This is a genomic window from Rhodococcus sp. IEGM 1307 (genome assembly GCF_030056915.1).
GTDB lineage: Bacteria > Actinomycetota > Actinomycetes > Mycobacteriales > Mycobacteriaceae > Rhodococcus_F > Rhodococcus_F opacus_D.
This window is the reverse complement of sequence record NZ_JASHKW010000009.1, coordinates 57,672-114,272: the sequence shown is the minus strand read 5'-3', so window position 1 is coordinate 114,272 and position 56,601 is coordinate 57,672. Positions and strand designations below refer to the sequence as shown.

General features: G+C 67.0%; 55 protein-coding genes and 2 pseudogenes (2 of these 57 running past the window's edge). 23 read left to right on the top strand and 34 right to left on the bottom strand.

The features are described from left to right. Nucleotides 1-906: the 3' portion of an NAD(P)/FAD-dependent oxidoreductase gene (locus QM841_RS19230; RefSeq protein ID WP_283333144.1), read on the top strand. 282 nt of this gene lie to the left of the window's left edge; the window shows 906 of its 1,188 coding nt (coding positions 283-1,188); its start codon lies beyond the left edge, outside the window; it ends in the stop codon at nt 904-906. 62 nt (nt 907-968) lie between these two features. Here QM841_RS19230 and solA read toward each other — a convergent pair whose 3' ends face one another. Continuing rightward, entirely contained in the window at nt 969-2,105 is a 1,137-nt protein-coding gene (solA, locus tag QM841_RS19225) for an N-methyl-L-tryptophan oxidase (protein WP_283333143.1), read from the bottom strand. A gap of 314 nt (nt 2,106-2,419) precedes the next feature. On the opposite strand from solA, the gene QM841_RS19220 reads away from it, so the two are divergent. The 4 genes from QM841_RS19220 to QM841_RS19205 all read left to right on the top strand — a co-directional run bounded on the left by QM841_RS19220 (nt 2,420) and on the right by QM841_RS19205 (nt 7,029). Then, nucleotides 2,420-4,642: a thiamine pyrophosphate-dependent enzyme gene (locus tag QM841_RS19220; protein WP_283333142.1), complete on the top strand. Its 2,223-nt coding sequence runs from the start codon at nt 2,420-2,422 to the stop codon at nt 4,640-4,642. 127 nt (nt 4,643-4,769) lie between these two features. Beyond that, entirely contained in the window at nt 4,770-5,303 is a 534-nt protein-coding gene (locus tag QM841_RS19215; protein ID WP_283333141.1) for a gluconokinase, read from the top strand. After that, nucleotides 5,300-6,073: an SDR family oxidoreductase gene (locus tag QM841_RS19210; RefSeq protein WP_283333140.1), complete on the top strand. Its 774-nt coding sequence runs from the start codon at nt 5,300-5,302 to the stop codon at nt 6,071-6,073. Before QM841_RS19215 ends, QM841_RS19210 begins: the two co-directional genes overlap by 4 nt. A gap of 29 nt (nt 6,074-6,102) precedes the next feature. Continuing rightward, the gene (locus tag QM841_RS19205; RefSeq protein WP_283333139.1) at nt 6,103-7,029 is read left to right on the top strand and encodes a D-isomer specific 2-hydroxyacid dehydrogenase family protein; all 927 of its coding nucleotides are present in this window, start codon (nt 6,103-6,105) and stop codon (nt 7,027-7,029) included. On the opposite strand, the gene nac is transcribed toward QM841_RS19205, so the two are convergent. After that, nucleotides 7,023-7,940: a nitrogen assimilation transcriptional regulator NAC gene (nac, locus tag QM841_RS19200; RefSeq protein ID WP_005254585.1), complete on the bottom strand. Its 918-nt coding sequence runs from the start codon at nt 7,938-7,940 to the stop codon at nt 7,023-7,025. The genes QM841_RS19205 and nac overlap by 7 nt on opposite strands. A 270-nt stretch (nt 7,941-8,210) precedes the next feature. On the opposite strand from nac, the gene QM841_RS19195 reads away from it, so the two are divergent. From QM841_RS19195 to QM841_RS19160, 8 genes are all read left to right on the top strand, one after another. Continuing rightward, complete coding sequence (locus tag QM841_RS19195; protein ID WP_283333138.1) at nt 8,211-9,041, top strand: LamB/YcsF family protein; 831 nt, start codon at nt 8,211-8,213, stop codon at nt 9,039-9,041. Next, nucleotides 9,029-9,751: a 5-oxoprolinase subunit B family protein gene (locus tag QM841_RS19190; RefSeq protein ID WP_283333137.1), complete on the top strand. Its 723-nt coding sequence runs from the start codon at nt 9,029-9,031 to the stop codon at nt 9,749-9,751. Before QM841_RS19195 ends, QM841_RS19190 begins: the two co-directional genes overlap by 13 nt. Then, complete coding sequence (locus tag QM841_RS19185) at nt 9,744-10,787, top strand: 5-oxoprolinase subunit C family protein (protein WP_283333136.1); 1,044 nt, start codon at nt 9,744-9,746, stop codon at nt 10,785-10,787. The genes QM841_RS19190 and QM841_RS19185 overlap by 8 nt, the downstream gene beginning before the upstream one ends. Next, entirely contained in the window at nt 10,784-12,133 is a 1,350-nt protein-coding gene (locus QM841_RS19180) for an MFS transporter (protein WP_005250039.1), read from the top strand. The genes QM841_RS19185 and QM841_RS19180 overlap by 4 nt, the downstream gene beginning before the upstream one ends. A gap of 89 nt (nt 12,134-12,222) precedes the next feature. Further along, a complete protein-coding gene (locus tag QM841_RS19175; protein WP_005567627.1) occupies nt 12,223-12,990 on the top strand; it encodes an SDR family oxidoreductase in 768 nt (255 codons plus the stop codon). Continuing rightward, the gene (locus QM841_RS19170) at nt 12,987-14,051 is read left to right on the top strand and encodes an L-idonate 5-dehydrogenase (protein WP_283333135.1); all 1,065 of its coding nucleotides are present in this window, start codon (nt 12,987-12,989) and stop codon (nt 14,049-14,051) included. Before QM841_RS19175 ends, QM841_RS19170 begins: the two co-directional genes overlap by 4 nt. A 139-nt stretch (nt 14,052-14,190) precedes the next feature. Further along, complete coding sequence (locus QM841_RS19165; RefSeq protein ID WP_283333134.1) at nt 14,191-15,399, top strand: aspartate transaminase; 1,209 nt, start codon at nt 14,191-14,193, stop codon at nt 15,397-15,399. Nucleotides 15,400-15,433: 34 nt separating this feature from the next. Further along, entirely contained in the window at nt 15,434-16,105 is a 672-nt protein-coding gene (locus tag QM841_RS19160) for a 4-carboxy-4-hydroxy-2-oxoadipate aldolase/oxaloacetate decarboxylase (protein WP_283333133.1), read from the top strand. 423 nt (nt 16,106-16,528) lie between these two features. Here the strand turns inward: QM841_RS19160 and QM841_RS19155 are convergent, their stop codons facing one another. From QM841_RS19155 to QM841_RS19130, 6 genes are all read right to left on the bottom strand, one after another. After that, nucleotides 16,529-16,855: a hypothetical protein gene (locus tag QM841_RS19155; protein ID WP_283333132.1), complete on the bottom strand. Its 327-nt coding sequence runs from the start codon at nt 16,853-16,855 to the stop codon at nt 16,529-16,531. A gap of 221 nt (nt 16,856-17,076) precedes the next feature. Beyond that, a complete protein-coding gene (locus QM841_RS19150) occupies nt 17,077-17,244 on the bottom strand; it encodes a hypothetical protein (RefSeq protein ID WP_283333131.1) in 168 nt (55 codons plus the stop codon). Next, nucleotides 17,241-18,449, bottom strand: coding sequence for an MBL fold metallo-hydrolase (locus QM841_RS19145; protein WP_283333130.1), 1,209 nt, complete (start codon nt 18,447-18,449; stop codon nt 17,241-17,243). The genes QM841_RS19150 and QM841_RS19145 overlap by 4 nt, the downstream gene beginning before the upstream one ends. Before the next feature lie 142 nt (nt 18,450-18,591). Continuing rightward, nucleotides 18,592-18,909, bottom strand: a complete 318-nt coding sequence (locus tag QM841_RS19140; protein ID WP_283333129.1) for a WhiB family transcriptional regulator — start codon at nt 18,907-18,909, stop codon at nt 18,592-18,594. Nucleotides 18,910-19,047: 138 nt separating this feature from the next. Next, a complete protein-coding gene (locus QM841_RS19135; protein ID WP_283333128.1) occupies nt 19,048-20,352 on the bottom strand; it encodes a metal-dependent hydrolase family protein in 1,305 nt (434 codons plus the stop codon). A gap of 27 nt (nt 20,353-20,379) precedes the next feature. Beyond that, nucleotides 20,380-22,041, bottom strand: a complete 1,662-nt coding sequence (locus tag QM841_RS19130) for a bifunctional fumarylacetoacetate hydrolase/alpha/beta hydrolase family protein (protein ID WP_283333127.1) — start codon at nt 22,039-22,041, stop codon at nt 20,380-20,382. A gap of 169 nt (nt 22,042-22,210) precedes the next feature. Here QM841_RS19130 and QM841_RS19125 point away from each other — a divergent pair, with 169 nt between their 5' ends. Then, on the top strand, nt 22,211-22,882 hold the full coding sequence (locus QM841_RS19125) for a FadR/GntR family transcriptional regulator (RefSeq protein ID WP_283333126.1): 672 nt from the start codon (nt 22,211-22,213) through the stop codon (nt 22,880-22,882). Between the two features lie 150 nt (nt 22,883-23,032). Here the strand turns inward: QM841_RS19125 and QM841_RS19120 are convergent, their stop codons facing one another. The 3 genes from QM841_RS19120 to QM841_RS19110 form a co-directional block, all read right to left on the bottom strand. Then, nucleotides 23,033-23,335, bottom strand: a complete 303-nt coding sequence (locus QM841_RS19120) for a nucleotidyl transferase AbiEii/AbiGii toxin family protein (protein ID WP_283333125.1) — start codon at nt 23,333-23,335, stop codon at nt 23,033-23,035. Nucleotides 23,336-23,395: 60 nt separating this feature from the next. Further along, nucleotides 23,396-23,611, bottom strand: coding sequence for a hypothetical protein (locus QM841_RS19115; RefSeq protein WP_283333124.1), 216 nt, complete (start codon nt 23,609-23,611; stop codon nt 23,396-23,398). Between the two features lie 81 nt (nt 23,612-23,692). Then, nucleotides 23,693-24,340 (bottom strand): type IV toxin-antitoxin system AbiEi family antitoxin domain-containing protein, encoded by a 648-nt coding sequence (locus tag QM841_RS19110; RefSeq protein WP_283333123.1) that lies wholly within the window; start codon nt 24,338-24,340, stop codon nt 23,693-23,695. Nucleotides 24,341-24,548: 208 nt separating this feature from the next. Between QM841_RS19110 and QM841_RS19105 the strand changes: the two genes are divergently transcribed. Both QM841_RS19105 and QM841_RS19100 read left to right on the top strand, forming a co-directional pair. Then, the gene (locus tag QM841_RS19105; RefSeq protein ID WP_283333122.1) at nt 24,549-24,758 is read left to right on the top strand and encodes a hypothetical protein; all 210 of its coding nucleotides are present in this window, start codon (nt 24,549-24,551) and stop codon (nt 24,756-24,758) included. Nucleotides 24,759-25,037: 279 nt separating this feature from the next. After that, nucleotides 25,038-25,478 carry a MerR family transcriptional regulator gene (locus QM841_RS19100; protein WP_348539592.1) on the top strand — a complete coding sequence of 147 codons (441 nt, stop codon included), beginning with the start codon at nt 25,038-25,040 and terminating at the stop codon, nt 25,476-25,478. Nucleotides 25,479-25,607: 129 nt separating this feature from the next. On the opposite strand, the pseudogene QM841_RS19095 reads toward QM841_RS19100, so the two are convergent. Beyond that, nucleotides 25,608-25,946 (bottom strand): annotated as a pseudogene (locus tag QM841_RS19095) (class I SAM-dependent methyltransferase); the annotation flags it as partial. Nucleotides 25,947-25,968: 22 nt separating this feature from the next. Here QM841_RS19095 and QM841_RS19090 point away from each other — a divergent pair. Then, nucleotides 25,969-26,220 carry a hypothetical protein gene (locus QM841_RS19090; RefSeq protein WP_280779536.1) on the top strand — a complete coding sequence of 84 codons (252 nt, stop codon included), beginning with the start codon at nt 25,969-25,971 and terminating at the stop codon, nt 26,218-26,220. 232 nt (nt 26,221-26,452) lie between these two features. Here the strand turns inward: QM841_RS19090 and QM841_RS19085 are convergent, their stop codons facing one another. Further along, a complete protein-coding gene (locus tag QM841_RS19085; protein WP_283333120.1) occupies nt 26,453-26,608 on the bottom strand; it encodes a hypothetical protein in 156 nt (51 codons plus the stop codon). A 162-nt stretch (nt 26,609-26,770) separates the two neighbouring features. On the opposite strand from QM841_RS19085, the gene QM841_RS19080 reads away from it, so the two are divergent. Then, on the top strand, nt 26,771-27,766 hold the full coding sequence (locus QM841_RS19080) for an AraC family transcriptional regulator (RefSeq protein WP_283333119.1): 996 nt from the start codon (nt 26,771-26,773) through the stop codon (nt 27,764-27,766). On the opposite strand, the gene QM841_RS19075 is transcribed toward QM841_RS19080, so the two are convergent. After that, nucleotides 27,767-28,870: an NAD(P)-dependent alcohol dehydrogenase gene (locus QM841_RS19075; RefSeq protein WP_283333118.1), complete on the bottom strand. Its 1,104-nt coding sequence runs from the start codon at nt 28,868-28,870 to the stop codon at nt 27,767-27,769. Nucleotides 28,871-28,896: 26 nt separating this feature from the next. Further along, complete coding sequence (locus QM841_RS19070) at nt 28,897-30,378, bottom strand: aldehyde dehydrogenase family protein (protein ID WP_283333117.1); 1,482 nt, start codon at nt 30,376-30,378, stop codon at nt 28,897-28,899. 158 nt (nt 30,379-30,536) lie between these two features. Here QM841_RS19070 and QM841_RS19065 point away from each other — a divergent pair, with 158 nt between their 5' ends. Beyond that, entirely contained in the window at nt 30,537-31,028 is a 492-nt protein-coding gene (locus QM841_RS19065; protein WP_283333116.1) for a MarR family winged helix-turn-helix transcriptional regulator, read from the top strand. 13 nt (nt 31,029-31,041) lie between these two features. On the opposite strand, the gene QM841_RS19060 is transcribed toward QM841_RS19065, so the two are convergent. The 4 genes from QM841_RS19060 to QM841_RS19045 form a co-directional block, all read right to left on the bottom strand. Next, complete coding sequence (locus QM841_RS19060; RefSeq protein WP_283333115.1) at nt 31,042-32,622, bottom strand: FAD-binding oxidoreductase; 1,581 nt, start codon at nt 32,620-32,622, stop codon at nt 31,042-31,044. Between the two features lie 283 nt (nt 32,623-32,905). After that, nucleotides 32,906-34,087: a zinc-dependent alcohol dehydrogenase gene (locus QM841_RS19055; RefSeq protein ID WP_283333114.1), complete on the bottom strand. Its 1,182-nt coding sequence runs from the start codon at nt 34,085-34,087 to the stop codon at nt 32,906-32,908. A gap of 84 nt (nt 34,088-34,171) precedes the next feature. Continuing rightward, nucleotides 34,172-34,309, bottom strand: a complete 138-nt coding sequence (locus QM841_RS19050) for a hypothetical protein (RefSeq protein WP_283333113.1) — start codon at nt 34,307-34,309, stop codon at nt 34,172-34,174. A 74-nt stretch (nt 34,310-34,383) separates the two neighbouring features. Then, nucleotides 34,384-35,100: a TetR/AcrR family transcriptional regulator gene (locus QM841_RS19045; RefSeq protein ID WP_283333112.1), complete on the bottom strand. Its 717-nt coding sequence runs from the start codon at nt 35,098-35,100 to the stop codon at nt 34,384-34,386. Nucleotides 35,101-35,191: 91 nt separating this feature from the next. Between QM841_RS19045 and QM841_RS19040 the strand changes: the two genes are divergently transcribed. Beyond that, nucleotides 35,192-36,403, top strand: a complete 1,212-nt coding sequence (locus QM841_RS19040; RefSeq protein ID WP_283333111.1) for an FAD-dependent monooxygenase — start codon at nt 35,192-35,194, stop codon at nt 36,401-36,403. On the opposite strand, the gene QM841_RS19035 is transcribed toward QM841_RS19040, so the two are convergent. The 7 genes from QM841_RS19035 to QM841_RS19005 all read right to left on the bottom strand — a co-directional run bounded on the left by QM841_RS19035 (nt 36,368) and on the right by QM841_RS19005 (nt 44,673). Next, nucleotides 36,368-36,781, bottom strand: a complete 414-nt coding sequence (locus tag QM841_RS19035; protein ID WP_073360863.1) for a VOC family protein — start codon at nt 36,779-36,781, stop codon at nt 36,368-36,370. The two genes, QM841_RS19040 and QM841_RS19035, sit on opposite strands and share 36 nt — an antisense overlap. A 90-nt stretch (nt 36,782-36,871) precedes the next feature. After that, entirely contained in the window at nt 36,872-38,146 is a 1,275-nt protein-coding gene (locus QM841_RS19030) for a CHAT domain-containing protein (RefSeq protein ID WP_283333110.1), read from the bottom strand. A 114-nt stretch (nt 38,147-38,260) separates the two neighbouring features. Then, the gene (ahpF, locus tag QM841_RS19025; RefSeq protein ID WP_283333109.1) at nt 38,261-39,853 is read right to left on the bottom strand and encodes an alkyl hydroperoxide reductase subunit F; all 1,593 of its coding nucleotides are present in this window, start codon (nt 39,851-39,853) and stop codon (nt 38,261-38,263) included. A 175-nt stretch (nt 39,854-40,028) separates the two neighbouring features. Next, a complete protein-coding gene (ahpC, locus tag QM841_RS19020; RefSeq protein ID WP_105420263.1) occupies nt 40,029-40,592 on the bottom strand; it encodes an alkyl hydroperoxide reductase subunit C in 564 nt (187 codons plus the stop codon). Nucleotides 40,593-40,806: 214 nt separating this feature from the next. Next, on the bottom strand, nt 40,807-42,306 hold the full coding sequence (locus QM841_RS19015) for a tetratricopeptide repeat protein (RefSeq protein WP_283333108.1): 1,500 nt from the start codon (nt 42,304-42,306) through the stop codon (nt 40,807-40,809). Nucleotides 42,307-42,319: 13 nt separating this feature from the next. Next, on the bottom strand, nt 42,320-43,351 hold the full coding sequence (locus QM841_RS19010; protein ID WP_283333107.1) for a hypothetical protein: 1,032 nt from the start codon (nt 43,349-43,351) through the stop codon (nt 42,320-42,322). After that, nucleotides 43,348-44,673, bottom strand: coding sequence for a hypothetical protein (locus tag QM841_RS19005; RefSeq protein WP_283333350.1), 1,326 nt, complete (start codon nt 44,671-44,673; stop codon nt 43,348-43,350). Before QM841_RS19005 ends, QM841_RS19010 begins: the two co-directional genes overlap by 4 nt. A gap of 208 nt (nt 44,674-44,881) precedes the next feature. On the opposite strand from QM841_RS19005, the gene QM841_RS19000 reads away from it, so the two are divergent. Together QM841_RS19000 and QM841_RS18995 are read left to right on the top strand one after the other, a co-directional pair. Then, complete coding sequence (locus QM841_RS19000; protein ID WP_283333106.1) at nt 44,882-45,424, top strand: lipoprotein LpqH; 543 nt, start codon at nt 44,882-44,884, stop codon at nt 45,422-45,424. 96 nt (nt 45,425-45,520) lie between these two features. Then, on the top strand, nt 45,521-46,324 hold the full coding sequence (locus QM841_RS18995; RefSeq protein WP_283333105.1) for a hypothetical protein: 804 nt from the start codon (nt 45,521-45,523) through the stop codon (nt 46,322-46,324). Nucleotides 46,325-46,333: 9 nt separating this feature from the next. Here the strand turns inward: QM841_RS18995 and QM841_RS18990 are convergent, their stop codons facing one another. Beyond that, on the bottom strand, nt 46,334-46,768 hold the full coding sequence (locus QM841_RS18990) for a MarR family winged helix-turn-helix transcriptional regulator (protein ID WP_283333104.1): 435 nt from the start codon (nt 46,766-46,768) through the stop codon (nt 46,334-46,336). Between the two features lie 99 nt (nt 46,769-46,867). Between QM841_RS18990 and QM841_RS18985 the strand changes: the two genes are divergently transcribed. Next, nucleotides 46,868-49,009, top strand: a complete 2,142-nt coding sequence (locus QM841_RS18985; protein WP_283333103.1) for an MMPL family transporter — start codon at nt 46,868-46,870, stop codon at nt 49,007-49,009. Nucleotides 49,010-49,481: 472 nt separating this feature from the next. Here the strand turns inward: QM841_RS18985 and QM841_RS18980 are convergent. The 7 genes and pseudogenes from QM841_RS18980 to QM841_RS18950 form a co-directional block, all read right to left on the bottom strand. Next, nucleotides 49,482-50,305 (bottom strand): annotated as a pseudogene (locus tag QM841_RS18980) (TspO-related membrane protein). A gap of 128 nt (nt 50,306-50,433) precedes the next feature. After that, nucleotides 50,434-50,772: a WhiB family transcriptional regulator gene (locus tag QM841_RS18975; protein ID WP_283333101.1), complete on the bottom strand. Its 339-nt coding sequence runs from the start codon at nt 50,770-50,772 to the stop codon at nt 50,434-50,436. 695 nt (nt 50,773-51,467) lie between these two features. Beyond that, nucleotides 51,468-52,334: an SMP-30/gluconolactonase/LRE family protein gene (locus tag QM841_RS18970; protein ID WP_283333100.1), complete on the bottom strand. Its 867-nt coding sequence runs from the start codon at nt 52,332-52,334 to the stop codon at nt 51,468-51,470. A 12-nt stretch (nt 52,335-52,346) separates the two neighbouring features. After that, nucleotides 52,347-52,517 (bottom strand): Dabb family protein, encoded by a 171-nt coding sequence (locus QM841_RS43420; protein WP_477951500.1) that lies wholly within the window; start codon nt 52,515-52,517, stop codon nt 52,347-52,349. 138 nt (nt 52,518-52,655) lie between these two features. Then, on the bottom strand, nt 52,656-54,287 hold the full coding sequence (locus QM841_RS18960) for a flavin-containing monooxygenase (protein WP_283333098.1): 1,632 nt from the start codon (nt 54,285-54,287) through the stop codon (nt 52,656-52,658). A gap of 45 nt (nt 54,288-54,332) precedes the next feature. Continuing rightward, nucleotides 54,333-55,949: an AMP-binding protein gene (locus tag QM841_RS18955; protein ID WP_283333097.1), complete on the bottom strand. Its 1,617-nt coding sequence runs from the start codon at nt 55,947-55,949 to the stop codon at nt 54,333-54,335. Beyond that, nucleotides 55,946-56,601: the 3' portion of an acyl-CoA dehydrogenase family protein gene (locus QM841_RS18950; protein ID WP_283333096.1), read on the bottom strand. The gene runs 418 nt beyond the window's last position; the window shows 656 of its 1,074 coding nt (coding positions 419-1,074); its start codon lies beyond the right edge, outside the window — the gene reads right to left on this strand; the stop codon is at nt 55,946-55,948. Before QM841_RS18950 ends, QM841_RS18955 begins: the two co-directional genes overlap by 4 nt.

Sequence of the window (56,601 nt, the reverse complement as noted above, 5' to 3'; positions counted from 1 at the left end):
ACGACCTGGGGGACGTCGTCGGTCGATCTCTATCGCGCAACCCTGCTCGAGTTGGACCGGCTTGCCGAGATGCTGGGTCCGGAGGTCATCGCACGGACGGGCTCCATTCGCCTCGCCGGATTGCCCGGCGAACCTGTCGACGACGCCGAGGCCGCCGACCGTGTGGTGGAACTCGCGGATTGCGCAGCACTGGCAGCGGTGTTGCGTGAGCACGACATCGCTGTCGAAGAATACGACGGCGAGCTCGGGCGCGGTCTGTTTCTGCCCGACGACGCGGCCATGAACCCCTCTCGTCGAGCTCTGGGGCTGGCGTCTCTCCTTCGGGGACGGGCCGGCCTGTACGAGCACTCGCCTGTCACCGCAGTGGAGAGTGGAAGGGTGACAACAGAACACGGTTCGGTCAGTGCGCCCGTCGTCATTGTCGCGGTGGACGGCAAACTCGAACAGGTCCTCCCGGATTTGCAGGGGCGGGTCCGGACGGCACGCCTGCAAATGCTCGGGACGGCGCCGGGGCTGCCCGAACGCCTGCCGTGCCCTGTGTACGGACGCTGGGGATACGACTACGCCCAGCAAGCGAAGGATGGGCGCCTGTTCGTCGGGGGCGGGCGAGACCGTTTCGTCGACACCGAGTGGACATTCGACACGTCACCCACTCCGGACGTCCAGGGCTACATCGAACGAGTAGCGGAACGTATGGCGGGCAAGCCCGTCGACGTCGTCCGGAGATGGGGTGCATCCGTCAGTTACACCACCGACGGCCGTCCCCTCTGCTCCGAGGTTCTTCCCGGCGTCATCGTCATCGGTGGGTACAACGGGACGGGAAACCTGGTGGGGCCCGTCGCTGCCCGTGCGGCTGTGGCACTGGCCCTGGACTCGACAGCACCACCGGTGTACTTCTCGACCTAGCCGGCGAGTCGAGGGACCACGGCCCTCGATCACGACGGCGCGGACGCCGGATCCCCGTTGTGTCAATCAGAGAATCGGTTGACGTCGAACAACTCCAAGGGGAATTCCGGGGTCGATCCGCAACTGAGATCGGCGGCGATCTCTCCGATCACCGGTGCAAATTTGAAACCGTGACCAGAGCACGCGGACACGACCGTCACGTTCCTGTAGGCGGGTGGATTTCCGATGATGAAGTGCCCGTCGGGTGTGTTCGTGTACATACACACCGCGGCCCGCACGGGGTGCGAACTCAATCCAGGCAGGTAATGACGAACGAGGTCCCGCAACGGGGCGGTGTCCTCGTCATGGACCACCCGATCCAGCTCGTCGGGGTCGGTCTCGCGCCCGCCGAGATGGAGCGCGATCTTGACCGTCTTGCCGTCCATGGTGGGGAAGCCGTACCACGTACCCTCCGGGCTGTCCCGCAGGAATACCGGGAACCGGTCGGGCCCGAACTGCGTGGGATCTTCGGCCGGGAACCATGCGAGGATCTTGCGCTCCACAGTCAAGGGGAGATGGGCGGCCGGGAGAAGGCCGGGAATCCAGGCGCCTGCCGCGACCACGACGTGGTCGGCTCGAATGACCTCGTGGTCGAGCCGCACGAGCACCGTGTTTCCGGGACCGTCCTCGATCCCCAGGACGCGGCTCTCGGGACGTACAGAGGCGCCCAGTTCGTTCGCACGGCGCGCTGCACCGGTGATCGCCAACTCCGGCCTGATCACGCCGGCATCCTTCTCCCAGATGGCCGTATCTCCCCCACGCAACCTCTGTGTAGGAAACCGGGTACCGAACTCGGCCGGGTCGAGAATCTCCTGGGTGAGGTCATGCACCCTGGCTGCTTCGAGGGAGCCACCCACAATCACGCCGCTCGAGGGGCCGATACTGAGGCCCCCGGTCATCGTCAAGACGGGTTCGCCGGTTTGCTCACCGAGTTCCCGCCATCCTCGGAGTGCGGCCCGGAGCATCGGGACATACGCGGGATCCTCATGGTATGCGGTTCTGAAGATGCGCGACTCGCCGTGCCCGGAGCCACGATCGTGCCCGGGAGTGAATTGCTCGAGACCGACTGCAGGAATACCTCGCTCCGACAGTCTCCACATGATTGCGGAGCCCATCGTGCCGGTACCTATCACGGCGACACCGGTCCTCGTCGTGGTCATCGACTGCGCACCAGCGTGTATTCACCAGCGGGGGAATTGTTCATGATCACAGCGGCCTCTCGAATGTGCAGTCGGTCTGCGGAGTCGGACCCAGACATGTTGCCATCCTGTCACTCCACACCGGTGTCGCCGAACGTCATGTGATCGAACACCGGAGCCGGAGGCGAAGCGCCCGCCGGGACAGATGTGACCCCAGTATTCGTCATGGTGACGGTCACGGCCCGGCGTGAGGAACAGTCGACCTTACGGTGAGGCATCGAGACTCTGATCCTGCGACTCTTGCCCGCTGGTCGGCGCCACAGGATGATCTAGGAATGGCCGAACAGATCGACGACTACTTCACCTCTGTCGTGTCGGGGCTGGTTCCCGGGGAGAGCCGCCCCGGCGTCGGTCCGGAGGATCCGGTCCAGCCGCCGTCCCCGTTGTCGGTGCAGGGCGCCCTGGACCTCTTCGACGCCCAGGTCGGCAGCAGGCATCTCGATCTGGCGGCCCGTTGGTTGCGGTCGCGGGGGAAGGGTTTCTACACGATCGGCTCGTCCGGGCACGAGGGCAACGCCGCAGTCGCGGCCGCGCTGCGACCTTCCGATCCCGCTCTGCTGCACTACCGTTCCGGTGGTTTCTTCCTGGCGCGGGCGCAGCAGGTGGACGGCAGTGATCCGCTGCGCGACGTCCTCCTCGGACTCGTGGCGGCGACGGAGGAGCCGATATCTGGCGGCAGGCACAAGGTGTTCGGCCGTCACGATCTCAACATCATTCCCCAAACCTCCACCATCGCTTCGCATCTCCCACGCGCTGTCGGTGTTGCCTTCTCCATCGCCCGGTCGGAGAAGTTGCATGTGTCGTCACCGTGGCCGGCCGACGCGGTCGCCGTCTGCAGCTTCGGGGATGCGTCCGCGAACCATTCCACCGCCGTCGGTGCCATCAATACCGCGGTGCACGCCGCCTACCAGGGGTTGCCGTTGCCGCTACTGCTGGTGTGCGAGGACAACGGCATCGGGATCAGCACCAAGACGCCGAAGGGGTGGATCGCCGCGAACTTCGGTGACCGGGCGGGCCTCGAGTACTTCGAGGCGGACGGCTCCGACCTACCGGCGGCGTACGCAACGGCGAAAGATGCCGCCGACTGGGTTCGCAGACACGGGAAGCCCGCGTTCCTGCACCTGCGCACCGTCCGGTTGATGGGTCATGCCGGCTCCGATGTCGAGGCCGCGTACCGGACATCTGCGGAGATCACCGCAGACTTCGACCGGGATCCGGTGCTGTGCACCGCGAAACTGCTGACCGAACGCGGACACCTGAGCCCCACCGACATCCTCGACCGCTACGAGAACAAGCGCGCCGAGGTCCTCGAACTGGCCGAGCAGGTCGGCGAACTACCTCAACTGGACAGTCCCGCGGCGGTGATGAAGCCACTCACCGACAGTGCCGAGCAGGCCGCCGCGGCCGCGCCGGAACGCGTCGACCCGGACCGTCGCGCGCAGTTCGTCGGGTCCCCGCTTCCCGAGGAGGAAGGTCCGCTCACCGTCGCTCTCGCGATCAACCGTGCCCTGCTCGACGTGCTGGCCCGGTACCCCGAGGCGCTGGTGTTCGGTGAGGACGTCGCCCGCAAGGGCGGGGTGTACGGGGTGACCCGGGGTCTGATGAAGAAGGCGGGGTCGGCGCGGGTGTTCGACACGCTCCTCGACGAGCAGGCGATCCTGGGTCTCGCGCTGGGCGCGGGGGTGTCCGGGCTGCTGCCGATCCCGGAGATCCAGTACCTGGCGTATCTGCACAATGCCGCCGATCAGATCCGGGGGGAGGGCGCGACGTTGCAGTTCTTCTCCGACCGCCAATACCGCAACCCGATGGTGGTGCGGGTCGCCGGGTACGGGTATCAGAAGGGGTTCGGTGGGCATTTCCACAACGACAACGCCGTCGCCGCACTGCGTGACATCCCCGGAATCGTGGTGGCGTCGCCGGCGCGCCCCGACGACGCCGCGGCCATGATGCACACGTGCGCGGCGGCCGCGCGGACCGCGGGCGCTTTGTGTGTGTATCTGGAGCCGATTGCGCTGTACCACACCAGAGATTTGCACGAGGACGGTGACGAGCGGTGGCTGGCCGCGTATCCGGATCCGGCGAAGCGGACCGAGAACCATGTGCCGATCGGCTCGGCCCGCACGTACGGTGACGGCACGGACCTGACGATCGTCACGTTCGGCAACGGGGTGCACATGAGTCTGCGGGTCGCGCGCCGTCTCGAACGGGCGAACATCGCCGCGCGTGTGGTGGACATGCGGTGGCTCGCACCGCTGCCCGTGCACGACATCGTCCGGGAGGCGAACGCCGCCGGCCGGGTGCTGATCGTCGACGAGACCCGCAAGTCGGGGGGAGTGTCGGAAGGTGTGGTGACGGCGTTGATCGACGACGGCTTCACCGGGCCGCTCGCACGCGTCACGAGCGACGACAGTTTCATCCCCCTCGGTGACGCCGCCCTCGAGGTCCTGCTCTCCGAGGAGACCATCGAGGCCGCGGCAGTCAAACTCGTGAGCCGGTAACATCCGCATCCCTCGCGCTTCGCTATGACGGCAACGTCAACCGGTATCCCCTCCGCCATTGCCAAGCAGTTGTCCGGTCGGGCATGTTCGAACTGCATCTCTCCACACCGGCGGACAGGAACAATTCATGAGTGGCGATCAGCGACCCCACATCGTGGTGATGGGGGTGACCGGCTGCGGGAAGACAACAGTCGCGCAGCAACTTTCCGCACTGACCGGCCACCGGTTCCTCGACGCCGACGATCTGCATCCGCCGTCGAACGTCGAGAAGATGGCCGCCGGTATCCCGCTGACCGACGACGACAGGGCACCGTGGCTCGCAGTCGTCCGCGACCGCCTGCAGGAGCTGTCCGATCAGCAGCGCCGTGGCGTGGTGGCGTGCTCGGCGTTACGGCGGAGCTATCGCGACATCCTCCGCGACGTCTCCGACCCGGTGTTGTTCGTCCACCTCACGGGAGCGCGGGAGGTCATCCACGGCCGGATGCACGCGCGGAGCGGGCACTTCATGCCGCCTGCCCTGCTCGATTCCCAGTTCGCGCTCCTCGAGCCGCTCGACGCCGACGAGTTCGGCGTGGTCCTGGACGTCGATCCGGCGCCGGATGCGATCGCACGGGCCGCCGTCGAATACCTGCACGAAGAACGAAAGGTTGTCACACAGTGAGTTCGCACGGGAGTTTCGATGTGACGGGCAAGATCGCTCTCGTCACGGGATCGAGCCGGGGAATCGGCTTCGCACTCGCCAACGGACTCGCCGAGGCGGGCGCGGAGGTCGTGCTCAACGGCCGCGACGCCGACGCCCTCGCACGCAGCCGCGACGAGATCGTCCGCGCCACCGGTGCGACAGTCCACACCTGCGCGTTCGACGTCACCGCTCCCGAGGAGGTCACCGCCGCTGCGCAGCGGGTCGAGAACGAGATCGGTCCCGTCGAGATCGTCGTGAACAACACCGGCGTCCAGCACCGCAGCCCACTGCTCGAGTTCGGTGACGACGACTTCCGTCGCGTGCTCGACACCAACCTGAGCAGCGCGTTCTTCGTCGGCCGCGAGTTCGCGCGGGCGATGGTCCGTCGCGGGCACGGGAAGATCGTCAACATCTGTTCCGTCCAGAGTGAACTCGGCCGGGCGGGTATCGCCCCGTACGCCGCGAGCAAGGGCGGGCTGAAGATGCTCACACGCGGAATGTGCGCCGACTGGGCACCACTGGGACTGCAGGCCAACGCCATCGCACCCGGGTACTTCGACACCCAGCTCACCGAGGCGCTCGTGAACGATGCCGACTTCAGTGCGTGGCTGACCACACGCACGCCCGCCGGGCGGTGGGGCCGCCCCGAGGAACTCGTGGGCGCACTGCTCTTTCTCTCGTCGCCGGCGTCGGACTTCGTCAACGGCCAGATCCTGTACGTCGACGGCGGCCTCACCGCCGTAGTGTGATCCCCACCCGACCGACTCGAAAGACCACGATGCCGAACACCGCAACGCCTCGTATCCACCTCGGACCGCACCCGGACGCCGCCCTGATGCGCGGGATCGAGCGGGGCGGAGGCGTACTCGCCCCGCTCGACGACGCCGAAGCCGTGGTGTGGGCGCAGGGCCCCGACACGTTCCCGGCGCAGTTGCCGGACTCGGTGCGCTGGGTACAACTCCCCTCGGCGGGTGTGGAACCGTGGATCTCCGCGGGGATCGTCGACACCGAGCGGACCTGGACGTCCGCGGCCGGCGCCTACGCCGGCAACGTCGCGGAACACGGAGTTCTGCTGCTCCTGGCCGGTGTCCGTGCCCTCACCGAGCAGGTGCGCGCGACCTCCTGGCGCAAGGCCGAATTCGACCCGCAGGTGGGCACGCTGCGCGGGGCGACGGTCGCCATCGTCGGGTGCGGCGGCATCGGTCGCGCGATGATCCCGCTGCTCGACGCGTTCGGGGCGCGAGTGCTCGCCGTGACTCGTTCGGGAACCCCGGTCCCGGGTGCAGTCGAGACGCTGTCGTCCGATCGGACGCCGGAAATCTGGTCCAGAGCAGACCATTTCGTCATCGCCGCACCGGCGACGGCGGCGACCGCGCACATCGTCGACAAGGACGCACTCGCGCAGATGAAATCGACGGCGTGGATCGTCAACGTCGCACGCGGCTCCCTCATCGACACCGCGGGGCTCGTCGACGCGCTGAAATCCGGATCGATCGGCGGGGCCGCCCTCGACGTCACCGATCCCGAACCACTTCCCGACGGACATCCGCTCTGGACCCTGCCGAATGCCATCATCACGCCGCACGTCGCGAATCCGGCGACGGGGCTGACGCGGCTGCTTGCCGATCACGTCGCGTCCAACGTCGAACGGTATGCTGCCGGAGCGCCTTTGATGGCACCGATCGACGCGAGCCGGGGTTACTGAATGCCTCGGTCGGCTTCCGAACTGGTCCGGATGTAGTTGGCGACGACACTGCGCAACACCTCGCGCACGGCCTCGGCAGGTCCCGAGAGCGGCTGATTGGCGGGTGTTCCGAGGGAGACCTGGACTTCGATGGTCGGTTCGATGCGGCGGAGTTCCAGGTTCTCCACGTTCATGATGCGGCGGGCCACGGAGAACGGTAATACCGTGGCGCCCAAACCATTTCGTACCGCCTGCGCCATCAGGGTCACCGATTCCACCTCCCCGACCACCCGTGCGTGCTCGAAGGCGTGTTCGTAGGCCTGCTCCACCACCTTGCGGATGGTGTGCATCGGGCCCGGCAGCAGCAGCGGCAGGTCGACGAGATCCTTGATGGCGACGGCCGTCCCGGTGTCACCGGGCAGACCGGTGCCTGCCGGCGCGACGACCATCAGCTCCTCGGTGAGGAGACGCTCGAAGTTGACGCCCTTGATCGGCCCGGCGTCGTAGAGCAGCGCCATGTCCATGCGGCCGGTCATCATGGCCTCGCTCAGCACGCCGCCGAAGTTCTCGTTGATGTGCAGAAGGATGCTCGGGTACCGCGACCGCACCGCGGTGAGCAGCGGCAACGCGATGGAACTCACCGTGCTGTACGGCGCGAGCCCCACGGAGACGCCGCCCGCCAGTTCTCGACCGACGACGCTCACCTCGGCTTGAGCGCTCTCCACCTGCCGCAGGATCACCTGCGCGTGCCGGTACAGCGCGCGCCCCGCATCGGTGGGTTCCACGCCCTGCTTGCTGCGGATCAGCAGCTGCTGACCGAAGTGGGTCTCCAGCGCCGTCATCTGCTGGCTCAGTGCCGGCTGGGCGATGTGCAGAATGTCGGCCGCCCGCGTGATGCTTCCGGCGTCGACGATGCGGACGAATGAGAACAAGCGTCGGGTATCCACGAGCGATCTGCCTTTCTGACGATGCGGCGACGCAAGCACGCCGCGGTTTCGACAAGGTTGCCGGGCGGAAACACCGCCGTAGCCAAATGCGAGGCCCTGTTCTTCCGGTTTTGCATCGCCGCTGTTCAAACACCATAGACGTTCGTTATCGCCTCACGTAAAACAGGTATTAACCGCCCGAACCGGATCCTGCGTAGCGTCCGTTTACATCGAAAGTTCACAGGAACTGCACCAGCGGTTCCACTGCAGGTCCCCATGGGAGGCACCGTGACTGTCAAGATCGATCTCGTCGCCGACCTCGGCGAGAGCTTCGGCGCATGGACGATGGGCGACGACGACGCGCTGCTCGACGTGCTGACGTCCGCCAACGTCGCGTGCGGATTCCATGCCGGTGACCCCAGGACCATGGACGCCACGGTCCGAGGATGCGTCGCCCGCGGAATCGGCATCGGCGCGCACCCCAGCTTTCCCGACCTGGCAGGGTTCGGCCGGCGCGCGATGGACCTCACCGCAGACGAGGTCCGCACGGACGTTCTGTACCAACTCGGCGCGCTGCACGCCTTCGCGACCTCGCACGGCACGACGCTCTCGCACATCGCACCGCACGGTCGGTTGGGAAACCTCGTCGCCACGCGCGCGGACTACGCACGTGCCGTCGTCGACGCGGTGGAAGCGTTCGACCCGCGGCTGATCGTGCTCGCCCAGGACGGTGAACTCGCCGACCACGCCCGTGAGCGGGGGATTCGCGTCGCGATCGTCGCCATCGTCGACCGCGCGTACCGCTCGGACGGCACCCTGGTGCCGCGGTCCGAGCCCGGCGCCGTGATTCATGACCAGGACACTCTGGTGGCGCGCACGGTGCAGATGGTGACCGAGGGTGTCGTCGAGGCCGTCGACGGCACACGCGTCCCGATCGAGGCCGACACGGTGCTGCTGCACGGTGACGGCGCCGACGCCGTACGCAACGCGCGAGCGATCCGGGAGGCGCTCCTGAGGGCGGGCGTCGTCATCGCCCCGGTGACGGAGGTCCTCGCGGCCAAGGAAGCAGGCAAGGAAGAGAAGGAGTCCGCGTCGTGTCCGGCGTGACGTGCATCCGGCCGCACCGGGAGTTCGTCCTCTCGGATTGCGGAGACTCCGCGGTACGTCTGACGTCGCTGTCCGCGGATGCCGAGGAGCGCTGGCGGGTGGTCCACACGGTCGCCGCCGCGCTCGACGCACGCGGCGACGAGGTCGCGGTCACCGGCATCATTCCCACGTACGACGCATTGCTGGTCGAATTCGATTGTGGTGCAAACACCCACGACGCCATCCGTGCACACGTCGAACGGCTGATCGAGCTCCCCGCGGATGCCGCGGCGCGCGGCCCGCGGCAGTTCGAGATCCCCGTCGTCTACGGGGGAGAATTCGGCCCCGACCTCGACGGCGTGGCAGCACACCTCGAACTCTCACCGGCCGAGGTGATCCGACTGCACTGCGAAGGCCCACTGACCATGCGCTGCTTCGGTTCCCCGGGCGGCGCCCCGATGCTGGACGGTCCCGCGTTCCCGCGGCCCGTCCCACGCCGCACGATTCCGCGGCCACACGTACCGGCAGGCGCGGTCGCTGTCGCGGGCAGGCAGGCCGTCGTCTCCGCGCGTCCCGCGCCGGGAGGCTGGCCGGTGATCGGTCGAACCCCGCTGACCATCGTCGATCCGGCGACCGACCCACTGTCCGACTTCCGGCCCGGCGACACGTTCCTCTTCGTTCCGATCACCGCGGCCGAGTGGTCGATGTACGAGGGCGTCCGTCATGGCTGAATCGATCACCGTCACGACACCCGGGCTGACCTCGATCCAGGACCTCGGCCGGCTCCGAGCGTCGCGGTTCGGCCAGATGACCGGCGGAGCCTCGGACCAGTACAGCGCCGACGTGGCGAACGCACTGGTCGGGAGCCCGCGTACGGCACCCCTGCTCGAGATGGTCGCCATGGACTTCGGCGCCGTCGCGAGCATCGACCTGCTCGTCGCGGTGACCGGAGCGCCGGCGGAGGTGCAGGTCGGGGGTGTCGCCCGCCCACAGTGGGAGCCGTTCGTGTGGACCGCGGGCGAAGAACTCACCGTCCGCGGAATCCGCGACGGGCTCAGGGTCTACCTCGCCGTGCACGGAACGATCGACGCGCCCTACCTGCTCGGTAGTTGCGCCCCCGACTCGGTTCTCGGTTTCGGCCGGCAACTGACGGTCGGCGAGTCCGTCGCCATCGACGTCGACGGACCGCTGATCGACCACCCGCACTTCTTGATGCCGCTGTTCCGGCTCGGCGCCCGGCCCGCGGCCTTCGCCGGATGCTGGACCATCGACGTGACGGATGGTCCCGACGTCCACGAATTCGGCTCGACCTCCGCCCGATTGTTCGACACCCCCTTCGTCATCGGCGACAACTCGAACCACATAGGCCTCCGCCTCACGCCGACCGATCCGGGCAGCCCCGTTCCCCGGCGGGACCGGTCGACGGAGGTGCTCTCCCGTGGAGTGCCGATCGGTGCGGTCGAGGTTCCGGCCGGCGACGAGATCCTCGTTCTGCATCGTGGACGAGGGGTGACCGCCGGATACCCGGTGCTCGCGGTCGTGACCGCCACCGCTCTGTCCCAGCTCGGCCAGGCACGCCCCGGCCAGGAGGTCCGGTTCAGGAAGGTGACCGTCTCCGACGCCGTGGACGCGTACCGCACGCAACGACGCTCGATCGATCTCCTCCGCTCCCGCGTGGCCAACGCGTTCGCCAGTCTTCGGATCCCCCTTCACACAGAAACGACATCCGCCCAGCACAGCTCGGTACCCCAGATGGAGTCAGCATGACCAACGCGATCTCACCCGACACGGCCGGGCACACGTCCGAACACGAGGTGCAACCCCGCCAGCTCCGCAAAGTCGTTCTCGCAGGCTGCGTGGGCATCTTCGTCGAGCTCTACGACAACGGCATCTTCGCCTTCATGGCGACCGCCCTGGCCATCGTCTTCTTCGACGTCTCCAAGTCGAGTGACGCGCTGATGCTCGTCTTCGCCGGCTACGCGATCTCGTTCTTCGTCCGACCTCTCGGCGCGGTCGTCTGCGGCATCCTGGGCGACCGGATCGGCAGGCAGAAGATGCTCGTCTTCGTCATCATGCTGATCAGCGTCGCCACCGCTGGAATCGGCATTCTCCCGACCTACGCCGCGATCGGCGTCGCCGCACCCGCATTGTTGATCCTCCTGCGCATTCTGCAGGGCTTCTCCGTGGGCGGTGAGGCGGCGGGCGCCATGACGTTCCTCGCCGAGCACTCGCCGGAGGGCAAGCGCGGACTGATCACCAGCTACGCACAGATCGCGTCCTTCCTGGCCCTGCTCACGGGCACGCTCGTGGCGTTCGCGATGTCACCGTGGCTCAACGAGGCCGCCATCAACGGCGGCGGACCGGCCAGCTGGGCGTGGCGTGTGCCGTTCCTCGTCGCGATCCCGATGGGCATCATCGGCTGGTACATCCGCCGGGCCATCAGCGACACCCCGAACTTCGAGAAGCTCAAGGCGGAAGGCGGACTGTCCCGCAACCCACTGAAGGAAGCGTTCGCGACCCCCGAGCACCGCAAAGCGATGCTGCTCGCGCTGTTCATCCCGCTGATGAACGGCTCCGGCTACTACGTGCTCTTCTCCTACATGCCGACGTTCCTGAAGGGCGACAACATCGGCTTCTCGACCGGCACCGCCCTGCTCGTGACCGCGGCGAGTCTCGTGGCGATCTGCATCGCCATCCCGTTCATGGGTGCTCTCTCCGACCGTGTCGGCCGCAAGAAGGTCATCGCCGGCGCGGCGATCGCGATGGCCATCGGCGCCATCCCCTGTTACGCCCTGATCGCGACCGGCAACTTCGTGCTCGCAGTGGTGGGCGCATGCATCATGGCGGTGATCTTCGCCGGTCACACCGCCGTCATCCACATCCTCATCGTGGAGCTCTTCCCCACCCGGGTGCGGTACTCGGCGTACGGGCTGGGCTACAACATCTCCTCCGCGGTCTTCGGCGGCACGGCGCCCCTGCTCATGACCTGGCTGATTCCTCAGTTCGGAATCTACGTTCCCGCGGTCTATGCCGTCGTCACCGCGGTGGGCACCCTCATCGCTGTCAGCACCATCACCGACCGGGCGCACGTGCCACTCCGCGACACGCTCTGACGGATCCAGACTCGGCCCGGTGGTCTCCTGACCACTCGAAGACCACCGGGCTGTACCAACTTTCACCACCAGCAAGGCAAGGGAGCGTTATGCCATTCAACGACTACCGGACGGCACTGGTCACCGGTGCCAACACCGGAATGGGTGCCGCGGTCACCGAGATCCTGACCAAGCGCGGACTGACCGTCTACGGTGTGGCCCGCAACAAGGAACGGCTCGACGAGGTCGCGGACAAGACGGGAATGATCCCGCTCGCCGTCGACATCACGGACATCGACGCACTGAGCGCCGCCGTCGAGGGGCTCGAGATCGACGTGCTGATCAACAACGCGGGAGTGTCGGCCACCGGCAACATCCTGGACGCCTCCGCGGATTCGGTCGACGCCATGGTGGACGTCAATCTCCGTGCGGTGCTGCACCTGTGCCGGCTGCTGATGCCGGGAATGGTCGAGCGGGACCTCGGCCACATCGTCAACATCAGCTCCATCGCCGGCCTGTACAACTTCTACGGCCACACCGCCTACCACGCCACGAAGGCTGCGGTGCACCAGATCTCGCGACAGCTGCGCAACGACACCATCGGCAAGCGCATCCGCGTGACGGAGATCTGCCCGGGCAGAGTCGAAACCGAGATCTTCGGACGCAACCTGGGCGGGTCGCCGGAGGCGATGAAGGAGGCGTGGGAGACGTACTACGAAGGCTTCGAATCCATCACGACCAAGGACATCGCCGACACCATCGAGTTCGCGATCGACGCCCCGGGTCACGTCAATCTCGGCCTGATCGAAATCATGCCCACATTCCAGGTACCGGGTGGACTCGACTTCATCCGGCGCAACGATCGAGACCCGAGGTGAACACCGCACAGCGCGAGTCCGGCACCCCGCTCCCGGCCGAAACCCTCGGGGTGGTGGCGCACGCCGCGGGAGACCTGCGCATCGAATCGGTGCCGCTGCGCCGGCCCGAATCGTCCGAGACGGTCGTCGAAATCGCCTACGGCGGGATCTGCGGATCCGACCTGCACTACTGGACGCACGGGGCGGCGGGTGAGTCGATTCTGAAGGCACCGATGCTGCTGGGCCACGAAGTGGTGGGAACGGTGGTGCAGGTCGCGGCGGACGGCAGCGGCCCCGCAGCGGGTGAACGTGTCGCCGTGCATCCCGCCACCCCCGGCGGTCGCGGCGCCAGGTTCCCCGCGGACCGCCCGAACCTCTCGCCGGGATGCACGTACCTCGGCAGTGCGGCGCAATTCCCCCACACCGAAGGGGCATTCGCGAAGTACGCAGTTCTGCCCTCCCGCATGCTGCGGCCGCTGCCACCGGACCTTCCGCTGCGCACCGCTGCCGTTGCGGAACCCGCCGCCGTCGCGTGGCATGCCGTGGCCCGCGCCGGCGACGTGTCGGGGAAGAGCGCACTCGTCGTGGGATGCGGACCCATCGGCGCCCTCGTGGTGGCGGTCCTGCGCCGGGCCGGTGCGCGCGAGATCACCGCAGTCGACGTGCACGAGTATCCCCTCACTGTTGCACGGGCGCTCGGCGCCGACCGGACCCTCGACGCCACCGACTCCGAGAGCATCGCGGCCGTCGACGCCGATGTCGTCGTCGAATGCTCCGGTAACCGCTTCGGGCTCGAATCGGCCATTCGCGGCGCGACGCGCGGCGGCCGAGTCGTCATGCTCGGACTGCTCCCCACCGGTCTTCAGCCCGCGCCGCTCTCGCTCGTCATCACGCGGGAACTCGAACTCGTCGGATCCTTCCGATTCAACGACGAGATCGATTCGGTGCTCGCCGCTCTGGCGGACGGCAGCCTGAACGTCGAACCGGTGATCAGTCACGAGTTCGGCATCGAGGCCGGCCTCGAGGCGTTCGCCGTCGCGAAGGACGCGTCCGCCTCCGCGAAGGTGTTGCTGGCGTTCTGATTCCAGTCATTCCGAACGGCTATCGCCCGACAAGTAATCGGTCTTGTACAGCCGTGATGTGCCCCCGATAACCTGGGTGTGAAGGTACCGCCCGAGTTCCCGGCTTCTTTCGTTCCCACGCCCTCTACCAGGAGGAACAATGTCCACCTTCGTCCCTGCAGCGCGAGTCGACCAGATGCGTGAGTCACCGAGTGTGGCAGCTGCGCAACGGGTTCGCGAGCTCCGGGCGTCGGGGCGGGAGATCCTCGACCTGACGGTCGGAGAACCCGATTTCGACACACCGGACCACATCAAGGCGGCAGCCGTCGCGGCGATGAAATCCGGTCTCACCAAGTACACCCCCGTCAACGGTATCCCCGCACTGCGGGACGCGATCGCGAAGCGGATGCTCGCCCGGACCGGGGTCGAGTTCGCGGACAACGAGATCACCGTCGGCGGAGGTGCCAAGCAGGTCATCTTCCTGGCGCTGATGGCGACGGTGGAGGAGGGCACCGAGGTGATCGTGCCCGCGCCGTACTGGGTGTCGTACCCCGACATGGTGACCGTCCACGGCGGAACACCCGTCGTCGTCGACTGCCCGGAATCCGACCGGTTCCTGCTCACCGCGGAGAAGCTCGCCGCCGCCATCACTCCCGCGACGAAATGGGTGATCCTCAACGCACCGTCGAATCCGACCGGTGCGGTGTACAGCGAGCAGGAACTGGCGGAACTGGCAGCGGTACTCGACCGGAACCCGCACGTGAACGTCCTCTGTGACGAGATCTACGACGAGATCGTCTTCACCGACTCACCCGTTCCGAACCTGTTGTCGGCCGCGCCGCACCTCCGCGATCGGATCCTGGTGACCAACGGTGTGTCGAAGGCCTACGCGATGACCGGCTGGCGTCTGGGGTACGGCGTCGGGAACAAGGGCCTGATCGCAGCGATCAACAAGCTGCAGTCGCAGAGTTCCTCCTGCCCGTCGTCGATCAGTCAGGCCGCCGCGGCCGAGGCGCTCACCGGCGATCAGAGTTTCGTCACCACGTCCGTCGCGAGCTATCGCGCGCGGCGGGACGTCATCTTCGAATTGTTCTCCCGTATCGAGGGTTTGGAACCCGTTCTGCCGCAGGGCGCGTTCTATCTGTTCGTCGGATGCGCGGGCCTCGTGGGCAAGCGGACTCCCGACGGCACGCTGCTCGAGAACGATCAGGACGTGGTGCTCTTCCTCCTCGACCACGCGTCGGTGGCCACCATCCAGGGCACCGCGTACGGCGCCCAGTCGTATTTCCGCGTCTCGTTCGCCACGTCCGAGGACGTTCTGCGGAACGCGGCCGCCGCGGTCGAGAAGGCAGTCGCGTCGCTCAGCTGATCCCACCCGCTCTTACCCGACCAACGGAGACATCATGGTTCACGTCACTACCAAGATCGACCGCGCCGACAAGACCGCGATCGACCGACTGGGCGCCTTCTCTGCCGCCACCATCCACGAAGCCCAGGGCCGCAAGGGTGCACTGGATTCGGAGATCAAGCCCATCGACCGCGACATGTCGTTCTGCGGAACGGCGTTCACGGTCGTCTGCCATCCACGCGACAACATCATGCTCCAGGTCGCCATCAGCTACGCGCAACCCGGCGACGTGCTCATCGTGTCCTCCGGCGACCAGCCGGCAGGCCAGTTCGGCGACGTGCTGGCCAATGCGTGCGTGGCCCGGGGCATCAGCGCGCTGGTCACGGACGGCGGAGTGCGGGACAGCCGGGAGATCCGCGAACTCGGGTTCCCCGTCTTCTCCAAGCACGTGTGCATCGAGGGAACGGTGAAGGAATCGCTCGGTCCCGTCAACCAGCCGTTGGTGTTCGGCGGCCAGATCATCTATCCCGGCGACGTGGTCAAGGGTGACTGCGACGGAGTGGTCGTGGTCCGCCGCGACGAGGTCCAGTTCGCCATCGACGCCTCCCGTGACCGCGACGCCGCCGAAGCCGCCTACATCGAGCGCTACAAGAAGGGTGAAACCCCGATCCAGGTCAGCAATCTCGCCCAGGTGCTCGAGGCGAAGGGCCTCACCGTCGACCAGTGAGCCGGCCACTCCCTGCCGGAGATGTCCATCGGAGTTCTGAACGGGCGCGTCGGCGCCACCATCCGCGGGTCGTGCTCGTCGCACTCGATGCGATGCGATGCGGCACAGCCACGGAGGAGGGCTGCCGCGTGGTGGCGGCGTCCGACACCGGCGGAGGATGCAACCGGGCGGGCGGGCTCGACATTCCGAAACTCGAGGCGTGGGTCGCGGCGGGTGGAACCCTCCCGACATACTCGGCCGGGGCACGCGACGTGGATGCGTCAGGCGTTTACAGACGCGACGGTCGACGACAGCGGGCATGCGCGGTGGCTGCACTGGGACACGTCGCCCGGGTTACAGGTGCGATCGCGCATCCCTTCGATGAGGCGGGTGGTGCGGGTCAGTCCGGTTGGCGACCGGAAATGCAGCGGCCACGTCCGCGGTTCAAAGCTGGGCCAGCATGGGGAACAGGGCGATCGCGGAGACGGTGATCCCCGCGACGCCGGCAACGACGCCCAGTAGGGCACGCAAAGATGCCGCCTCGTCGTCCGCGACTGTGGACCGCGAAGTAGCGACGGCACCGCAGACCACCGCGCCCACTCCCAGAAGGAAGCCGAGTCCGACCACCCAGAACGACGCAACGGACAGCGCCGCCAGAGTGATCGACACGGCGGGTAACCGCGAACCACGCTGCTTACGCTTCTCGTTGCCGTCGACGGAGGAACACATGCGGTGGTCGGCAAGCGGCCTGCGGGGGATGGCGGCGGTCATGATCCTCCTTCTAACGATTGACGATTCGGGTCGCCGGACACATGTCGGCTGCACAGGGCTGGAAGCGTCTTCGGGACTGACTGTTCGGTCCGAGAACGTAGTCAGTGTTGTCGAGGCCGCTTCGGCGAGTCGATGGTCGCGACTCGGTCGAGGGTCTTCAGCTTGTGACGTAGACCCACTAAAATTTAGCACTCACGTCAGGTGAGTGCTAGTTCTTTTTGCTAAGCAATTTCGCCTCTCGCGCCCCTGATCGACCCGGCGAACCTGACCCCGACGACGAGGGCAAGCCACGACGCCGGGACCGCAGCGACCAGCACGGCGCCGGGTAGGACGCCGAGGATCGCCGCCGCGGCGACCGCCGCCCCGAGCAGGAGTGCGGTGTCGATCAACTGGTGCGTTCTCCGACGCCGATCTCCATCAGGTCTTCGCCGACGATCAGGTCGCCGGAGAAGCCGGCGGCCGCGGCCTGCCACCGTTCGGCCGGGTTGTTACCCGGCGCGAGATGCGAGAGGACCAGTGTTTTTACGCCGGCTTCCTCGGCGACCGGGCCGACCTGCTCGATGGTGGTGTGTGAGTGCAGGAGGTGTTCGATGAACCCTTCCTCTTCCGGGCTGTACGGCGGTTCGCCGTAGAGGGCTTTGACCCAGTCGGCGTCGATCACCTCGTGGACGAGGATGTCGGCACCGGTGGCCAGGGTGATCAGGTTGGGGGTGGGTGCGGTGTCGCCGGAGAAGACGATGGATCCGTCGGCGGTGTCGAAGCGGAACGCGAAGGCCGGGTAGACGGCGCCGTGATCGACCAGGGTTGCGGTCACCTTGACGCGGTCGTCCTCCATGACCAGGAACGGGTCCATGATCGGGAACTGGTTGTCGTTGGCCCGGGCGCCGATTTTGGAGGGGATCTGAATGTCGTGGGTGCGGATGAGCTTGTCGAGGCCGGGTTTACCGGAGTCGCGGAGCCGGTCGTTGATGTCGGTGGCGAATGCCTGGGTGAGGTAGTTGGTCATGTCCACCGTGCCCGGTGTCGGGTTCTCGGGGTTGACCACCGGGACGTCGGTGGTGCCGGAGATCGGGGGCAGCGCACCCCGGTCACCGGGTCCGTAGACCTCGACCGGCGCCGGACCGGGAAGTCCCTGGTACCAGCCGGAGAGCACGATGTTGAAGTAGTCCATGGTGTGGTCGGAGTGCAGGTGCGTGAGGAAGACGCTGCGCAGGCCTTCGTAGCCGTGGAAGTCGCCCTCCTTGCCGAGGTTGGCCCGCCGCAGTTGGTGTGCGACGCCCATTCCGCAGTCGACCAGGTAGATCGCGCCGTCCACGACGACGGCGGAGGCGATGCCGTGGCGGGTCTGATCGCCGCTGTTGTGGGGGGCGATCCAGGTCATCGGGCCACCGGCGGTGCCGAGCAGGGCCAGGCGGGTGCGGTGCGCGCGTGCGTTGTCGACATAAGCAAAGCTTCCGGTACTCGCCGCGGAGGTGGTGGTGTCGGCGGCGGAGCACCCGGCCAAGGCGGTCGCGGTCCCGAGTGCCATGACACCGGTGAGCAGTCCACGGCGGGAGAGCGAATGTTGGTGAGCCTCATGGATGAGGTTGCACATCGAAATAGTCCTTCGCTGAAATTCGGCACGGCAGGCATCGGCAGGATGTGCGTGAGGCAGCGTTGCCGGAGCGGTCCGTGGGCAGTGGGTGTCGACGCGGCGCGGTCGCTGGCGGCGCAGGTGCGCCGACCGCGTGGGTGATTCAGGAAGCGAGCGGTGTGGACCAGGCGGTGGTGGGGTTCTTCGTTCCGGCGCGTTCGCGTTCGGTCATTCCGCCCCATACCCCGTGCGGTTCGGGGGTGTTCAGGGCATGGGCGAGGCAGTGCGGCCGCACCGGGCAGTCGCCGCAGATCTTCTTGGCCGCGTTCTCTCGGCGGATCCGTGATCCGGCGGGTTCGTCGTCGGGGGCGAGGAAGGTGGCCGACCCGGTGGTGCGGCATCGGGCGTGGAGTTGCCAGTCCCAGAATTCGGTGACGGCGATGAGCTTGGCCTGCTGCCACGAGAGCAGAGTCGACGGCACGGTGATTCTCCTTGGGCCCCGGTGACGGTCCGCCACCGGGCAAAAGGGGGATCGGCGAACGTGGTTGTCGGTGGCCGGCCGGTGAGGGTGGGTGCGCCACACTCCCCACCCTCACCGGCCGGTGACGGTCAGCGATTCCTATGCGGGGATGGGGGTTCCGCGGTGGGTTTCGCTGAGCGTGGACGGGCGCGCGGACTGTCCGGAGCCCGGATCCTTGTGGAAGACACCGTTCTTCATGATGCCGATGATCTTGGACTGGTCCTGCAGGATGGTGATGTCCTCGAGCGGGTCACCGTCGATCAGGATCATGTCCGCGTAGAACCCGGCCTTGACCTGACCGAGGTCGTCAGCCATCCGCATGATCTGCCCGCCGAGGGCGGTGGCGGCGAGCAGGGTGTCCTTCGGGGAGAACTCGAGCAGTTCGACGAAGTGCTGCAGGTCGCGGGCGTAGGTGCCGTGCGGGGTCCACGCGAAGCCGTAGTCGCCGCCGGGCAGCACCCGGATGCCGCGTTCCTTCATCTTCTTCAGCGCCTCGATCGCGCAGTCGAGTTCGTGCTGGTATCCGGCAGCTTCGGCGGCTTCGGGGGGATACCCGAACGCTTCGGCGTCGTGCAGGGTGGCGACCAGCCAGTTCAGCCCGGGTGCGACGAAGATGCGGTCCTTCTGCTCTTCGAGCATGTCCAGACCTTCCTCGTCGGTGAAGGAGGCGTGGTAGATGATGTCGACGCCGTTGCGCAGCGACATCTTCACGCTCTCCCCGGACCTGGCGTGTGAGCACACCCGCAGTCCGCGACGGTGCGCCTCAGTGACCGCGGCGAGGGTTTCCTCGTCCGAGAAGTAGTTGTCCTCGGCGTGCTGGTTGCCGGTGATTTCCTCGCCGGACATGCTCAGCTTCACCAGGTCCGCACCCAGGTCGACGTTCCGCCGGACGGCCTTGCGCATCTCCTCGGGACCGTCGGCGAAGGCGGTGATGCCCTTGACCAGGGCGCCGCCGGTGACCGCGATTTCCTGACAGTTCGCCAGGTAGCGGGGGCCGGGGATCTGGCCGGCGTTGATGGCGTTGCGGATGACCACATCCAGTCGCGGCTTGGCGGCCGCGGCACCGACACACATGGTGTAGCCGGAGTCGATGTAGGTCTGCGCCGAGCGGGCACACAGCAGGGTGTGCTCTTCGACGCCCATCGTCCCGAGACCGGGCAGGTCGGCGGAGTTGACCCAGGAGAAGTGGGTGTGAGCATCACACAGACCCGACATCAGGAACTTGCCCTGGCCGTCGACGACCCTCGCGCCTTCGCGAGGCAGATCTCCGGTGCCCTTGCGGACCTCGGCAATGCGTTCGCCTTCGACCAGCACTTCACCCTCGTACGGGTCGGAACCGGTGGAGTCGAAGATCCGAACGTTGGTGAAGAGGATGGACTGATCGGGGGTGTTGGCTGACGTCATTGTCGCCACTCCTTTCGTGGGAGAAGCTCAGGGCTTGGTCAGGAATTCCTGGAGCCGGTTGGTGACAGCACTGGGATCTTCGAGGGAGTGCCAGTGGCCCACCCCGTCGAGCACGTGCTTCTGGGCGTTGGGGTAGATCGAGAGCAGTTCGTCGTTGACCGCGACCGGGCTGACCTTGTCCTCGTCGCCGGTGAGCAGCAGAATCGGGACGTCGATCGAGGAGAAGTCGGGTTCGACGGCGGCGGCGAGGGCCTCGCAGGCGCTTGCGTAGCCCTCGGGGTTCTGGCTGAGCAGCAGTTCGCGGACCAGGGCCACCGACGACGGGCGGGTGCTGTGCGTTTCCTGCGACAGCGCCGCTGCGACGATGGTGTCGGCGACGGCGGACATGCCGGCTTCGCGGACGGTGCGGGCGCGGGCGCGGGTGGCGGTCTTGGCTGCCTCCGGCTGCGCGCGGACCGCGCCGAGGAGCGCGACCTTGCTGACACGCTGCGGGTACTTGGCGGCGAACGTGTTCGCGACCAGGGTGCCCATCGAGTGCGCGACCAAAGCGGTCTGCTCGATCCCCTCCGCGTCGAGCAACTCGCGCAACTCCTCGACCCAGTTGTCGATGCTCGCGGGACCGGCGAACGGGGAGCGGCCGTGACCGGACAGGTCGTAGCGCAGCACGGTGTGGGTTTCGGCGAGCGTCGCGACCTGCGGCTCGTACACGGTGGTCGCACCGCCGAGGCCGTGGATCAGCACGACCGCGGGTCCGCTGCCGGTCTTCTCGACGAACAGCTCGCTGGTGCCGACCGGGGTGAGGTGGTCCACCGGGGCCGGAATGCCGATGCTGTTGCGCAGCTCGCCGAGGCCGGGTGCGGAGACGATCACCTCGTCGCCCTCGACCAGGTACTTCGGCGGGTCGAAGCCGATACCGACACCGACCGGGGTGCCGGTGGCGATCACGTCACCGGGTTCGAGGGTGATGCCGGCCGAGAGGGATTCGATGATGGTGGGCACGTCGAAGATGAGCTGGGCGGTGTTGGTGTCCTGCCGGAGCTCGCCGTTGACCCGGGTCTGCAGCTGCAGGTCGTTGATGTCGATCTCGTCCGCGGTGACGGCCCAGGGGCCGAGCGGGCAGAACGTGTCGAGGGACTTGCCGATGAACCACTGCTTGTGGTCGCGCTGCAGGTCGCGGGCGGTGACGTCGTTGATGAGGGTGTAGCCCCACACGTAGTCCATCGCGTCGTCGCGGCTGACCTTGGAGGCGCGCTTGCCGATGATGATGCCGATCTCGCCCTCGTAGTCCAGGGCCGAGGTGATGTCGGTGTGCGGGTCGACCGGGTCGCCGGAGGCGATGACCGTGGCGGCGGGCTTGGTGAAGACCACCGGGTACTGGGGCACGTGCTGGCCGTCCGCGGAGCCGGTCGCGTCGAACCCGCTCTTGGCGAACTCGGCGGCGTGCTCGGAGTAGTTCCGGCCGACGCAGAACACGTTGCGGTGCGGGGTGATGGGGGCGAGCAGCTTTCCGCCCTCGGCGGGGGTGCTGGTGCTCAGCCGGCCGAGTGCGGCCCGGCCGCCGGCGATGATCTCCTGCAGCTCGCGCACTGGGGCACCGGTGTCACCGAACTGCACGGGCAGTGCAGCTCCGTTCGCGTCCACAGCGCAGACGACCGCGCCGTTCTTACCTTGAATCCGCGCGAAGCGCATGAGACCTCCTGTAAAACCAATGTGAACCAAACCGGGTTGCGGTTCGTATTGGTTACGATAGGTAGAGAACGGTGTGATCGTCAACACTTGATTTTTCGCCGTGTTGGCGGAGAAGCTGTTGACCATGCCCCTATAATTGGTTCGAATTGGTTCGTCGAGAGGAGTTGTTGTGACCCTGGCTGTGGGACCTACAGCGGCTGCTCTGCGGCACATCGAAGCCGTCGTCGCCGAGCGGCAGTTGGGCCCGGGGGACAAGCTGCCGACCGAGCGGGAACTCGCCGCCGACGCCGGTGTCAGCCGTGCCGTGGTCCGGTCCGTCCTCGAGGACCTCGAACACCGGGGAACCGTGGTGCGTTACGTCGGCCGGGGCACGTTCCTCGCCCCGCGGGAATCCGTCGACCCGGAGACGGCGAACCATCCCAGCCCCAGCGAGATCATGAGCTCGCGGCTCATCCTCGAACCGGAACTGCTCCCACTCGCCGTGGCAGCAGCGACCCGTGACGACATCGAGGAAATGCGTCGCTGCCTGCGCGGCGGCGACGGCGCCCGATCCTCGGAAGAGTTCGAACGATGGGACACCGCGCTGCACCACAGCTTCGCGCTCGCCACCCACAACATCGTCCTGATCGGGGTCAGCCAGCTCCTCATCGACAGCCGTCAACAACCGATCTGGGGTGGGCTGAAGAAACGCACCTTCAACCCCGAACTGCATCGCGAATACTGCGGCGAGCACGAGGACATCGTCGACGCCATCGCCGACCGGGACCCGGACAGCGCCCGCACCGCGATGCGCGTGCATTTGCGGCACGTCCGCACGACCCTGCTGGGAGACAACGCCTAACCGCACCACACGGCGTCCAGGCAAGGTGTCATTTCTTGCCGTAGAGCGAAACCGTCGCATCCGAGAGTGTGGGGCCTATCCGAAATTCGGTGGATCTGATTCTGGTGCATCGGAGAGGCGTCGCCCGTGCGCGTGGGGTGGGGGATGTGGTCAGGGGTGGGGTGTGAGGTGGTTCCATGCGGTGCGGACGGTGTGGAGGGCGTCGGTGGCGGTGATGGTGAGTCGGGTTTGGCCGGCGAGTTGCGTGCGCCATTCGTTGTCGCTGGGCGGGCGGGTGAAGACGTAGGTGCCGGGGTTTTTCCCGGTCGGCCCGTGTTTGCGGAACAGTGCTGCGGTGTGGGGGTTGATGGCGCCGATGTTGGCCAGTGCCCACAGGTCCCAGAGGTCGCGGGCGGCGGCGCGGTCGCACCAGGTGGCGGTTTTGGAGGCGGCGAACGCGGGCAGGGTGGGCACGAGGAGCCGGGCGGGTGGGGCGTCGCTGTAGCGCTGGATGAGGGTGCGGGGTTCGGTGGGCTAGAGGGTGCGGTCGGTGGAGGCGAGGAGTTGGATTTCCACTGCGAGGCCACTGGTGGTGTGGAGGGTGGCGGCGTCCACGCTCGTGCCGGCGCTGAGCGGGGGCGCCCATTCGAGGCGACCGTAGGCGCGTTGCAATGCTCTCGGGAGCGCCGCGTCGAGGTCGGCGGCCAGGGAACTGCGCGGGGTCGAGGGCGATGAGGTCGATGTCCTCACTCAATCTTCCATTGGGGAGGTGTGTTCGGGCGAGGGCGGTGCCGCCGAACAGGTCGGTGACACGGTCGCGTTCGTCGAGGTTCACGAGGCTGCCTGCACCCAGGTTTCGGCGCGGGTGAGGGCTGCGGTCAGTCCCTGCTCGGCGGCGAGGGTGTTAAGGCGTTCGCGGTCGCTGCGCTGATAGAGCGAGGTGACGGCGGCGGGGATTTCGTTTTCGGCGTCGCCGAGGGCCGGCCAGCGTGCCAGGTCGAGGACGGTCTGTTCCGGGGTGGTCACCAGTGCCGGCCCGAGGGGGGTATTAAGGCGTTCGGCGTCGAGTTCGGGGGTGTCGCGGCGGAGGAACCGGATGGTGGCGGTCCTGTCGGTGAGGGTGATGGTCCGGTGCCGGCGGGGGACGGCGACGACCGCGGTGGCCAACGCACGAGGGATCGCGTGGTGGAGGCGGGCGGCGCTGATGCCCATCACGATCGCGTGATCGGGTCCGTAGATCGCGGCGGCGATTCCGGCGGCGGTGGCTTCGAGGTTCGGGATCCAGGGTCGCCCGGCCTGTTCCGGGGGGATCACGATGTAGTAGCCGGGGGCGGCGCGGTGCAGGACGCCGCGTGTGACCAGGCGGGCGAGTTCAGGGCGGGGGTGGGCGTAGACGTCGGTGGCGTCTTGGGGGCGGAAGGTGCGCAAGGGCCGGCGGGCCAAGGCGGCGGGTACGGCGGTGCTGTGCGCGGGTGCCACGACCCCACCTCCTCTGCGTGTGCGTTTCGTAGGGTTAAAGCCTACGAAACGTCCAGTACGAAAGCGAAGGGGAGGGCACTCAGTGGGCGGCGCGTGCTCGGAGATGCACCTCCCTTATCGCTGGCTCGTCGCGGCGATCATGTCGGTGATCTGCCCGCGCTGCTCGGCGGTCAGGTCGCGGACCCGGGCGTCGGCGGCGATGCCGGGCATGACCATGACTCCGGCCGGCCGGTCTGTTCGTTGGGTTCGGGTGTCGGCACTGGGGTTCCTCTCGGTCGGCCGGCGGCTTGCCGACCACGTCACCTACGACCACCACGCGGCCAAGGCGCCCGCACACGGTGTCACCCCGGTGGCAGTCGGGGAGTCGCCGTTGGTCGTGATCCGTGCGGACGTCGAAAGTGGTGCCCGTCGACGTTGACGGGCGGAACCAGCGTGCCTCCCGGAGCGTGTGAAATCCCTGGTCAACCAACTCCAGAATTTCTATAGTGGTGACTGTAGACATTGAGGGGACGCTGTTGTAGAGTTCCTCTCGTCGCAAGGAAAGAGTTCACGAGGTGCGGGAGAGAATGAACTGCCCGCAGAGAAGTACCGCAAGACCAGGATGTGCCGGGCAAGGGTTGATGTGAGTGTGTAAGGCCCCGGCACTTTCCGATCGGCGGCCGGGCAGCACTAAGGCCCGACAGCCGGAAGAAGTGCAGTGAATAAGGAAGTGAAACCCGCTCCGGCCCCCGGTGCCTCACGGCGCCGGGGGCCCTGTCCGTTGGAAAGGTGTCACCCCATTCCGGAAGATTCGCCCGACCGAAGCGCGGCCGGGAAGCTCGACGACGAGGACTACCCGGCCTACAGCATGGGTCACGCCGCCGAGATCCTCGGCGTGACACAGGCATTCCTGCGCAGCCTCGACGCCGCGAAGCTGCTCACCCCCGGACGATCAGACGGCGGCCACCGCCGCTACTCCCGTTACCAGCTGCGTCTCGCCGCCCGAGCCCGCGAACTGATCGACCAGGGCACCGCGCTCGATTCCGCGTGCCGCATCATCATCCTCGAAGACCAACTCGCCGAGGCCCGACGTATCAATGCTGAACTCCAGCACCCCCACCGCCCCAAGTCGGACGGGCCCGGCCCCGTAATCAGCTGAAACACCGTCTGATGAATCAGACAGATCGATAGACGATTCGTTGTCGCCGGTTGTCGATCCCTATCCAGAAATACCAAGTAGGTGGCGCAGGGGGCCTGGCAGGCCCATTGGTCGACCCTCGCGGCGAATTCATTGGGCGCGTAGCTTGATCGGCGCGGTGACGTCGCGGGGAGCATTGTCCGACTTGACGGCACGCGCAAACGTGAACTGGCCCTCGACCTGCACGCGATACAGGTCGAAGCCAAATCCGGACAGGACATCTCGGAGTCGCGCCTCATCCGAACCGATGCTGGAGGTCGGCTCACAGAGCCACAGATGCCCCTCGACCGGGAGAATCCGGTGCGTTTCGCGGACGTAGTCGGCGTGGTTCTTGCCCATCAGTGCCAACGACAGGATCGCGATGTCGGCGGATGCGTCGTCGAGCGGGACGGCAGCGATATCGCAGACAGTCACACGGTGGTCGAACGCGACATGGTCAAACCAGAATCGTGTGACCGCTGCTCACCCGGTCGGCGAGCAACATCTCACCGCACCCGAGGCTGCCCGAGCCGCGCATATGTGCGGTGAGCGCGTCCTCGACGAGAAGATCGCATGCTATGGGGTCACCGGGGCGGTCGAACAGCGCAGCGATCGGGAGGTCACCCGAGAGCAGATCATCGGTCCGCTTCCCGCGCATTGCATCCAAGCTGATGACCCGTGGGTCGGGGTCGGGGGATCGACATGGTTCTCCTGCCTGTCGTAGGTGACGGCGGTCTCTCGGTTGCGTTCTCCGGCGCTCGGACCGGCGGTGAGGTCATACCTAGTTCACCACGCAAGACGGGGCTGGCTGGCGTGGACCTGACCGGTGCTGCGGCGGGTCGTTGAGGTTGAACTTCGCCGGTGGGGCGCCACGAGGATGCGCGGCGAAGCCGGATACGGTCGGCAGTGGAGGCGCACGAGACGCGGGGACTGTTTCCCGCCGTCCCACGCAGCGGTTATGCCGTTGAGACCGGTTCGGAGAATTCTCGGCGGAGGTGATGGTCGTCCTCGCCGGGTGTGTCCGAGCTGCCGGTCAGCTCGTCGAGGAGGATGTATCCCCCGTAGCCGAGGCCGGCGACGGCCAGGATAGCGGCGTACAGCCGGTCGAGCATCAGTTTCTCCGTATCGTCTGCGGAAACCCCCGAGCCGGCCAAGTATGCCCCCGGACCCGCCGGTCCGGGTACTACCCAACCGGACGGTTCGAAGACTGTCCTTGACAGACCTCAAGCTAAGGAAACCTTGCAATTGGGGTGTGACTCTGGTCTCATTGTGGGATGTCCACCTCTGTCGGCGGCCCAGCGTCTGTCTCTCTCGTCAGCCGAGACGTCGAAGAGGCGCGTCACGTGGGTGGGCGACTGTTCTACCCGCACTCCGTGGAAGTTCTCGGTGATCAGCAGAGCTTCGGCATACACCTCGATGCCGCCGAGTTGGGCCCCGTCACGATGGGCTGGCTGTCTTACGACACCGAGGTCGAGATCGAAACCGGCAAACTCCAGGACTGGTACCAGGTCAATGTGCCGGTGAGCGGCCGGTTGAAGACGAGTTCGGGCGCCGACCGGATCATCGCGACCCCGTCGTGCGCCGCCGTGTACCGCGCGGACCGCGGATCGGTGCTCCAGGGCTGGGGACAGGAGACCCGGCGGATCCTGGGAATGAAGATCGAACGCCGCGCCGTCGAGGAGCAACTCGCGCTGCTCCTCGGACGCCCGATCCGCAATCCGATCGCCTTCGACCTCGCGTTGGACATCACCACCGGACACGGGCAGCAGTGGTGGTCCGTGATGCGGGCCCTGTCGGTGCAACTGCGTGACACCGACGCCCTCTTCCGCCACCCGCTACTGCTGGCGCCGCTGACGCAGAGCGTGATCGTGTCGCTGCTCCTGGCATCGCGGCACGACTACAGCGAGCAGTTGGCGGCAACCGTCGCCCCCGCCTGCCCGGCTGCCGTCGAGCACGCCAAGCAGTACATCGAGGCGCACGCGGACGAGCCGTTGACCGCCCTCGAGATCGCCGGCGCGGTCGGGGTGAGTCTGCGGGCGCTGCAGCACGGCTTCCAGACGTCGTTGCAGACCACCCCGATGCGCTATCTACGGGACCTCCGGCTGCGGAAGGTCCGTGGCGACCTGCTGACGGCCGATCCCGAGACGGCAGGCGTCGCCGAGATCGCGTACCGGTGGGGTTTCAACCACCTGGGTCGCTTCGCCGGGCAGTACCGCGAGATGTTCGGTGAAAGCCCCTCTGCGGCACTGCGTTCGACAACTTCTCGATGATCAGAACCGGAGAACCGGTTTGATCGAGGCACCGCTGGTCATGTCCGCGACGGCGGTGTTGATGTCGTCGAAACCGTAGTGGGTGATGAGGCGGTCGATCGGCAGCCGGCCCGACTTCACGAGGTCGACGAGAACGGGGATGAGCGTCTGGGTTTCGCTGTCGCCCAGCGTCAGACCCACGAGGGTGCGGCCCGGGATCATGGCGTTGACGTCGACCGGCACCTCGGTGCCGAATGCCGGTGCGCCGACGATGACGGCGGTGCCGCGAGGTGCGAGCGCGTCGATCGCGGTCCGCAGCACCCCGACGTTGCCGGTGGTCTCGACCGCGCCGTCGACGCCGCCGGGAACGATCTTCGCCAGTTCCTCGGCGGTGTCGACCTCGGCGGCGTTGATCACCTGGGTCGCGCCGAGTTCGCAGGCGAGATCGAGCCGCGCCGGAACCCGGTCGACGACGATCACCTTCGACGCCGGGGTCAGAGCCGCGGCCATCACCGCCGACAACCCGACGGCGCCCGCCCCCGTGACGAGCACGGTCTGCCCCGGGCGGGGCTTCAGCACGTTCCACACCGCCCCGACACCGGTCTGCACACCGCACCCCAGCGGCGCCAGTACGTCCAGTGGGGCGTCCGGGTCGACCTTGACCGCACTGCGCGCGTCGACGACGGCATGGTGCGCGAAGGAGGACTGCCCGAAGAAGTGCCCACCGATCGCCTCGCCGCCGCGACTGACGGGGCTGGTGCCGTCGGCGCGCCCGCCCCCGATCAGGTTGAGCGGCAACCACGTTGCGCAGTAGGCCGGATGCCCGTCGCGGCAGTTCCCGCACGAGCCGCACGAGCTGAACGACAGGAGGACGTGATCACCGACGTCGACCGTCGTCACGCCGGCGCCGACCTTCTCGACGATCCCGGCTCCCTCGTGCCCGAGCACGCCGGGCAGCGGGAACGGCAACGCGCCCGAGGCGACGCCGAGGTCGGTGTGGCACAGGCCCGCGGCGACGAGACGAACGAGGATCTCGTCGGGGCGTGGCTCGTCGAGGTCGACGGTGGACACGGTGAACTTCGCTCCGCCGGTTTCGACGACGGCGGCAGTGGTGCTGGTGGTCATGGATGCTCCTGAAAGGTGGGTGCGCTCTAGGCGAGGGAGATGACGACGGACTTGACCTTGGAATACGACTCGAGGGCCTCCGGGCCGTATTCGCGGCCGAATCCGGAGTTCTTCACGCCGCCGAACGGGACCGCCGGGTCGAGCATCGCCCAGTCGTTGACCCACACGATGCCGGCCTGCAACCGGGCTGCGACCCGATGGGCCCGTGCGACGTTCGACGTCTGCAGCCCCGAGGCGAGTCCGTATTCGGTGCTGTTGGCCAGCGCGATCGCCTCGTCCTCGGTGTCGAACGGTTGCACGGTGAGCACCGGCCCGAAGATTTCCTCCTGCACGACGCGGGAGGTGTTGGGCAGGTCGGCGATCACGGTCGGCTTGTAGTAGTAGCCGCCGCCCAGGTCGAGTCGTTCGCCGCCGGCGACGATGCGGCCACCGTCGGCGCGGGCGATCTGCACGTACTCTTCGACCTTCCGCACGTGCTTGTCCCCGGCCATCGGTCCGACGACGGTGGCCGGGTCGAACGGGTCACCAACCGGCACACCGGGAACGGCCTGACCGAGGATCCCGAGCACCGTCTCGTAGAGCGGGCGGGCGACCAGCAGTCGCGGCCCGCCCATGCAGAACTGTCCGGTGTTGAACACGAAGCCCTTGATGATCGCGCCGATCGCCTTGTCCACGTCGGCGTCCTCGAAGACGATGTGCGCGGCGTTGCCGCCGAGTTCCATGGTGACGGGTGTGAGGTTCTCTCCGGCGACGCTCGCGGCGTGCCGGCCGACCGCCGTCGATCCGGTGAACGCGATCTTGTCGATCCCCCTGTGCTGCAACAGGGCCTCGCCCACGGTCGATCCCTTCCCTGTGACGACGTTGACCACACCCGCGGGAACCCCTGCCTCGGTGAGGATCTCCGCCATCAGCAGGGCGCTCAGCGGAGTGTCCTCGGCTGGCTTGTGGACCACGGTGTTCCCGGCCGCCAGGGCGGGTGCGATCTTCGACGTACTGAGGATCAGCGGGAAGTTGAACGGGGTGATGGCGCCGACGACCCCGAGCGGTTCGCGGCGAGTGTAGGCGTGGGCGTCGAGTGGAGTCTCCCGGTTCGAGCCGCCCGCGGTCTGCGCGAGCGCGGCGCAGTACTCGTACTGCTCGGCGGTGGTCACCACGTCGACCGGTCGGCACAGGGAGACGGGTTTGCCGACGTCGACGCTCTCGACGGCGACGATCTCGTCGGCCCGTTCGCGGACGAGCGCAGCGACGCGGAGCAGGATCCGGGCCCGTTCGCGGCCCGGCAATCCCGACCAGCGGCCGTCGTCGAACGCGGCACGTGCGGCGCGTACGGCGGAGTCGAGATCGTCCGCGTCCGCCTCGGCGACGGTGGTGACGGGCTTCCCGGTGGAGGGGTCGACGATCTCGAATCGTTCCCCGGCACCGGCCTCGCGCCACTGCCCGTCGATGAACAGCTGGCGTGGCCCGATCTGCGGGCGGGTGATGACGGCGGTGTCGTCGGTGACTGTCATGTCGCTGCCTTCGCTTCGTGTGAGCTGCCGACCGTATTCGGCAGGGTTCCTTGTGTTCGTTGTTGCGGTCGAACCCGGCTCGGGCGACCTAAGATGGTCAGGAAACCTGAGGTCCGAGTTCGCGGGCCTCGAGCTCGAGGCGCGGGGAGAAGTGGGCGATGACGGCGGATCTTCCGGACGAGATCGATGAGACACCGCTCGACGGGGAGTACGCGCACGACTCCTCGCCGACCCTGCTGTACGCGATCAAGCAGGTCGAACTGGCGATCCGATCCCACATGGATGCCCTGCTGCGGCCGATGGGTATCACCGCGCTGCAGTACACGGCGCTGACCGTCCTGCGCCGGCGCGACGGGTTGTCGTCCGCCGAACTGGCACGAAACTCCTTCGTCACCGCGCAGACGATGGGCGAGATGCTCTCCGCGCTGGAGCGCCGCGGACTGGTGACCAGGCGCGTCGACCCCGCCAATCGTCGCCGCATGCTCACCAGCCTCACCCCGGAGGCCCTGGATCTTCTCGCCGAGTACGACACGAGCATCTGCGGGTTGGAGGAACAGATGCTCGCCGACATGAGTGTTCGTCAGCGCGAGGCGTTCCGCGGATACCTCGGCCGCTGCCGGACCGCCCTGGCCGAGACGCCCGCGCACTGAGGCGCGTGGCGTGTCAGAGGTTCTGGCCACGGAACCGCTGCGGCCACACACCGGACTTGCCGGGCGCGATGATGCCGTTGGGGTCGAGGGCGTCCTTGATCTTCTCGTGGAACTTCAGCAGCGCACCGTCGCCCCAGTCGAACGTCGCCATCACGTCGTCCATCAGGGCGTTGTGGGTGCGGTATTCGCCGTAACCGGCTTCGGCGGCCTCGCGGACGAGGACCTTCGTCATCTGCAGGATTTCCTCACGAGCATCGGGGATCGCCGTGTCGTAGATGAACAGGCACACGTGGTGCATCTCGCGGAGCCCGATGATGAATTGCGCCGCGTAGTCCTTGGCGTATTCGTCGGCGCGAGCGCGCACCATCTCGAACTGCTTCATCGCCTCGCGCCCGTCCGGCGCCGACACCGGGGAGAATCCGATGTGCCCGCCGTTGGGTACCCAGTCCAGGAGCTGCAGTTCGTCCAGGCTGGGGATGCCGTTGTTGATCTTGTGCCTGTCCTGCAACACGTGTCCACCGCGGTCGTCGCGTTCCTCGTGTGTGAAGAAGCGGGCGCCGGGAATCTTCCCGAACGCCTCCTTGATCATCCCGTAGTACATCTCGATCAGCGGCGGAGGTCCGTACAGGGTGCCGTAGAAGTTCCAAAAGCCGAGATCGAGATCCTTCTTCATCCTCTCGATCGCCTCGGCCGGCATCGGCCCGTCCCCGTCGAACCACTCGGTGCGCTTCGACACCGCCGCCGCGTCCATGAAGATATTGCGTAGCACCGGAACATTCTGCAGCGGAGCCATATTGATGCGCAGCGGCAGCATGATGTCGACGATCTGCTCCAGATCCTCCTCCTTGTCGAAGGTGATCAGGAACGACTGCGACGCGGGCGGCCGCTGCATCAGGGCGATCCCCATCTTGGTGACGATCCCGAGATTCGACTGGGTGAACATGCCGTCCGGGAAGGGGCCGAACCCGTAGGGGAACAACTGCCACGCGTCGCTGCCGGGCAGTGCGCCCATGCCGGTGCGCATCACATCGCCCTGCGGCAGAACCACTTCCAGTCCCGTCTGCCACATGAAGTGATCGCCGTACGGGGTGTACCCGACGCCGCGGTCCAAGGTGTTTCCCACCACGCTGCCCCATCCCAGGTCGGGGCAGTCGAGCATCAGTCCGGAATCATGGCTCTGGAGGTATTCGTACAGGTCGAAGTAGGTGACCCCGGGTTCGAGCAGTGCGTAACCGTACTTCTCGTTGACCTCGAGGATTCGGTTCATCCGCTCGCCGGTCTTGACGATCACCGAACCCGACAGCCTCGGGGCGGCGCCGCCGTAACCGTTGTTCTTCCCGGTCGAGACCGGGGAGAGGGGGATGCCGTACTCGTTGGCGATCCGGACGATGTCCTGGACCTGCTCGGTCGACTCCGGTGAGACGACGGCCGACGGCATGTTGGCCTCGGCGGCGCCGACCGGGTACGGGTCGCGGAACGCTTCGAGTTCGTCTGCGGTCGACAGGACCCACTTGTCACCCACGACGTCGCGGAAGCGCTGGAGCGCCGCGCCGAATCGCTCGTCGGAAACGCCAGGGGGAAGGGTTCGCGTCATTCTTGACTGCTCCTCGTTCGGCGGCCGCCTCGATGCGGCCGGGTCGTACGCAAGACCTGCGACAGCTGTTCGCTGAATATCAGGTTTCCTTGCTTACAAGTGTGAGGGGCGTCACTGCGCTGGGCAATCCGCTACACGCCGAGAGGTGGGACGCGGACTTCGCCGTATCCGTGCTGGTCAGGGGGATGCTCGGGCGACGGCCTATCCGGTTTGCGCAAAACGGCGGCGGTGACCGGGCCACCCGTCACGGGATCCCGGCCACCGCCGCTTGCGTCTGCGTCGTTCAGGGTTTGAGCTGGATCTTCACCGCACCGTCCTGCTTCTTCTGGAAGATCTCGTAGGCGTGGGGTGCCTGTTCGAGGGGGAGTTCGTGGGTGGCGAAGGTGTCGACGCCGAGTGGGTCGTCGTCGCCGAGGAGCGGCATGATGTCGTCCACCCACTTCTTGATGTTGGCCTGGCCCATGCGCAGCTGAATCTGCTTGTCGAACAACGTGAGCATGGGAATCGGGTCGGCCATGCCGCCGTAGACGCCGATGATGGAAATGGTTCCCCCGCGGCGGACGATGTCGATCGCCGAATACAGCGCGCCGAGTCGGTCGACACCGGCCTTCTGCATGAGCGGCGCCGCCACCGCATCGGGCAGGTACCCGACGATCTGCTGGGCGAGCTTGCCGATCGGTGAACCGTGCGCCTCCATGCCGACCGCGTCGATCACCGAGTCGGTGCCGCGACCGTCGGTCGCGTCGCGGATGACGTCGGCGAGATCGCCGCCGTGCTCGTCCAGGTCCAGGGTTTCGATGCCCCGGGCCTTGGCGCGAGCAAGGCGTTCGGGGACGTTGTCGACCGCGATGACCCGTGCACCCTTGTGGTGGGCGATGCGCGCCGCCATGTCTCCGATCGGTCCGAGGCCGAGCACGGTGACCGACCCGCCCTCGGGGATCGCGGCGTACTCGACCGACTGCCACGCCGTCGGCAGCACATCGGACAGGTAGACGAATCGGGAATCCGGTGGGCCCTCGGGGACTTTCACGTGGGTGAACTGGGCTTGGGGGACGCGCAGGTACTCGGCTTGTCCTCCCGGCACCTCGCCGTAGAGCTTGGAGAAACCGAACAACGCCGCTCCCATGCCCTGCTCGCGGACCTGCGTCGTCTCGCACTGGGTGTACAGCTGCAAGTTGCACATGAAGCAGTCGCCGCACGAGATCTGGAACGGGATCACGACGCGGTCGCCGACCTTCAGGTCGCCCGCCGCCGAGCCGACCTCCTCGACGATCCCCATCGGTTCGTGGCCGAGGATGTCCCCTTCTCCCATGAACGGGCCGAGAGTTTCGTACAGGTGCAGATCGGAACCGCAGATGTTCGTTGTCGTGACCTTGATGATGGCGTCGGTCGGGTGTTCGATCTTCGGATCGGCGACGGTGTCGACGCTGACCTTTCGTTTGCCTTGCCACGTGACTGCTCGCACTGGGAACCACACCTCTCGTCGGTCGATGTCCGTAGTCGGGTGCCCGACGGGAGATGGAGGTAAACCGTGCTCGAGGGGGTGTGCCTACTTGACGGCGATGACGTCGACGGGACCAATATCGGGGTCGGTGGCGAGCAGTTCGGGGCCGACCTCGCCCAGTGCCTGGGGGATGGCTCCGGTCAGGTGCGCCTGCCGGCCCAGTAGTCCTCGGTCGATCGTCATGATGTCTCCTCGATAGGGTTCCGACGTGGTCTACCCATGACGTTAGGAGTGCCGAGCCGCAAGCGGAATGGGTGTCATCCGGCGCGGGCCGCGACGAGGGCGGCGAGCCCGTCGAAGATGCGGGCCAGGCCGAATTCCAGCGCGTCGTCCTGCCCGGAGGTGGCACTGGCCGACGTGAACGCGGCCGTCACCTGGGGGTAGCGGTCGGCGTGGTCGGCGACGATTCCCGTCATGATCGCGTTCAGGGACTTCTCGGGTGTGTCGGTTTCGGCGCCGGGTGCCGTCGTCTGCTGAGCGAGGCTGCGCACGTGACCGGTGATCAGGGCCACCGCGTCCAGGCGTTCCCCGCCGGTGAGTCCCGTGTCGCGCAGGGCGTCGAGGCCGGATTCGAGCCAGTCCAGTTCGTTCGGGCCCATCACTCGCGGACCGACCGCGACGTCCACCACCCACGGATGCCGCCGCAGGCCCGCCCACATCCGGAGAGCCCACTCGTGGAGCACAGCGCGCCAGCCGCCGTCGATCTCGGACAGGTCGGGCGCGGGTCCGAGAGCGGCATCGAGCATGAGGGCGGTCAACTCTGCCTTGCCGGGGGTATAGCGGTAGAGGGACATTTTGGTGAACCCGAGGTCCTCCGCGAGGCGTTGCATCGACAGTGTGGCGAGGCCCTCGGCATCCGCCATCGAGATCGCGGTGGCGACGATCTGCTCGAGGCTCAGCGCAGGTTTCGGTCCCCGCTTCGGTCTCTCCGGCGATCCCCACAGCAGCTCGGCGGTACGGGGCTGGGTGACCATCTGCGCTCCTCCGGACGACTCTTGATCCGGAATAGTGTCTACCATACACTGATTTGTGTCCGTCAGACACAATTACTCCGCGGAGGCTCCCATGCCGAACAGAACCGTCCTGATCTCGGGTGCAAGCATCGCCGGTCCGGCACTGGCGTTCTGGCTCAGCCGCTGCGGATACACCGTCACCATCGTCGAGCGGGCACCCGACCTTCGGCTCGGCGGCCAGGCCGTCGACTTCAAGGGGGAGGTTCACCGAAAAGTGTTGGAGAGGATGGGAATCCTCGACGACGTGCGCCGCAGGCAGACCGGGAAAACCGACCTCCTGATCGTCGACGAACGCGACAGGCACCTGGCGACCATCCCCGGGGAATTCGTCGGCGGCGACATCGAGATCGCGCGGGGCGACCTCACCGAGATCCTCTACCGGCGCACCGCGGATTCGTGCGAGTACCTCTTCGGCGATTCCGTCACCGCACTGGTCGACACGGACTCGGGTGTCGAGGTCACGTTCGAGAAGTCGGACGCACGCCGGTTCGACCTGGTGTTCGGCGCCGACGGCATCCACTCGGCCGTCCGCCGCCACCGGTTCGGGCCGGAGGACGAGTTCGTCCGATACCTCGGCTACTACTACGCCGTCGTCGGGACCACCGGCTCGGCGAGTGACGCCTCGCCGGACCGGGAACGCGGGACGGGACTGATGTACAACGAGCCGGGACGGATGGCCGTCGTCGGCGGACCGAAGGCTCCGGAATTGTTCGTCTTCGCCTCCGATCGGATCGAGTACGACCGCGCCGACGTCGCCCAGCAGAAACGAATGCTGACCGCCGCGTATGCCGATGCGGGGTGGCGCGTGCCCCGGCTACTCGCGCACCTGGACGACGCGCCCGACTTCTACCTCGACTCGATCGCGAGGGTCGAGGCCGATACCTACACCGCCGGCCGCGTGGCCCTGGTCGGTGATGCCGCGTACGGAAATGCGCTGGGCGGCTTCGGGACCGGCCTCGCCCTCGTGGGTGCGTACGTCCTGGCGGGTGAGCTCGCCGCCGCCGACGGCGACCACCGCGTGGGGTTCGGACGCTACAACGAAAAGATGCTCGGGTACGCGAAGATCGCCCGCAAGGGAAGTGCCGGGCCGTTTCTCGCGCCGAAATCGGCTACTCGAATCAGGCTGCGCAACTGGACGTTCAAGTCCACGTTCCTGTTCGGCCTGATGATGAAGCTGACCGACTCCTTCGCTACCGACATCGATCTGCAGGACTACCCGGCGCTGCGATCAGCCCGGTGTGCCGGCGATGTTGACCATCCATGAAATGCCGAACTTGTCGGTACAGGCGCCGAATTCGTCTCCCCACATCTGCTTCTCCAGGGGCACGGACACAGATCCGCCGTCGGCGAGTTTGGCCCAGTAGCCGCGGAGTTCGTCGCCGTCGTCTCCGCTCAGGCTCACCGCGATGTTGGTTCCCGGGTTGTGCTCCATACCGGGCGGGGTGTCTGCACCCATGAGCGTGTAGCCGGTGTCCGACTCGAGCATGGCGTGCATGATCTTGTCGGCGCCTTCGCCTTCCGGCGCACCGTATTCACCGAACGTGTTCAACGCAAGGGTGCCTCCGAAGACGTCCTTGTAGAACTCCATTGCCTGCCGCGCGTTGCCGTCGAAGCTGATGTAGGGGTTGAGCCGAGAGGTCATGGGACATGCTCCTTCTTCGTGCCGGAACCGACAGCAACGACGGTACAACGACCGGCCGACACGATGTGGGGAACGGACGGCCGAGGCGGATCAGTGGGTGGAGACCGTCGCGAACGCCGCCCACAGCACTGGTGAGTGCTCGATCGTCCGCTCGTCCCGCCAGGCGGCCACCCGCTCGCGTTGCCAGTCGCAGAGCGCGCCGACCGCGTCGGGCAGTTCGTGCGCGGCGTCGATCGAGCAGATGGCGTCCTGCAGCGGACGCGCGTGTGCTGCGGTGCCGGCGATGCGCTGGAACGCGAGGTCCGTGGGCAGGGCCCAGCGGCTGGCCGTGACGAGTTCCGCCCCGCCGGCGATCATCGCGGAGACCAGCCCGAGCGCCTCGCTGAACCGCAGGTCACCACCGCTCTCGCAGGCGATCAGCGCCACCCTGCTCGGGATCGGCCACAACTCCGCGCCGCGGATCGGCTCGGCCGTGAGCGTGTGCGTGCCCAGCAGGAGGTCCTTCGCGGACAACGGCCGGTGAGCACGGGTCGGCTCCGCGAACCCGACGGAGTCCGCGGCGCAGGCGAGGTGTAGCTCGGCGTGCTCGCTCTGACCGGATTCGGGTGCCGCCGCGGTGACGTGACCGACATACATCAGCCGGCCCGCACCCTCACGCAACGCTGCGCCGAGCCACTCCCGGTCCACGTCTTCACGGCGGAAGCAGTCCGTCGGTCCGTCCACCTCGGGGAGCAGCCGGCCCTCGCCGGCATAGGTCGCGACCCGCTGCGACAGCGGACTGTCCGCGGCCATCCGCCCCAGGACCGAGCCGAGTTCCGAATCTGCACGGAAGCCCGGCACCCGCGGGTCGAGCACCGCGACGACGGGGAGTTGCCGGGTGTGCGTCCACGTTCGAACCGGCCGGCCGGGCGAGTGGACGATGCTGAGCGGAGCCAGCAGGCTGACATCCGCGATGTCGACGAGACGCAGCCCAGCGTCGGGTGCGATCAGTTCCCACGGCACCTGCGCGACGCGGGGCGACGGTTGGATCCGGAGGTGGGGCCGCACACCGCGGGTGAGCAGCTCGTGAAGTTGCTGCGCAAGGCCGAATGGAAGAAATGTGCGTGAAAGGAGCTGAGCCAGATCATGCTCCGACTCGTAGGCGGAGAAGCCGCCCGCCGTCAGCGCGTGGTGCAGCCCCTGCGGATCCGTGAGGTCGGGCAGAGCCCGGGCCAGCGCGGCGAGGGCTGCATCCACCTGCGCGGCGGGTGCGACGCCGACACCGCCGGGGTGCGAGTCGTGGGTCCACCGCCACGACGTGTACAGATCCCCGGCGTCGGCCATCCGGACGATCGCGGTCGGTGGGTGACACGGAGGAGTCGGCACCGTCCCAGCATTCCCTACCCACCCAGGTTGTGGCGCGAGTACCGGCACCCGGGTCGATCAGAAAGCCGAAAGCCGTGCCTGACGTGCAGGCACGGCTCGTCGACCTCGGCCGAACTACGCGACCGTTGCGGCGGTGGACTCCTCGGCGGGTACGCCCGTCCGGATGAGCCGATCGAATGCGCTCAGCGCTGCCGTTGCTCCGGCACCGGCGGCGATCACGATCTGCTTGTACGGCACGGTGGTGCAGTCGCCGGCAGCGAACACGCCGGGCACCGACGTCTGGCCGCGGTCGTCGATCGCGATCTCGCCGCGGTCGGACAACTCGACCGACCCGGCCAGCCACTCGGTGTTGGGCAGGAGGCCGATCTGGACGAAGACACCCTCGATGTCGAGCGTGTGCGAGGTGTCGGTCGTGCGGTCCTGGTAGGTCAGGCCGGTGACCTTGTTGCCGTCCCCGAGGACCTCCGTCGTGAGCGTGCTCAGGAGGATGTCGGCGTTCGGGAGGCTGCGCAGCTTGCGCTGCAGCACCTCGTCGGCGCGGAGCACCGAGTCGAACTCGACGAGCGTGACGTGCTCGACGAGTCCCGCGAGATCGATTGCGGCCTCGACGCCGGAGTTACCGCCACCGATCACGGCGACACGCTTGCCCTTGAACAGCGGTCCGTCGCAGTGCGGGCAGTAGGTCACACCCTTGTTCCGGTACGCGTCCTCGCCGGGCACGTTCATCGAACGCCACCGCGCACCCGTCGACAGGATCACGGTGCGCGCGAGAAGAGAAGCACCGCTTTCCAGTTCGATCTCGACGAGACCGTTCTCGGTGGCGGCAGGCACGAGCTTCGCGGCACTCTGAGTGTTCATGATGTCGACGCCGTACTGACGGACGTGATTCTCGAGCGCCGACCCGAACTGGGGTCCCTCGGTGTAGGGGACGGAGATGAAGTTCTCGATCGCCATGGTGTCGAGCACCTGACCGCCGAAGCGCTCGGCGGCGATACCGGTGCGAATTCCCTTGCGCGCGGCGTACACCGCGGCCGCGGCGCCGGACGGACCGCCTCCGACGACGAGCACGTCGAAGGGATCCTTCTGCGCGATCGCGGCGGCGGCGCGGTCGGCGGCGCCGACGTCGAGCTTGCCGACGATTTCCTCCAGGCTCATCCGGCCGGAGCCGAAGAGCTCGCCGTTGAGGAAGACCGTCGGGACAGCCATGATCTGGCGGCCGTCGACCTCGTCCTGGAACAGGGCGCCGTCGATCGCGACGTGTCTGATGCGCGGATTGAGCACGCACATCAGATTCAGGGCCTGCACCACGTCGGGGCAGTTCTGGCAGGACAGCGAGAAGTAGGTCTCGAAGTGGAAGTCGCCGTCGAGGTCGCGGACCTGCTCGAGCAGTTCGGGTGCCTCCTTCGACGGGTGGCCGCCGACCTGGAGCAAAGCGAGTGCGAGCGAGGTGAACTCGTGGCCGAGCGGGATGCCCGCGAAGCGGACCTCGATGTCGGTTCCGCTGCGGCGGACCGCGAACGACGGGCGTCGCGTGTCGTCGTCGCGGCGTTCGTAGGTGATCTTCTCCGACATCGCCGCGATCTGGGTGAGCAGTTCGGCGAGTTCGACCGACTTGGGTCCGTCGTCGAGTGAGGACACGAGCTCGATCGGCAGGGTCAGCTTTTCGAGCAGGGACTTCAGTTGGCCGGCAAGCGAGGCTTCGAGCATGAGGATCTACTCCATCGGTCGGGAGGACAAGGGGATCGGAAACCGGAAAATTCTGGTTCAGGTGGTCCGGAAGGTGTTGGTGCGACACCGATTGCCCCCACGGGAGCTGAGCACCGGGAACCGCCCGCACGGGCTCAGGGAACCTGAGCCCGTGCCTGCGGTACGACTGGCTGCGTCAGATCTTGCCGACGAGATCCAGCGACGGGGCGAGGGTCTCTTCGCCCTCTTCCCACTTGGCCGGGCAGACCTCGCCCGGGTGCGACCGGACGTACTGAGCGGCCTTGACCTTGCGAACGAGCTCGGCGGCGTTGCGCCCGATGCCTTCTGCGGTGACCTCGGTGAACTGGATGACTCCGTCGGGGTCGACGAGGAAGGTGCCGCGGTCGGCCAATCCCTCGTTCTCGCGGAGGACCTCGAAGTTCCTGCTGATCTCCTGGGTCGGGTCACCGATCATGGCGTACTTGATCTTGCCGATGGTGTCGGACGATCCGTGCCACGCCTTGTGCGTGAAGTGCGTGTCGGTGGACACCGAGAAGACCTCGACGCCGAGGCGCTGCAGTTCCTCGTGATGGTCGGCGAGGTCGCCGAGTTCCGTCGGGCAGACGAAGGTGAAGTCGGCCGGGTAGAAGTAGAAGACCGCCCACTTGTCCTTGATGTCGTCCGCGGACACGGTGATGAACGCGCCGTCCTTGAAAGCGTTCGCGGCGAAGGGCTTGATCTGCGTGTTGATCAGGGCCATTGAAACCTCTATTCGGGGAGACGGGGAATCCAACAGCGACGAGGCTATCCAGCAGATTGGAATAGGTCCAATCTATGAGACCTATTCCATAGATTGGGTGGGGCTATCAATGGTCGCAGAATCGGCAGCGTCGCAGGTCAGTGCCGCACTCCATCCACACCACCCGAGGTGGTCGCCGGACGTGCGGTGTGACGACCATGACACCTGGGAGAGGTCACCATGCAGGCACTACCCGGCTGTCCCGGACCGCGCGTCGGTAGCGTTCCTCGGCGACCGCGATCGAGTTGCCCAGCGCAATTCGCCCATCCGACGTCAGGGCGAGCCGTGGGGGAAGGGGCACCGGCAGACCGGCGCCGGCCGCGACTCCGGCCAGTGCGGCGCCGAGCAGGAACGACCCCTCGGTGTCGGTCGTGCCTGCCGGGGGAAGGTCCGGCAACTGCAGGGGGAGCCGCGCCGGGGTGCGGTGCTCGGCCCGGCCGACGTCCACCGTCGTCCCCGCGCACTGCGCCTCGACGAGATCGGCCACCAGGCGCGCGTCACCCGAGGCGTACGCGAGCCGGAACGCCAATTGCATCGCCGGATCGGCGATCTCGCGGTTCCACTGCTCGCGCTGACGCCCGTTCGGGAGTGTGTACCGCACGGCGTCGATGGCGATCGCCGCGGGCACCGCGAGCGCGGTGGCTCGTGCCCGCACCGCGCTGTCGGGGGTGCCGGACGCCGCGAGCGCGGATTCGAGGAGGGCTGCGTGCCAGAAGTCGACCTGCGCGCAGTGCAGCCCGAGCCCCAGCCCGCGGTACGTGTCGAACGCGGCGGCGAGCAGTGTCTCTCCCTCGTCGGGCCGCCCTTCACCGAAGGCGACGGTGGCGAGGCGGGTCTCGACGTCCGCGGCGTCGAGTACCGCTCCGGAACTCCGGAAGTAGTCGAGACTGCGGCGATAGAGTGTCGACGCGCGTTCGGTGTCGCCGCGGCCCTCGGCGAGGAAGGCCAGCACCTTCGACCCGATTCCCGCCCGGTGGCCGATCCCGGCGCGCTCGAAATATGTCTGGCTCGACAGCAGCAGCGGTTCGGCGTCGTCGGGCCGCCCCGAGCGGACGTGCATGATGCCCAGGTTCTGCTGTGTTTCGGCGACCGCGTTGACGTCGCCCGCCGTCTCGAACGCGTCGAGCGCCTGGCCGGCGAAGTCGTCGGAAAGGCCGAAGCGCCCGGTCTCGAAATGGATGGCGGCCAGGTTCATGAGCGGGTGGCCCGCCAGCGCGGGGGCCAAACGCACCGCCGCGTCGAGGGACTCGGTGGCGATGTCGGCCGCGTGCGCCCACTGCTGCCGGTGCATCGCGACCGCGGTCAGCGACAGCAGGCACGCGACGCGCAGGTCGCCCTGATCGTCGGCTGCCGCGAGCAGTCCCCGCGCCTGCTCGAGAGCGTCCTGCGCGCCGTCGAGGTCGCCGAGGTGCTGCAAGGCCTGCGACAGGTTGACCAGCGCCGCGGGGCGCATCCGGATCGCGTCGGCCGGCATCGCCGCGAGGGCTTCCCGGTAGAGGTCGACGGCCGTCACATGATCGCCCAGTTCGTCGGACATGCTGGCCGCGTTGATGATCGCGCTCGTCCGCAGATCGCCGGTGGTCGAGCGGGCGACCCGCTCGAATGTCCGGAGTGCCTCGGCGACGTCTCCGCGGGAGTACGCTGCCGCGCCGGCCGCGAGGAGGTCACGCCCCATCTGTTCTCCCACGTCAGAAGTCCGAATCCGAGGCGGCCGCGGCTATCTCGGCGAGCAGGGACGCATCCGCCCCGTCGTCGGGTGCCGTCTCCGAAGCCCGGCGCAGCCGCCCGTGGACCAGGGCCCGAACGCGCTCCCGGGCCTCCGGGCCTCCGTCGTCGGCGTGACCGTTCACGCCGAACCCGGGCAGGTACACGTCCACGGACACCCCCGATTCCGAGCCCGGTGGTGCGACCGACGCGCCGGACCACACGTCCCCCGACAGCTGCAGCGCGACGTCAGCGGTGCCCGATGCGGTGCCGATCAGCGCGTGTGGACGCACATGCGCCGGCATGGGTTGGGAAAGGCCCGGTGCCGCAACCACACTCACCCGCACGGTCGTGTTCCCGGCGGCGCGCACCACCTCCCACGACACGGCACGCTCGGACGCGTCGACGAGCCCGGGTGGGTACCGGCGCCAGTCGGATCCGGTGGTACCCCGCGCCAGGACGAGCGTGCTCGGCAGCGTCGCGACCGCCGCGCCGGCCGCGAGGGCGTAGTCGTCTGCCCGGCGGGGCCGGTCGGCGGGCGCCGGGCCCGTCGGCACGACAGCGTCGTCTCCGTCGACGAGTAGATCGCATTCCTCGACGAGGGTGGCGATCTCGCCGTGCAACAGCCCCTCGTCGAGCGGGGGAATGGCGTCGATCGTCGAGGCCGGCCACCACCGCGCCGCCCAGTGCGCGTACGCGAGTCGCCTCGCACCGGCGGCCACCCGCGGTCGCGCCGGCTCGACCGTGACGTCGCGCCCGGAGCCGGCGGCAACGGCGAGCGCGACTTCCTCGCCGAACACGGCCCACACCCAGTTCTGCGCCGACGCGACGTCGTCGAGCACCGCGACCGGGACCGTGTGGTCGGCGAGCACACTCCACGACAGGTGCCCGCCCAGCACTTCCAGCACTGCCACGTGGATGCCTGCGGCGTCGTCCAGGACACTCGGTGCGTCGTCGGGGGCGATGACCCATACCCCGTCGGGTGCGCGCTCGATCCGCACCGTGCCGGGGGTCAACTCGCCCTCGATTCGGGAGCATCTTCCGCATCCGTCAGCGGAACTGCGCTGAGTGCCTGCTTGACCCGCATGCGGTGGTCGAGGATCACCGATCGCGCCACTCCGTCGAGGAGGTCCCAGAGCTCGTCGGGTTCGTGGACCGAGAACTCGCGCACGTCGCGGCCGTGGAGGCGGACCCACAGGCGACGGAGGTAGGGCCGCCACGGCTCGCGGAGTTCGGCGGCGATGGCCGTCAGCGGATTCGCTTCGGGCAGCGACGCGGCGTCGGCGCTCACCGTGAGGCGGCGTGCCTGCAGGACGTACGCCTCCCGTTGCCAGCGGCCGTTGATCACCCGGACGGCGGTGGTGTCCGTGGCCGCGGGGGGAGACGGCGTTCCGATCGGACGGAGACCGGTTGCCAACCCGGCGCCCGTCGTCGCCGCGACCCGCAGGGATTCGTCGAGAAGCGCCCAGGGCGAGCAACTTCGGGCGATCTCGGTCGTGACCAGTTCGTGGATCGGTGGCAGCTCCGCACGGTCGGTCGACGCGCGGAGCACCGTGAAGACGCGTTCGTAGACCGACCGGTCGAACGGGAGCCCGAGGGTCGAGGTGGACGCCGACGCTCCCAGACGTGGCGGCGCGGGCACGGGATGCGCCGTCAGCCCGAGCCGGTGGGCAGAGGCCGCGGTTGTCCAGAGCGCGATCCCGCGGTGGGTTCCTGCGTGGCCGGCGACCAGGCTGTCGAGTGCCTGCCGTCCGTCGTCGCCGTCCTGGTCCAGGCGCGCGCCGGGACAGGCGTCGAGTACCACGTCGATCGCGTCGGCGTGGTCGACGGTGGCCGCGCCCGACAGCGGTCGCCGCCCCCACGCGACGTCGATCAGGGCGTTCAGCTCGCGTCCCCGTTCCGGGTCGGTGACGTGGGCCTTCAACGCCTGAGTGGTGCGGCCGGCCGCGACATCGTGCACGTCGCGCAGCGTGTCCTCGGCGACGGATTCGCTCCGGAGCGGGTCGGGGGTGCCCGAACCGGTCGCAAGTTCGAAACAGCGTTGGAAATACAGGTCCTGGGGGTTGCCGTCCGTGATGCGCAGCGCCCGGCGAACCCGTTTGAGCAGCGTGAACCAGGCGGCGGTGGCGCGGAGCACGTCGGCGGAGGCGTGCACCCGGGTGGCGAGCAACTGCGCCCCGTCGGCCGTGACGATCGGACCGGCGCACAGCGGGTTCTGCACCGGGCGGATGACCAGCGGATCGAGGATCAGTTTCACGGTGCGGCTCAGGGGTCCGCCGTCCGGCCCACTGAGCGGTTCGACCCCGTCCAGCTCGCGCCACACCTCGTCGAGGACCATCGCTCGCGGTCGCCGAGCAGCCACTGAGCTCCTCGATGCCGTCCGCATTCGAGCAGGCTACCGCAGGGATGCCCGATCGACGGGGCGACAAATCTGGGATCGGTAGGGCGCGAGACGTTCCTACCTTTCTCACATCGGCTCCAGTCCGCGAGCCGAAGGAATCGACGACGGGCGCCGAGCGCCCCTCACGAAACGTGAAGGACGGATCATGAACAAGATCGTTCGGACTCAGAAGCGCGTCTACACCGCCGGCATCGTGGCGGCGGCCGCTGTCGCCCTGCTCGTCTCGGGCTGCAGCGACACCGGCGACAGCAGCTCCGGCGGCGGAAGCTCCGAACAGTCCCCGGCGGCCTCGGGCCCGGCGGGTGCATCCTCCGCGGCGGTCGACGGCAAGGCACTGGAAGCCGACTTCGACGCCACCTGCGCCAAGCAGGGCGACACCCTCGCGTTGGCGCTGGCAGACACCGCCAATGCGACGTACGGCGACCTGGCGGTCTCCGCGACCATCACCGGCGCGGACACCGTGCAGGCCGTCGGAATCGCGGGCAGCAAGGGCGGGTCGAACGGCCTCCCGTACGCCCTCGGCTTCGGGCAGGGAATGCCCGGCGGATCCGCGACCGTCGTGAAGGACGGCGACACCTACACGATCAGCGGCGAAGGAGTCGGCGCGCCCGACATGAGCAACCCGACCGCGCCGAGTTCGTCGAAGTTCGACATCACGTTCGCATGCTCGACCGTCGTGGGCGGCTGAGCCGGCTCACCCGGGACGCGCGCGGAGTCGCGGCAGTCGAGTTCGCGCGCGTCCCACCCGTTCTTCCCCCCAGTTCAGGCACGGAGAGGACTCATCGTGAAGAAGATCGTGCGTACCGCCGCCCTGGTGTTTCTCGTCGGGTCGGTCGGCTACTACCTGTGGTACGGCCTCGGCGATCGGGGACGGTCGAACTACGGAATCGACGCCCTGTCGTGGGTCGGCCCGCAGATGATCTGGCCGATCGTCGCGGTCAGCGTGGTCGTGGTCTGTTTCGCCCTCACCGGCGACAGCGTGCTGGCGGCATTCACCGGGCGCAACAGTGCCGCGTTCCGGCAGGGCGCCGTCGGGATCGGGACGGTGCGGTCGGTGCGCCAGACCGGCATGACGCTGAACGATCAACCGGAAGTCCGGATCGACCTCGGCGTCGAGGGCGCCGACGGCGAGACCTTCGAATCGCACGCCAGGATGATCGTGCCGCTCACCGAGTTGGCTCTTTTCCGCCCGGGTGTCGTTCTCCCCGTCCGCTACCTGCCGGGCCGCACCGACAAGGTCGAGATCGACCGCTCAGGCGACACGTCGACGGCGCAGGACGCGTTGAACCGATCCATGATTCGTCAGGGGCTCACCACCCCGGGCAAGCTCGACATCGCGGCTCGCGGCGTTCCCGCGCAGGCGGTGGTGCAGTCGCTCAGTGTGCCCGGCGAGATCCGCAACGGGAATTCGAAGGTCGAACTCGGGCTGGCGGTCACCCGGCCCGACGGCACGACGTTCACCACCCGTGTCGAGAAGTTCCTGCCGCCGCGCAGCGTCGGGCACGTCCAGGTCGGCCGGGTGGTGACGGTCCACTATCTGCCGGGGAACGAGCAGGAGGTCGTCATCGCCCTGCCTGCGAACGTGTGACGACGACGATCAGTCCCGGGGCGGAAGTCCCAGCGACCGGACGAGGAGGAGGAGTTGTTCGCGCAGCGGCCCCACGTCGCCGACGGCGGCGGTGAGGGCCGCATCCTCCTTCTCCAGGGTCAGCAGGCGGCGGTAGATCGCGCGCCCCGACTCGGTGATCGCGACCCGCTTGCGCCGCTCGTCGAGCGGGTCGGTTTCCCGGGTGACGTACCCGACTCGTTCGAGGCGGTCGATGGTGCGGCTGATGGTCTGGTCCGTCACCCGCGAGGCCTTCGCGATGTCCCGTTGCGAGGCCGGCCGGTCGGCGATCGTGTGCAGGCAGATGAGGCCGGCGTGAGTCATGTTCTGTGACCGGAGAATGTCCTCCCACGAGTGCTCGACCAGCCGCGCAGCCGTGGACAACAGCCGTCCGGTGGGCCACTCGTCCATGCCGTCGCTCGTCATTTCTTCGCCTCCATTTGCAATTTGCTCAGCAGGCTGAACAAAATAGGAACATCGCAATCCGGACATCCGGTCGTCGAACCGTCCAGCATTGGAGAGCACGTGACCACAACTGCCCGCCCACGCCCGGTTCGTCGCCTGCGGTGGATTCTGCCAGCCCTGCTGGTGATCGTCTGGCTCGCTGTCGGCGGTTTCGGTGGTCCGTTCGCCGGCAAACTCTCCTCGGTCCAGCAGAACGACAGCACGTCGTTCCTGCCCGCGTCCGCCGAGGCCACCGAGGTGTCCGCGCTGCAGAAGGACTTCACCGACACGCAGTTCGTGCCCGCGATCGTCGTCGCCGAACGGGCGTCGGGGATCACCGCGTCCGACACCGAGTTCCTCGCCCGCACGGCGAACTCCTTCGCCGGTTCGGAGGGATTCGGTGACGAGGTGTCGCCGCCGATCCCGTCCGCCGACGGCCGGGCGCTGCAGATGTTCGTGCCCGTCGATAGCGCCGGCGAGGTCGGCGACAGTGTCACGGAACTCCGGGACGCGCTCGGCGCCGCACCGGACGGTCTCACCGTCCTCGTGACCGGGCCCGCCGGTCAGGTCGCGGATCTGTCCGCGGCGTTCGCCGGAATCGACGGACTGCTGCTCCTGGTGGCGGGTGTCGTCGTGATCCTCATCCTCATCGTCGTCTACCGCAGCCCGATCCTCCCGTTCGCGGTGATCACCTCCGCCGTCTTCGCGCTGGGACTGTCGAGTCTCCTCGTGTACCTGCTCGCCGACACCGGTGTGATCGCGCTGAACGGGCAGAGCCAGGGAATCCTGTTCATCCTGGTATTCGGTGCCGCGACCGACTACGCACTGCTGCTCGTGTCCCGCTACCGCGAGGAACTGCGGATCGAGCAGGACAAGTACCGTGCCATGCGGACCGCGTGGCGGGCGACGCTCGAACCCGTCGCCGCCTCCGCGGGCACCGTCATCGCCGGCGTGCTCTGCCTGCTGCTGTCCGATCTCAACTCCAACCGCGGACTCGGGCCGGTGGCGGCAATCGGCATCGCGGCGTCGTTCGTCGCGTCCATGACGTACCTCCCCGCGGTGCTCGTGCTCCTCGGCCGGACGGCGTACTGGCCGAGCAGGCCCGCGTTCGACGCGCGGCACGCCGAGAAGGACGAGGCCGCCGACCACAAGTTCTGGGCCGCGCTCGCGGCACGGATCGGTGCGCACCCGCGCCGTTTCTGGGTGGCGTCGAGCCTGGTGCTGGTGCTCTTCGCGCTCCTGATGCCCCAGTTCGAGGCGAGTGGTGTCGCGGAGTCCGAGACGTTCCTGCTCGAAGTCGATTCCGTTGCGGGCCAGCAGCTCCTCGGTGATCACTTCGACGCCGGCTCCGGTTCACCGGCGGTGATCATCGCGAACGAGGGCTCCCGCGAAGCGGTAGCCGACGCTGCCCGCGTCGACGGGGTCGGCGACATCACCGTCCTGTGGACCCCCGGCACGCAGGACCCACTGGTGGTGGACGGCCGGGTGGCGATCGAAGCCACCCTGACCGATCCGGCCGATTCCCTCGCGGCCGAGGACACCATCGTCCGCCTGCGTGACGCCGTCCACCCGATCGACGGCGCCGACGCCCTGGTCGGCGGCACCACTGCCACGGACATCGACACCAAGACCACGTCGACGCGTGACCGCACCCTGATCATCCCCGTCGTGATCCTCGTGGTGTTCGCGATCCTGTGCCTGCTGCTGCGCTCGCTACTCGCGCCGCTGCTGCTGATGGGAACAGTCGTCCTGTCCTTCGCTGCGACGCTGGGCATCTCGTCGTTGGTCTTCGAGCACGTCTTCGGGTTTCCGGGTGCCGATCCCGTCGTCCCGCTGTTCGCGTTCGTGTTCCTCGTCGCCCTCGGAATCGACTACAACATCTTCCTCATGACCCGGGTCCGGGAAGAGGCCCGGCGCATCGGAACCCGGCGCGGCGCGTTGCGCGGCCTGACCGTCACCGGCGGAGTGATCACGTCGGCGGGAGTGGTTCTGGCGGCGACCTTCTCGGCACTCGCCGTCATCCCGCTGATCTTCCTCGCACAGATCGCCTTCATCGTGGCGTTCGGCGTGCTCCTCGACGCACTCCTCGTGCGGTCACTCCTGGTGCCCGCCCTCACCGTCGACATCGGGCAGAAGATCTGGTGGCCGAGCAAGCTCGCCTCGGCACCGGAGCCCGACGAGAACGTCTCTGCGGAGCCGGAATTGGATTCGAGTCGTACGTGAGCGCGCTCTGCGAACGCCGCAAGCGTGATGCCTGCCTGTTCGCTCATGGTCGCGCAGCCGAGCCTGGCTCGATTAACGGCACAGCGGGACTGCGCGGTACAACTCGAATGTCGGTGCGTCAGTAGGGACGCGACCACGGCCGGTGATCGTCTGGAGGTCCAGCTCTGCGACCCGGGCACGACCTCGGCCGCCGATCCGGCCCGTCCTGGCCTACCTCGACGAGGTGACGGCCGTGGCGGAAGCGGGATGCGTGAGGTCGCTTCCCGAGCTCGAGAGTTATCGTCCCCTGGTTGGTTGACCTCCGCACAGGACGACTTCGTTCTCGTCGGGGACGTTCCATGTTCGGCGTCGGTAGACCAGTGTTTCGAGGAGAAGATGCGGGCGCAGTTGTGGGCGGCCAGGACGGGTGTGATCGGGGGAATCTGTCGGCCACTGCGGATCGCTCGTGGTCGACCTGCCAAGCACTACGCGATTACGGGTTCGTGACCGTGGGCTCGCCGGAACGTGCGCGGGGTAGCCGGGCGATCGCGGTGGCGACGATGGCCAGCGCGGCGGCCGTCAGCGCGGCGATGGCGGCGGGCTGTGAGGTGGAACCGTCGCCGGTGGTCCGCGCGACGGCGATCCATACGAGCCCCCAGACGATGGCTGCTGTGACGGTGAAGCGTCCGTGACCGGCGACGGCAAGGACCACGGCGACCACGGCGATTACGGTGAGGACGAGCACGGCCCAGGTATCGGCCCCGAGAGCGAACGGATCGATCTCGGCGGCGGCCAGGGCGGCGGCGATGTTGGCGACCACCGCGACACACACCCATCCGAGGTACACGAACGCGGTGGCGTCGACCACGATCGCCTCGACACGATTGGACGGCTTCATGTTGGTCAGGATGTCGAACACGACAACCAGCACTGCGAGTAACGCGAGAATGGTCAGGACGCTGAGCCACAGCAGTTCGAACTGCACGCAGACTATCCACGCCGCGTTCAGGATCATCGCCGCGGCGAGCCACCACCCGGCGCGGCGTTGCCGAGGATCGGTGCGGTGCGCGGGCAGTGCCTGCCAGATCGCGAGCGCGAGGAACCCGAGGTAGATCAGGGTCCAGATGGAGAAGGCGGGCCCGCCGGGGGCCACTGCGGTGGCGTCGGCGGCGAGGGCGCCGTCGGCGACCTGGGAGATCGGGGTTCCCGCAAGCGCCCCTGAGCCGATGATCGAACCCACGACCGCCACCACCGCGGAGAGGATCACGACGAGCACACGGGCCTCGTCGTTCGGGGATGATCGATCGATCCGCTCATGGTCACTCCTTTGGGGGAGAACGTCCGTTGTCGACGATAGGGACTTCAGGAGTGCCGTCGGCCGGTTTGTGGAGAGACGTTCGCAGGTTCCGGTGCGGAGCCGTGCCGGGGTATCGATGTCGTGTTCGTCACGTGCGCGAGCAGGGAGAGCGGTGGTGGTGTGGTGCCGGAGCGTGTGTGGCGTCGCGGTGGCGGGCCGGGACGCGGGTGCGTCGGGTGTGGCGGGTGCGCTCGGTTTCGGACATGCCACCCCAGATGCCGTAGGTCTCGGTGGCGGTGAGGGCGTGGGCTCGGCACCGTGCGAGTACGGGGCAGTCCTGGCAGATCTGTTTGGCGGCGCGCTCACGTCGGGCGCGGTCGTGGCCGCGTTCACCGTCGGGGGAGAAGAACAGGTTGGTGTCGGTGCCGCGGCAGGACGCGCGGTGTTGCCAGTCCCGGTCGGGGGAGTGGTGGAAATGATCAGGCACAGCGGGGTGGGTCGCTTTCGGAGGGGACCGGTGGGCCGATCCGTCGGTATGGGCGGAGCGTGCGTGGCTGGCGGGCCTGGGCTTGTTGCCGCCTCCCGGGAAACAACCACGGCATAGTGCTTTGCATCAGAAGGTGTTGTGCGACAAGACCCCTCGACACATCGCGGTGTCACTTCTGATGCCCGGGAGGCGGCGGTCGGGTAGCGGTAGCGACAGACCTGGGTCCGGGACTGTGATCGGCGGGCACCACGTCCGCGGGGCGTGTCGGTGCATTTGATGCCTGGGCTCGACATCGGTGGGACCGGGACGAACCCGGATGATCCACACTCGATCACCTCTGACGAGGTGGTAAACGGTGTGCAATTGATGGTAGCGACACGGCGAACGTTACCGAAGGGTATCGCTCGAAAGTAACTGGCATCACATCCGCCGTCTCGTTCTGTAGCGTCGTCGGCGACCGGTGTGGGAGCCTGATCCGCCACGTCCGGGATCGAGATGTTGCATGACCGGCCGGACGGAAATCCGGCGCTTCTCCGGCGGTGTTCGAGGGCAGACATCGGGCGACGGCGTCGGCGGATACCCGACGAGAGGGCTTCGGGCGGGTCGGCGTGAGCGGCATCGACGGGCGAAAAGATCGCCCGCGATGAACCCGGCCTTCTGTGACGATCGTGGTGTTCACGCCTGTCTCCTCACGTTCAGATGGACGCCGGAACTCCGGTGCGCCCGACCTGCGCGACGGCCACATGAGCGGTCGAGCGTCCTTCGTGAAACTCTTCGAGCGTTGTTGTGTTGCAGCAGAGGTAGAGGGTGTCGAGGTTCTCTCCGCCGAAGGCGCACGCCACTGCCCACGTGTCGGTGACCTCGACCTTATCGGTGATCTGGCCGCCTTCGACGACCCGATAGAAGCCACTGTCGGCGCCGAGGGTCAAGGCGTTCCCGAACCAGAGGCCGCCGTCACTATCGAGGGCGATGCCATCGGGATGAAACGATTCGTCGAGCTGCGCCCATACTCGGTGGTTGGTCAGACCGCCATCTTCCGCCATGTCGAACGCGCTGATGCGGTGCGGGAAGGTTTCCGCGACCAGCAGGGTGCCACGGGGGGTACGTGCGCAGCCGTTGGGGAAGATCAGATCTCCAGGAACCTGCGAGACGCTGCCGTCGGCCCGGATGTGAACGAGGTGAGTCGGCTTCGGATCCTCTTCACCGAGCGCGAATCCGAAATTTCCGGCATAAGCGTCGCCCGCCGGTGACACATACAGGTCGTTGCCGATCCCTCCAGCCAGTGCGCTGAAGTCGGCATACTGCTCGAGCTTGCCGCCGGCGGTGATGCGATACACCGACCGCTCGTTTTGCGAGACGACAAGGGGGGTCCCGTCGGGTAGGAAACCGAGTCCGGACGGTCGACCGGGCACTTTGGTTATCGGCGTTGCGGTGCCGTCCTCGGCGAAGGTGAGCACCTGTTCGCTGAAAAAGTCGCTGGCCCAGAATTTTCCGTCATGCCAGCGAGGTGCCTCGAGAAACTGATGCCCGGTCGAGAATACTGTGGGTTGGTAGGTAGCCATCGCGTGAACTCCTTAGTCCGTGCGGGTTGAGGTACTGGACTGGGTCAGCTCCTTGCGGAGAGGGTGGTCGAGATACTGCTGGAAGTCGGCTTCGTCCTGGAAATGGGCAACCAGTGCGTATCTGACGTTGTTCGGTCGCTTTCCGAGGTCGATACCGTGTCGGACATTGCGCGCGTACGGTATTTGGTCGCCGAAAAATTCGAAATTCCTTTGGAATTCGTCGATATAACTGGTCGAGATGGACGGCTTTGAAGGTGAATGTCACGACATGCATGAGCATGTCGACCCTCGGGTTCCGATCGGGTGGCTGGCCAGGTGAGTTCAGACGAGTTCGAACTGCTCCTGATATCCACCGGCAGCAGCCTTCTCGAGGATCTCGAGGTATACCGAAAGACCGCCGGGATACATGAGCATTTCGACGGTTTTGCCGGGCACGTTGGCGCCCATGTACCAAGACTTGGCCAGCGGGAACAGGGTGGCCGAGGTCAGCTCTGCGATATGCGCACCCCAATATTGCTGGGCTTCCGGCTTGGCCTCGATACGGGTGTAGCCGTTGTTCCGCATGTGCTCGACGATCTGGATCAGATGTTCGCCTTCAAGTTCGGCGCATGTCGGACCATTGCAGAATGCGTTCGGGCTCTGGGGTCCGTAGACGTACAGGAGATTCGGGAAGCCTACTGTCGCCTTGCCTAGTGCTGTACGGCTGCCGCCGCGGAACACCTCCTCGAAGGTCTCATTTCTGGTGCCGCGAATATCGATGGCAGTCAAGCCTCCGGTGACCGAGTCGAAGCCGGTGGCCAGCACGATGACATCGACTTCGTGTCGGGTACCGTCCGCGGTGACGATGGCGTCACTGGTGACCTCCCGGATCGGATCGGCAGAGGTATCGACGAGCTTGACATTGTCACGGCACAGGCTCTCGAAGTAGTTCTGCTCCAGGGAGACACGCTTGACGCCCCACGGATGGATCGGCTCGGTCGGTGCAAGCAGTTCCACCAGCTCCGGCCTGGTGATACGTTGACGTGTCTTGTCCCGCCAGAACGCGTACAGGATGTCGTTGTCGTCCTTGTCGAACAGGACATTCAGGAAGCCACCCAGCCACGGCTGCAGTCCACCGTTGGTCCAGAGTTCCTCGAGTATTTCGTTGCGACGTTCCTCGGTCAGATCCTGGAGGTTCTCTTTGAGGAAGTCATAATCGAAACCGGCCCAGGTGTTCTTGCGATTGGCGAATCGCTCCGGGTAGGTCTTCTTCATCTCGGCATTGTCCGCCTCGCCAAGCGCCCGCTGATTCATCGGAAGCGCGGTGTTGGGGGTGCGCTGGAACACCGTCAGATGATCTGCGACCTTCGAGGCCTCCTGGATTACCTGGATGCCGCTGGCTCCGGTGCCGATGACGGCGACCCGCTTGCCCGCAAGGTCGTAGCCCTCCAGTGGCCAGCGTGCTGTGTGGAAGCAGTCGCCCCCGAACTTCTCGAGGCCAGGGATGTTGGGGAAGAGGGGCTTGGAGCCGGCACCGAGACACATGATCACGAACCGCGCCTGGGTGGTGAATTCCTCACCGGTGCGCTCGTTGCGGGAGACCAATGTCCACGTATGGGTTTCTTCATCGAATCGGCCTGCCAAGACACGGGTCTCGTAGCGGACGTCTTTGCTCAGGTCGAGCTTCTCGTCGACGTATTCGAAGTAGCGAACCAGCTCGTCACGACCGGGGTACATCTCGCTCCAGTTCCAGTCGCGCCAGAGCTCTTCACGCGAGAACTGGTAGACCGGCGCCCAGGTATCGACGCGTGCACCTGGATAGGAATTCCAATGCCAGACGCCGCCGAGTCCGGTGCCGGCTTCGTAGATCTTGACGTTGTAGCCGAGGGTGCGCAGCCGGTCGAGCTGGTAGACGCCGGAGAAGCCGCCGCCGATGACGAGGACGTCGAGCTCCTCGAGAAGTGTGGTGTTCACAGAATTTCCTTCCAGAAGGGGTACGAGGGAGATGGGGGAGCGCGATCAGACAGCGTTGTCGGAGGTCAGAACGTCCCGGATTCGGTCACGCAGGACGAACTTTTGGATCTTGCCCGTCGCCGTCCGCGGTAGTTGTTCGACGACTTCGAGCCGCTCGGGCAGCTTCTGGGTAGCCATCCGATGTTCGCGCAGGAACGACGTGAGCTCGTCCAGCGCAGGTGGATGCGCCTGGTCGCTCGGTACCACATAGGCGCAGATGCGTTCGACCATGATCGGGTCGGGCATGCCGATCACCGCGATGTCGGCAATACCGGGATATTCGAAGAGCAGGTCTTCGATCTCCTTGGCGGAAATGTTCTCCCCGCCCCGGACGATGATGTCCTTACGCCGACCGGTGATCTGGATATACCCGTCCTCGTCGATCACCGCCAGATCACCGGTCCGAAACCAGCCACCCGAGGCGAAGGCATCCGCATTGAGTCTCGAATCGAGGTATCCGGTGAACAGGTCAGGGCCACGAACCTGCAGGTCGCCGACCGCGCCCGGGGGGACCGGAGTGTCGTGCTCATCGACAGTCCTCGCTTCTGCGGACCCGATAGGACGCCCGTCTGTTGTGGCGCGCTTGTCCAGCGGATCGCTCGCGTTTCCGCCGGACAGAGTCGGGAATTCGGTCGATCCGTAGATGCGGGTCGCGGTGCAGCCCAGCTGCTCCTCGGCCTGCCGGATCAGTTCGGGGGGTACGTCGGCGCCACCGCAACCAAAAACCCGCAGGGCGATGTCGTACTCGGCGAGATCCGGGTGGTGTACCAGTCCGTGCAAGAAGGGTGTGGCACCGATGACGAACGTGCAGCGTCGGCGTTGCAGCAACTCCAGGCCGGCGCCGGGGTCCCAGATATCTTGGAACACGACATGGCTGCCGAGCATGAACGGCAACTGCAGTCCGTACAGAATTCCGGTGATGTGACCGACCGGTGAGGGCATGTACACGATGTCCTCGCCAGTTACATCGAAGAGTTCGATGATGCTCCGGTTCTCGTAATCCAGGCTTTCGTGGGTGTGTAGAGCACCCTTCGGATCGGAGGTGGTTCCGGACGTGTACAGAAGCAATGCGATATCGGTGCTGGCGTGCTCGACGGGATTGTCGAGTGGGGTTGCGCCCGAGAGGAGGTGGTCGAACTCGTTGTCGGAACCGCGAACGGTGATCACATGCTCGAGGTCGGGAAGCGTGGGCGCCAGCTCGTCGAACATCCCGCGGTGGTCGAAGCTGCGGAACATGCCGGGCACAAACGCGATACGCGCTCGCGACTGCTTCAGAATGAACTGCACTTCGCGATGTCGATAGATCGGGATGATCGGGGTGGAGACGGCGCCGATCCGCAGCGCGCCGTGATGTACGACGATCGCTTCGAGCCAGTTCGGCAACTGCCACACCACCGAGTCGCCCGGCCGGATCCCACGCTCGAGTAGCACGCCGGCCAACCGGCGGATCATGGCGTCGAGTTCGGCATAACTGACCTGACGATCGCCATCGACCACAGCCAGCCGATCGGGGTGATGGTGTGCATACTCGGCCAGAGCAGAATCGATCGTGCTGTGGCTCCACTCGCCGCTGGTGAGGTAGCGGTCGCGGCGCGCGGAATCGGTGTGGGTTGCGGTGATCATCGGTCGACTCCGTCGGTCAGGCGCCGCGAACCGATGAGTGCGTGGAGTTCGTGCTCGTCCCCATACCAGGTCCGCAGGGCGAGGACGCGCCGGTAGTACCAGTGTAGGTCGTATTCGGTGGTGAAGCCGATCCCGCCATGCAACTGCAAGGCGTCCTCGACCACCTGTCGTCCGGCGCCGGCGGCATAAGCCTTGGCCGTCCACGTTGCCATCTCGATGTCGAAATCAACCTCAGCAGAGGCAATATCGGAAACCGTTGCCTCGCAGAGCGCCTCCATCGAGATGGCCGCCTGTGCCATCGACGCCGCAATGTGTTTCACGGCTTGGAAGGATCCGACGGGCTTGCCGAATTGCTGGCGCTGCGCGACGTACTCGACAGTTTTCTCGAGCATGCGGCGGGCGATACCACTGATTTCGCACGCGGTGAGAAGCCGGAACCATGCCCGGATCTGTCGTAGGAGTGTGGCCGCTTCGATTCCGGTGGCGAGGATCTCGGCGTCGGCGACAGTTCGCGATGCGATCTCCAGGCGCACGTAATGCGATGTGGGATCAGAACTGGTGATCGGCGTGAGCACCAGCGCCGGGTCACTGCCCGGTAGGAGCAGCAGCGCCGGTCCGTCCGGGCCGTCGACTGCCAGTACCAGCGAGTCGG

Excerpts from the sequence above, each read along its gene's own strand:
- QM841_RS19215 (WP_283333141.1), top strand. The coding sequence starts at position 4,770 with ATGAGTGGCGATCAGCGACCCCACATCGTGGTGATGGGGGTGACCGGC.
- QM841_RS19145 (WP_283333130.1), bottom strand. The coding sequence starts at position 18,449 with ATGTGCAACCTCATCCATGAGGCTCACCAACATTCGCTCTCCCGCCGT.
- ahpC (WP_105420263.1), bottom strand. The coding sequence starts at position 40,592 with ATGGCCCTGATCAACACGCAGATCAAGCCCTTCGCCGCGAACGCTTTC.
- QM841_RS19050 (WP_283333113.1), bottom strand. The coding sequence starts at position 34,309 with ATGACGATCGACCGAGGACTACTGGGCCGGCAGGCGCACCTGACCGGA.
- QM841_RS19195 (WP_283333138.1), top strand. The coding sequence starts at position 8,211 with ATGGGAGGCACCGTGACTGTCAAGATCGATCTCGTCGCCGACCTCGGC.
- QM841_RS19165 (WP_283333134.1), top strand. The coding sequence starts at position 14,191 with ATGTCCACCTTCGTCCCTGCAGCGCGAGTCGACCAGATGCGTGAGTCA.
- QM841_RS19220 (WP_283333142.1), top strand. The coding sequence starts at position 2,420 with ATGGCCGAACAGATCGACGACTACTTCACCTCTGTCGTGTCGGGGCTG.
- QM841_RS19070 (WP_283333117.1), bottom strand. The coding sequence starts at position 30,378 with ATGACAGTCACCGACGACACCGCCGTCATCACCCGCCCGCAGATCGGG.
- QM841_RS19160 (WP_283333133.1), top strand. The coding sequence starts at position 15,434 with ATGGTTCACGTCACTACCAAGATCGACCGCGCCGACAAGACCGCGATC.
- QM841_RS19130 (WP_283333127.1), bottom strand. The coding sequence starts at position 22,041 with ATGCGCTTCGCGCGGATTCAAGGTAAGAACGGCGCGGTCGTCTGCGCT.
- QM841_RS19005 (WP_283333350.1), bottom strand. The coding sequence starts at position 44,673 with ATGGTCCTCGACGAGGTGTGGCGCGAGCTGGACGGGGTCGAACCGCTC.
- QM841_RS19175 (WP_005567627.1), top strand. The coding sequence starts at position 12,223 with ATGCCATTCAACGACTACCGGACGGCACTGGTCACCGGTGCCAACACC.
- ahpF (WP_283333109.1), bottom strand. The coding sequence starts at position 39,853 with ATGCTCGAAGCCTCGCTTGCCGGCCAACTGAAGTCCCTGCTCGAAAAG.
- QM841_RS19105 (WP_283333122.1), top strand. The coding sequence starts at position 24,549 with ATGACCATGACTCCGGCCGGCCGGTCTGTTCGTTGGGTTCGGGTGTCG.
- QM841_RS19035 (WP_073360863.1), bottom strand. The coding sequence starts at position 36,781 with ATGACCTCTCGGCTCAACCCCTACATCAGCTTCGACGGCAACGCGCGG.
- QM841_RS19000 (WP_283333106.1), top strand. The coding sequence starts at position 44,882 with ATGAACAAGATCGTTCGGACTCAGAAGCGCGTCTACACCGCCGGCATC.
- QM841_RS19085 (WP_283333120.1), bottom strand. The coding sequence starts at position 26,608 with ATGCTCGACCGGCTGTACGCCGCTATCCTGGCCGTCGCCGGCCTCGGC.
- QM841_RS18990 (WP_283333104.1), bottom strand. The coding sequence starts at position 46,768 with ATGACGAGCGACGGCATGGACGAGTGGCCCACCGGACGGCTGTTGTCC.
- QM841_RS19205 (WP_283333139.1), top strand. The coding sequence starts at position 6,103 with ATGCCGAACACCGCAACGCCTCGTATCCACCTCGGACCGCACCCGGAC.
- QM841_RS18955 (WP_283333097.1), bottom strand. The coding sequence starts at position 55,949 with ATGATCACCGCAACCCACACCGATTCCGCGCGCCGCGACCGCTACCTC.
- QM841_RS19060 (WP_283333115.1), bottom strand. The coding sequence starts at position 32,622 with ATGACGCGAACCCTTCCCCCTGGCGTTTCCGACGAGCGATTCGGCGCG.
- QM841_RS19075 (WP_283333118.1), bottom strand. The coding sequence starts at position 28,870 with ATGACCACCAGCACCACTGCCGCCGTCGTCGAAACCGGCGGAGCGAAG.
- solA (WP_283333143.1), bottom strand. The coding sequence starts at position 2,105 with ATGACCACGACGAGGACCGGTGTCGCCGTGATAGGTACCGGCACGATG.
- QM841_RS19080 (WP_283333119.1), top strand. The coding sequence starts at position 26,771 with ATGTCCACCTCTGTCGGCGGCCCAGCGTCTGTCTCTCTCGTCAGCCGA.
- QM841_RS19180 (WP_005250039.1), top strand. The coding sequence starts at position 10,784 with ATGACCAACGCGATCTCACCCGACACGGCCGGGCACACGTCCGAACAC.
- QM841_RS18970 (WP_283333100.1), bottom strand. The coding sequence starts at position 52,334 with ATGGCTACCTACCAACCCACAGTATTCTCGACCGGGCATCAGTTTCTC.
- QM841_RS19065 (WP_283333116.1), top strand. The coding sequence starts at position 30,537 with ATGACGGCGGATCTTCCGGACGAGATCGATGAGACACCGCTCGACGGG.
- QM841_RS19155 (WP_283333132.1), bottom strand. The coding sequence starts at position 16,855 with ATGACCGCCGCCATCCCCCGCAGGCCGCTTGCCGACCACCGCATGTGT.
- QM841_RS19045 (WP_283333112.1), bottom strand. The coding sequence starts at position 35,100 with ATGGTCACCCAGCCCCGTACCGCCGAGCTGCTGTGGGGATCGCCGGAG.
- QM841_RS19185 (WP_283333136.1), top strand. The coding sequence starts at position 9,744 with ATGGCTGAATCGATCACCGTCACGACACCCGGGCTGACCTCGATCCAG.
- QM841_RS19040 (WP_283333111.1), top strand. The coding sequence starts at position 35,192 with ATGCCGAACAGAACCGTCCTGATCTCGGGTGCAAGCATCGCCGGTCCG.
- QM841_RS19135 (WP_283333128.1), bottom strand. The coding sequence starts at position 20,352 with ATGACGTCAGCCAACACCCCCGATCAGTCCATCCTCTTCACCAACGTT.
- QM841_RS19015 (WP_283333108.1), bottom strand. The coding sequence starts at position 42,306 with ATGGGGCGTGACCTCCTCGCGGCCGGCGCGGCAGCGTACTCCCGCGGA.